This window comes from Actinomadura sp. NPDC048021 (genome assembly GCF_040653135.1).
GTDB lineage: Bacteria > Actinomycetota > Actinomycetes > Streptosporangiales > Streptosporangiaceae > Spirillospora > Spirillospora verrucosospora.
In genome coordinates, this window is record NZ_JBEZJQ010000012.1 from 1 (window position 1) to 53,931 (window position 53,931).

60 protein-coding genes and 1 tRNA gene (1 of these 61 only partly in view) are annotated in these 53,931 nt (G+C 72.9%); 33 read left to right on the forward strand and 28 right to left on the reverse strand.

The window, feature by feature from the left end; translation table 11 throughout:
• Window positions 1-799: 799 nt before the first annotated feature.
• The 11 genes from AB0C87_RS20725 (at window position 800) to AB0C87_RS20775 (ending at window position 9,193) form a co-directional block, all read left to right on the forward strand.
• Window positions 800-1,108 carry an antibiotic biosynthesis monooxygenase gene (locus AB0C87_RS20725; RefSeq protein WP_360579018.1) on the forward strand — a complete coding sequence of 103 codons (309 nt, stop codon included), beginning with the start codon at window positions 800-802 and terminating at the stop codon, window positions 1,106-1,108.
• Window positions 1,105-2,307 (forward strand): helix-turn-helix transcriptional regulator, encoded by a 1,203-nt coding sequence (locus AB0C87_RS20730; protein ID WP_360579020.1) that lies wholly within the window; start codon window positions 1,105-1,107, stop codon window positions 2,305-2,307. The genes AB0C87_RS20725 and AB0C87_RS20730 overlap by 4 nt, the downstream gene beginning before the upstream one ends.
• 314 nt (window positions 2,308-2,621) lie before the next feature.
• A complete protein-coding gene (locus AB0C87_RS20735; RefSeq protein WP_329095528.1) occupies window positions 2,622-2,975 on the forward strand; it encodes a hypothetical protein in 354 nt (117 codons plus the stop codon).
• Window positions 2,976-2,989: 14 nt separating this feature from the next.
• Complete coding sequence (locus tag AB0C87_RS20740) at window positions 2,990-4,330, forward strand: FtsK/SpoIIIE domain-containing protein (protein WP_360579023.1); 1,341 nt, start codon at window positions 2,990-2,992, stop codon at window positions 4,328-4,330.
• A 150-nt stretch (window positions 4,331-4,480) separates the two neighbouring features.
• The gene (locus AB0C87_RS20745) at window positions 4,481-4,723 is read left to right on the forward strand and encodes a hypothetical protein (protein WP_360579024.1); all 243 of its coding nucleotides are present in this window, start codon (window positions 4,481-4,483) and stop codon (window positions 4,721-4,723) included.
• Window positions 4,720-5,562, forward strand: coding sequence for a DUF2637 domain-containing protein (locus tag AB0C87_RS20750; RefSeq protein ID WP_360579026.1), 843 nt, complete (start codon window positions 4,720-4,722; stop codon window positions 5,560-5,562). Before AB0C87_RS20745 ends, AB0C87_RS20750 begins: the two co-directional genes overlap by 4 nt.
• Before the next feature lie 19 nt (window positions 5,563-5,581).
• Window positions 5,582-5,995 (forward strand): hypothetical protein, encoded by a 414-nt coding sequence (locus tag AB0C87_RS20755; protein WP_360579028.1) that lies wholly within the window; start codon window positions 5,582-5,584, stop codon window positions 5,993-5,995.
• Window positions 5,996-6,135: 140 nt separating this feature from the next.
• Entirely contained in the window at window positions 6,136-6,291 is a 156-nt protein-coding gene (locus AB0C87_RS20760) for a hypothetical protein (protein WP_360579030.1), read from the forward strand.
• Between the two features lie 93 nt (window positions 6,292-6,384).
• Window positions 6,385-7,809: a replication initiator gene (locus tag AB0C87_RS20765; RefSeq protein ID WP_360579032.1), complete on the forward strand. Its 1,425-nt coding sequence runs from the start codon at window positions 6,385-6,387 to the stop codon at window positions 7,807-7,809.
• Window positions 7,791-7,970 carry a helix-turn-helix domain-containing protein gene (locus tag AB0C87_RS20770; protein WP_360361089.1) on the forward strand — a complete coding sequence of 60 codons (180 nt, stop codon included), beginning with the start codon at window positions 7,791-7,793 and terminating at the stop codon, window positions 7,968-7,970. The genes AB0C87_RS20765 and AB0C87_RS20770 overlap by 19 nt, the downstream gene beginning before the upstream one ends.
• Complete coding sequence (locus tag AB0C87_RS20775) at window positions 7,970-9,193, forward strand: tyrosine-type recombinase/integrase (protein WP_360579034.1); 1,224 nt, start codon at window positions 7,970-7,972, stop codon at window positions 9,191-9,193. The genes AB0C87_RS20770 and AB0C87_RS20775 overlap by 1 nt, the downstream gene beginning before the upstream one ends.
• Before the next feature lie 66 nt (window positions 9,194-9,259).
• Here the strand turns inward: AB0C87_RS20775 and AB0C87_RS20780 are convergent.
• Window positions 9,260-9,332 (reverse strand) — tRNA-Thr (locus AB0C87_RS20780).
• Between the two features lie 180 nt (window positions 9,333-9,512).
• Here AB0C87_RS20780 and AB0C87_RS20785 point away from each other — a divergent pair.
• Both AB0C87_RS20785 and AB0C87_RS20790 read left to right on the forward strand, forming a co-directional pair.
• A complete protein-coding gene (locus AB0C87_RS20785; protein ID WP_345173032.1) occupies window positions 9,513-9,860 on the forward strand; it encodes a YciI family protein in 348 nt (115 codons plus the stop codon).
• A complete protein-coding gene (locus AB0C87_RS20790) occupies window positions 9,857-11,029 on the forward strand; it encodes an RNA polymerase sigma factor (protein WP_360579036.1) in 1,173 nt (390 codons plus the stop codon). The genes AB0C87_RS20785 and AB0C87_RS20790 overlap by 4 nt, the downstream gene beginning before the upstream one ends.
• Here AB0C87_RS20790 and AB0C87_RS20795 read toward each other — a convergent pair.
• From AB0C87_RS20795 to AB0C87_RS20825, 7 genes are all read right to left on the reverse strand, one after another.
• On the reverse strand, window positions 10,998-11,903 hold the full coding sequence (locus AB0C87_RS20795; protein WP_345173029.1) for an EamA family transporter: 906 nt from the start codon (window positions 11,901-11,903) through the stop codon (window positions 10,998-11,000). The two genes, AB0C87_RS20790 and AB0C87_RS20795, sit on opposite strands and share 32 nt — an antisense overlap.
• A 40-nt stretch (window positions 11,904-11,943) precedes the next feature.
• Window positions 11,944-12,852, reverse strand: coding sequence for a 23S rRNA (guanosine(2251)-2'-O)-methyltransferase RlmB (rlmB, locus tag AB0C87_RS20800; RefSeq protein WP_345173027.1), 909 nt, complete (start codon window positions 12,850-12,852; stop codon window positions 11,944-11,946).
• A gap of 125 nt (window positions 12,853-12,977) precedes the next feature.
• A complete protein-coding gene (cysS, locus tag AB0C87_RS20805; protein WP_360579038.1) occupies window positions 12,978-14,372 on the reverse strand; it encodes a cysteine--tRNA ligase in 1,395 nt (464 codons plus the stop codon).
• Between the two features lie 76 nt (window positions 14,373-14,448).
• The gene (locus AB0C87_RS20810) at window positions 14,449-15,291 is read right to left on the reverse strand and encodes an alpha/beta hydrolase (RefSeq protein WP_345173023.1); all 843 of its coding nucleotides are present in this window, start codon (window positions 15,289-15,291) and stop codon (window positions 14,449-14,451) included.
• Window positions 15,278-16,531, reverse strand: coding sequence for a sigma-70 family RNA polymerase sigma factor (locus tag AB0C87_RS20815; RefSeq protein ID WP_360579040.1), 1,254 nt, complete (start codon window positions 16,529-16,531; stop codon window positions 15,278-15,280). Before AB0C87_RS20815 ends, AB0C87_RS20810 begins: the two co-directional genes overlap by 14 nt.
• Window positions 16,528-16,884, reverse strand: a complete 357-nt coding sequence (locus tag AB0C87_RS20820) for a YciI family protein (RefSeq protein ID WP_345173124.1) — start codon at window positions 16,882-16,884, stop codon at window positions 16,528-16,530. The genes AB0C87_RS20815 and AB0C87_RS20820 overlap by 4 nt, the downstream gene beginning before the upstream one ends.
• A 105-nt stretch (window positions 16,885-16,989) precedes the next feature.
• Window positions 16,990-17,730: a DUF6585 family protein gene (locus tag AB0C87_RS20825; RefSeq protein ID WP_360579042.1), complete on the reverse strand. Its 741-nt coding sequence runs from the start codon at window positions 17,728-17,730 to the stop codon at window positions 16,990-16,992.
• A 206-nt stretch (window positions 17,731-17,936) separates the two neighbouring features.
• On the opposite strand from AB0C87_RS20825, the gene AB0C87_RS20830 reads away from it, so the two are divergent.
• Window positions 17,937-19,043: a DUF2637 domain-containing protein gene (locus AB0C87_RS20830; protein WP_360579044.1), complete on the forward strand. Its 1,107-nt coding sequence runs from the start codon at window positions 17,937-17,939 to the stop codon at window positions 19,041-19,043.
• Window positions 19,044-19,165: 122 nt separating this feature from the next.
• Window positions 19,166-20,383 carry a fumarylacetoacetase gene (gene fahA, locus AB0C87_RS20835; RefSeq protein WP_360349390.1) on the forward strand — a complete coding sequence of 406 codons (1,218 nt, stop codon included), beginning with the start codon at window positions 19,166-19,168 and terminating at the stop codon, window positions 20,381-20,383.
• Between the two features lie 9 nt (window positions 20,384-20,392).
• On the opposite strand, the gene ispF is transcribed toward fahA, so the two are convergent.
• Window positions 20,393-20,863, reverse strand: a complete 471-nt coding sequence (gene ispF / locus AB0C87_RS20840) for a 2-C-methyl-D-erythritol 2,4-cyclodiphosphate synthase (RefSeq protein ID WP_353831390.1) — start codon at window positions 20,861-20,863, stop codon at window positions 20,393-20,395.
• 34 nt (window positions 20,864-20,897) lie between these two features.
• The gene (locus AB0C87_RS20845; protein ID WP_021599843.1) at window positions 20,898-21,380 is read right to left on the reverse strand and encodes a CarD family transcriptional regulator; all 483 of its coding nucleotides are present in this window, start codon (window positions 21,378-21,380) and stop codon (window positions 20,898-20,900) included.
• 365 nt (window positions 21,381-21,745) lie between these two features.
• On the opposite strand from AB0C87_RS20845, the gene AB0C87_RS20850 reads away from it, so the two are divergent.
• The 3 genes from AB0C87_RS20850 to AB0C87_RS20860 all read left to right on the forward strand — a co-directional run bounded on the left by AB0C87_RS20850 (window position 21,746) and on the right by AB0C87_RS20860 (window position 24,471).
• Window positions 21,746-22,519: a hypothetical protein gene (locus tag AB0C87_RS20850; RefSeq protein WP_345173011.1), complete on the forward strand. Its 774-nt coding sequence runs from the start codon at window positions 21,746-21,748 to the stop codon at window positions 22,517-22,519.
• Window positions 22,520-22,661: 142 nt separating this feature from the next.
• Window positions 22,662-23,648, forward strand: a complete 987-nt coding sequence (locus AB0C87_RS20855; protein WP_345173009.1) for a hypothetical protein — start codon at window positions 22,662-22,664, stop codon at window positions 23,646-23,648.
• 205 nt (window positions 23,649-23,853) lie between these two features.
• Complete coding sequence (locus AB0C87_RS20860; protein ID WP_353831392.1) at window positions 23,854-24,471, forward strand: hypothetical protein; 618 nt, start codon at window positions 23,854-23,856, stop codon at window positions 24,469-24,471.
• A gap of 139 nt (window positions 24,472-24,610) precedes the next feature.
• Here the strand turns inward: AB0C87_RS20860 and AB0C87_RS20865 are convergent, their stop codons facing one another.
• Window positions 24,611-25,291: a response regulator transcription factor gene (locus AB0C87_RS20865; protein ID WP_185031642.1), complete on the reverse strand. Its 681-nt coding sequence runs from the start codon at window positions 25,289-25,291 to the stop codon at window positions 24,611-24,613.
• The gene (locus AB0C87_RS20870) at window positions 25,288-26,496 is read right to left on the reverse strand and encodes an ATP-binding protein (protein WP_345173005.1); all 1,209 of its coding nucleotides are present in this window, start codon (window positions 26,494-26,496) and stop codon (window positions 25,288-25,290) included. The genes AB0C87_RS20865 and AB0C87_RS20870 overlap by 4 nt, the downstream gene beginning before the upstream one ends.
• A gap of 176 nt (window positions 26,497-26,672) precedes the next feature.
• Between AB0C87_RS20870 and phoU the strand changes: the two genes are divergently transcribed.
• Both phoU and AB0C87_RS20880 read left to right on the forward strand, forming a co-directional pair.
• A complete protein-coding gene (gene phoU / locus AB0C87_RS20875) occupies window positions 26,673-27,335 on the forward strand; it encodes a phosphate signaling complex protein PhoU (protein ID WP_345173003.1) in 663 nt (220 codons plus the stop codon).
• Window positions 27,336-27,426: 91 nt separating this feature from the next.
• Window positions 27,427-28,521 (forward strand): oxidoreductase, encoded by a 1,095-nt coding sequence (locus AB0C87_RS20880; RefSeq protein ID WP_360579048.1) that lies wholly within the window; start codon window positions 27,427-27,429, stop codon window positions 28,519-28,521.
• 12 nt (window positions 28,522-28,533) lie between these two features.
• Here AB0C87_RS20880 and AB0C87_RS20885 read toward each other — a convergent pair whose 3' ends face one another.
• A complete protein-coding gene (locus AB0C87_RS20885; RefSeq protein ID WP_345172999.1) occupies window positions 28,534-28,947 on the reverse strand; it encodes a MarR family transcriptional regulator in 414 nt (137 codons plus the stop codon).
• Between the two features lie 79 nt (window positions 28,948-29,026).
• On the opposite strand from AB0C87_RS20885, the gene AB0C87_RS20890 reads away from it, so the two are divergent.
• Window positions 29,027-30,196, forward strand: coding sequence for an MFS transporter (locus tag AB0C87_RS20890; RefSeq protein ID WP_353831395.1), 1,170 nt, complete (start codon window positions 29,027-29,029; stop codon window positions 30,194-30,196).
• 56 nt (window positions 30,197-30,252) lie between these two features.
• Here AB0C87_RS20890 and AB0C87_RS20895 read toward each other — a convergent pair whose 3' ends face one another.
• The 3 genes from AB0C87_RS20895 to mshA are packed head-to-tail and all read right to left on the reverse strand — an operon-like array spanning window position 30,253 to window position 32,960.
• Window positions 30,253-31,080, reverse strand: a complete 828-nt coding sequence (locus AB0C87_RS20895; protein ID WP_345172995.1) for a phosphoglyceromutase — start codon at window positions 31,078-31,080, stop codon at window positions 30,253-30,255.
• A gap of 29 nt (window positions 31,081-31,109) precedes the next feature.
• Window positions 31,110-31,601 (reverse strand): YbjN domain-containing protein, encoded by a 492-nt coding sequence (locus AB0C87_RS20900; protein WP_345172993.1) that lies wholly within the window; start codon window positions 31,599-31,601, stop codon window positions 31,110-31,112.
• 48 nt (window positions 31,602-31,649) lie between these two features.
• A complete protein-coding gene (mshA, locus tag AB0C87_RS20905) occupies window positions 31,650-32,960 on the reverse strand; it encodes a D-inositol-3-phosphate glycosyltransferase (RefSeq protein ID WP_360579050.1) in 1,311 nt (436 codons plus the stop codon).
• A gap of 175 nt (window positions 32,961-33,135) precedes the next feature.
• On the opposite strand from mshA, the gene AB0C87_RS20910 reads away from it, so the two are divergent.
• The gene (locus tag AB0C87_RS20910; RefSeq protein ID WP_360579051.1) at window positions 33,136-33,894 is read left to right on the forward strand and encodes an SDR family NAD(P)-dependent oxidoreductase; all 759 of its coding nucleotides are present in this window, start codon (window positions 33,136-33,138) and stop codon (window positions 33,892-33,894) included.
• Between the two features lie 6 nt (window positions 33,895-33,900).
• On the opposite strand, the gene AB0C87_RS20915 is transcribed toward AB0C87_RS20910, so the two are convergent.
• A complete protein-coding gene (locus tag AB0C87_RS20915) occupies window positions 33,901-34,719 on the reverse strand; it encodes a class I SAM-dependent methyltransferase (RefSeq protein ID WP_345172987.1) in 819 nt (272 codons plus the stop codon).
• A gap of 131 nt (window positions 34,720-34,850) precedes the next feature.
• Here AB0C87_RS20915 and AB0C87_RS20920 point away from each other — a divergent pair, with 131 nt between their 5' ends.
• From AB0C87_RS20920 to AB0C87_RS20930, 3 genes are all read left to right on the forward strand, one after another.
• Window positions 34,851-36,467 (forward strand): AMP-binding protein, encoded by a 1,617-nt coding sequence (locus AB0C87_RS20920; protein WP_360579053.1) that lies wholly within the window; start codon window positions 34,851-34,853, stop codon window positions 36,465-36,467.
• Window positions 36,468-36,521: 54 nt separating this feature from the next.
• Window positions 36,522-37,310, forward strand: a complete 789-nt coding sequence (locus AB0C87_RS20925) for a TIGR03084 family metal-binding protein (protein WP_360579055.1) — start codon at window positions 36,522-36,524, stop codon at window positions 37,308-37,310.
• Between the two features lie 79 nt (window positions 37,311-37,389).
• On the forward strand, window positions 37,390-37,863 hold the full coding sequence (locus AB0C87_RS20930; RefSeq protein WP_345172980.1) for a universal stress protein: 474 nt from the start codon (window positions 37,390-37,392) through the stop codon (window positions 37,861-37,863).
• An 18-nt stretch (window positions 37,864-37,881) separates the two neighbouring features.
• Here AB0C87_RS20930 and AB0C87_RS20935 read toward each other — a convergent pair whose 3' ends face one another.
• Complete coding sequence (locus tag AB0C87_RS20935) at window positions 37,882-38,394, reverse strand: O-acetyl-ADP-ribose deacetylase (RefSeq protein WP_345172978.1); 513 nt, start codon at window positions 38,392-38,394, stop codon at window positions 37,882-37,884.
• 253 nt (window positions 38,395-38,647) lie between these two features.
• On the opposite strand from AB0C87_RS20935, the gene AB0C87_RS20940 reads away from it, so the two are divergent.
• Entirely contained in the window at window positions 38,648-39,502 is an 855-nt protein-coding gene (locus tag AB0C87_RS20940) for an NAD(P)-dependent oxidoreductase (protein WP_360349348.1), read from the forward strand.
• Window positions 39,503-39,510: 8 nt separating this feature from the next.
• On the opposite strand, the gene AB0C87_RS20945 is transcribed toward AB0C87_RS20940, so the two are convergent.
• Window positions 39,511-40,272: a class III extradiol ring-cleavage dioxygenase gene (locus AB0C87_RS20945; RefSeq protein WP_345172974.1), complete on the reverse strand. Its 762-nt coding sequence runs from the start codon at window positions 40,270-40,272 to the stop codon at window positions 39,511-39,513.
• A 136-nt stretch (window positions 40,273-40,408) separates the two neighbouring features.
• Between AB0C87_RS20945 and AB0C87_RS20950 the strand changes: the two genes are divergently transcribed.
• Complete coding sequence (locus tag AB0C87_RS20950) at window positions 40,409-40,933, forward strand: MarR family transcriptional regulator (protein WP_345173123.1); 525 nt, start codon at window positions 40,409-40,411, stop codon at window positions 40,931-40,933.
• Here AB0C87_RS20950 and AB0C87_RS20955 read toward each other — a convergent pair.
• Window positions 40,930-42,018, reverse strand: a complete 1,089-nt coding sequence (locus tag AB0C87_RS20955) for a winged helix DNA-binding domain-containing protein (RefSeq protein WP_360579058.1) — start codon at window positions 42,016-42,018, stop codon at window positions 40,930-40,932. The genes AB0C87_RS20950 and AB0C87_RS20955 overlap by 4 nt on opposite strands.
• Entirely contained in the window at window positions 42,008-42,643 is a 636-nt protein-coding gene (locus tag AB0C87_RS20960) for a TetR/AcrR family transcriptional regulator (RefSeq protein WP_360579059.1), read from the reverse strand. The genes AB0C87_RS20955 and AB0C87_RS20960 overlap by 11 nt, the downstream gene beginning before the upstream one ends.
• 126 nt (window positions 42,644-42,769) lie before the next feature.
• On the opposite strand from AB0C87_RS20960, the gene AB0C87_RS20965 reads away from it, so the two are divergent.
• Together AB0C87_RS20965 and AB0C87_RS20970 are read left to right on the forward strand one after the other, a co-directional pair.
• Complete coding sequence (locus tag AB0C87_RS20965) at window positions 42,770-43,582, forward strand: methyltransferase domain-containing protein (RefSeq protein WP_353831400.1); 813 nt, start codon at window positions 42,770-42,772, stop codon at window positions 43,580-43,582.
• Between the two features lie 76 nt (window positions 43,583-43,658).
• The gene (locus AB0C87_RS20970; protein WP_360579062.1) at window positions 43,659-44,276 is read left to right on the forward strand and encodes a TetR family transcriptional regulator; all 618 of its coding nucleotides are present in this window, start codon (window positions 43,659-43,661) and stop codon (window positions 44,274-44,276) included.
• A gap of 13 nt (window positions 44,277-44,289) precedes the next feature.
• Here AB0C87_RS20970 and trpS read toward each other — a convergent pair whose 3' ends face one another.
• Window positions 44,290-45,321, reverse strand: a complete 1,032-nt coding sequence (trpS, locus tag AB0C87_RS20975) for a tryptophan--tRNA ligase (RefSeq protein WP_353831401.1) — start codon at window positions 45,319-45,321, stop codon at window positions 44,290-44,292.
• Between the two features lie 223 nt (window positions 45,322-45,544).
• Between trpS and AB0C87_RS20980 the strand changes: the two genes are divergently transcribed.
• From AB0C87_RS20980 to AB0C87_RS20990, 3 genes are all read left to right on the forward strand, one after another.
• Window positions 45,545-46,033 (forward strand): MarR family winged helix-turn-helix transcriptional regulator, encoded by a 489-nt coding sequence (locus AB0C87_RS20980; protein WP_345172959.1) that lies wholly within the window; start codon window positions 45,545-45,547, stop codon window positions 46,031-46,033.
• A 72-nt stretch (window positions 46,034-46,105) separates the two neighbouring features.
• A complete protein-coding gene (locus AB0C87_RS20985) occupies window positions 46,106-47,560 on the forward strand; it encodes an MFS transporter (RefSeq protein WP_360579064.1) in 1,455 nt (484 codons plus the stop codon).
• 27 nt (window positions 47,561-47,587) lie between these two features.
• A complete protein-coding gene (locus tag AB0C87_RS20990) occupies window positions 47,588-48,055 on the forward strand; it encodes a TIGR03618 family F420-dependent PPOX class oxidoreductase (protein ID WP_345172955.1) in 468 nt (155 codons plus the stop codon).
• 203 nt (window positions 48,056-48,258) lie between these two features.
• On the opposite strand, the gene AB0C87_RS20995 is transcribed toward AB0C87_RS20990, so the two are convergent.
• From AB0C87_RS20995 to AB0C87_RS21010, 4 genes are read right to left on the reverse strand one after another with little or no spacing between them, the layout of a single operon-like run.
• The gene (locus AB0C87_RS20995) at window positions 48,259-49,167 is read right to left on the reverse strand and encodes a M56 family metallopeptidase (protein ID WP_345172952.1); all 909 of its coding nucleotides are present in this window, start codon (window positions 49,165-49,167) and stop codon (window positions 48,259-48,261) included.
• The gene (locus tag AB0C87_RS21000; RefSeq protein ID WP_345172950.1) at window positions 49,164-49,547 is read right to left on the reverse strand and encodes a BlaI/MecI/CopY family transcriptional regulator; all 384 of its coding nucleotides are present in this window, start codon (window positions 49,545-49,547) and stop codon (window positions 49,164-49,166) included. The genes AB0C87_RS20995 and AB0C87_RS21000 overlap by 4 nt, the downstream gene beginning before the upstream one ends.
• A 38-nt stretch (window positions 49,548-49,585) precedes the next feature.
• Complete coding sequence (locus AB0C87_RS21005) at window positions 49,586-50,263, reverse strand: response regulator transcription factor (protein ID WP_360579066.1); 678 nt, start codon at window positions 50,261-50,263, stop codon at window positions 49,586-49,588.
• The gene (locus AB0C87_RS21010; RefSeq protein WP_360579068.1) at window positions 50,260-51,387 is read right to left on the reverse strand and encodes a sensor histidine kinase; all 1,128 of its coding nucleotides are present in this window, start codon (window positions 51,385-51,387) and stop codon (window positions 50,260-50,262) included. Before AB0C87_RS21010 ends, AB0C87_RS21005 begins: the two co-directional genes overlap by 4 nt.
• Window positions 51,388-51,521: 134 nt before the next feature.
• On the opposite strand from AB0C87_RS21010, the gene AB0C87_RS21015 reads away from it, so the two are divergent.
• The gene (locus AB0C87_RS21015) at window positions 51,522-52,709 is read left to right on the forward strand and encodes a glycosyltransferase 87 family protein (RefSeq protein WP_345172945.1); all 1,188 of its coding nucleotides are present in this window, start codon (window positions 51,522-51,524) and stop codon (window positions 52,707-52,709) included.
• Here AB0C87_RS21015 and bluB read toward each other — a convergent pair.
• Together bluB and AB0C87_RS21025 are read right to left on the reverse strand one after the other, a co-directional pair.
• Window positions 52,603-53,232 carry a 5,6-dimethylbenzimidazole synthase gene (gene bluB / locus AB0C87_RS21020; protein WP_360579070.1) on the reverse strand — a complete coding sequence of 210 codons (630 nt, stop codon included), beginning with the start codon at window positions 53,230-53,232 and terminating at the stop codon, window positions 52,603-52,605. The two genes, AB0C87_RS21015 and bluB, sit on opposite strands and share 107 nt — an antisense overlap.
• Window positions 53,233-53,284: 52 nt before the next feature.
• Window positions 53,285-53,931, reverse strand: the 3' portion of a protein-coding gene (locus AB0C87_RS21025) for an SMP-30/gluconolactonase/LRE family protein (RefSeq protein WP_353831405.1). 196 nt of this gene lie beyond the right edge of the window; 647 of the gene's 843 nt are visible here — the last part of the coding sequence; the start codon falls outside the window, past its right edge; its stop codon occupies window positions 53,285-53,287.

A 53,931-nucleotide genomic window follows, 5' to 3' on the forward strand; every position in this document is an offset into this window, starting at 1 on the left:
TGGGTTCTTCTTGGTCGATGAACCATCTACCGGAGACCTCACTGCGTCCGGCTCACAACACGCCGATGCTCACCCCACTTCGAAACACGCCCTAGGTGCCACATGGCCTTGCGGTCCTGGCGGTCTCTGGTGCCGAACCAGCGGAGGAAGCGGCGGGCTCGGCGTCCCCATAGCCGTAGGGTCACGGCGGATTCGTCGATCACCCGTCGCCCTCCTTCGGGAGAGCGAGGACGCGTCCGATGCGGTCGGCTGCCAGCTCGGTATTCCATAGCGGGCAGAGCGGTTCAAGCTCCGGCTCGGAGCCTCGGGTCGGACCGGACCAAACCCAGTACCACCACAGCTCGCGGTCGGGGTTGTGTGGGTGGCACCTGACCTCTTGGCGCAGGCCGGGGCTCAGCGCCTGGCCAAGGGCGTTGTCGGGTGCCGGCTCCCCTGCGAGGTTCACGGCCATCACCGCGGCATGTCCCCATGGCTTGGCTGTTAAGCCGCGCTGGTCCAGGGCGGCTATCAAGGCGAGCGCTGCGTCTCGCCATTCACGTGGGTTGCCGCCTGGTGGACGTGGGTGGGCGTCTGTCGCGTCCGGCGTCGGGGCGTCTGGGGGAACGGGCATAAGAGTTCCTTCGGACGGTCTTCTGCGAGGTTGATCGGCCGGCTCATCGCGGTGATCTTGCTGGTCAGAGCCCCATCAACCTGGATTGGTATTCAAAGTACGGGTACAGTACTTCAAGTACAAGTCACTTCGCGTACTTGCGCCGCACAATAAGTACTGATCTCGTAGAGGCGACGAAGGAGGGTGCCGATGTTCGGCTTGATGGTCCGGTTCACCTGCAAGGACGAAGAGAGCGCCGGTAGGTTCGACCAGCTGGTGTCCGAGACGATCGGCAAGATCGAGACGGAAGAGCCGGGCACGCTGATCTACGCGGTGCACAAGGTCGACGGGCAGCCGCTGCAGAGGATCTTCTATGAGCTGTACCGAGACCGGGCGGCCTTCGACGTGCACGAGGAACAGGACCACGTCCGGCGGTTCCTCAGTGCCCGCGATGACCTGCTCGCCTCGGTAGAGGTCGACTGGTTGGGCCTACAAGTAGGCAAGGGAACGTCAGGGTGAGCACTGAGTATCAAAGGGCGCTCGGGCGGCGGATCGCTCAGGAGCGCAAGCGGCGCGGGCTGTCTCAGCCTGAGCTGGCGCGGCTGATCGATCGGTCCGTTGCCTGGGTCTCCCAGGTCGAGCGCGGCGTGCGCAAGGTCGACCGCATGTCGGTCTTGGAGAAGGTCGCCGAGGTGCTGGAGCTTCCGCTGTCGGAGTTGGCGGCCGAGGCTCCGGTTGTCGCCGCGTCGAGTGAGGAGATGCCGGGATCAGCCGGGCTGCGGCTGGTGCTGTCGGGCGCTCACTCGCTTCGGGCCATGCTGCACTCGGCTCCCGTCCCGCCGACGGCGGAGATCAAGCCGCGGGTGGACCGGGCTTGGGAACTGGCGCATGAGAGCCACTATGTAGAGCTGGCTGACTTGCTCCGGGGCCTGGTGCCTGCACTGGAAACCGCGGTGCGGTCGGCGCCGGAAGAGCGGCGGGCAGAGCTGTTCAACCTACTGGCGGCGACCTATCAAGCCTGCTCGGCGGCTCTGTCAAAGCTCAATGAACCGGAAGCGTCATGGATTGCCGCTGACCGCGCCATCGTCGCGGCCGAGCGTGCGGGCGATCCGCTGATGATGGCCGCCGGCGCCTTCCGTCTTGGGTTCGTCTTCCTGGGAGCGCGGCACTTCGACCAGGCCGAGGAGAACGCCCGGACGGCTACTGACGCGCTGTGGTTCCTGGTCGACCAGGGCAAGCCGGAAGCTATGTCCCTATGGGGTGGGCTGACGTTGCAGCGGGCTATGGCCGCGGCGCGACTCAATCAGGCTGACGTGGCATATGAGCACCTGGCGCGGGCTCGTGAAGTCGCTGATCGTCTCGGGAGCGGCCGCAACGACTACAACACCGAGTTCGGCCCGGCGAACGTCGTCCTGCATGAGGTCACCGTGGCGGTAGAGCTGGGAGACGCCGGCCACGCTCTTCGGGCCGGGAGCGAGGTCGACACCTCGACGCTGTCCCGTGAACGCCGGGCAAGGCTTCAAGTCGACCTCGCGCGTGCGCACGCCCAGCGGCGGCAGGTCGATGGTGCTGTTGCGGCCCTGCTGGAGGCGGAGTCGATCACGCCGGAGCAGGTACGGAACCACCGGGTCGTGCGTCAGGTCGTGTCCGATCTCCTGACCATGCAGGACCCGCCCTCCTCTGACCTGCGAGAACTCGCAGAGAGAGTGGGCGCGTAGAAAAAGTACGTCTTCTAGTACTCCAAGTACTAGTAGAAACTCTGAGTACCGGGTAGCGTTCGTGTTGACGCTGAAGCACTCCTGATGGAGGTGAAGGCCCAACACGAACGCTCTTCGCGTTTCAGGGGCGGAAAGGCCGCTCTTGGACGGCGGAACAGGCCACTAATGAAAGTGGCCTGAGCGGGAGACCCGCCCAGGCCGGATGCGGTTAGCACCCTAGTTGGCGCTTCGATGCTACCTCGTTCGTCCTGATGGCGTGTGCTCCCTTCGGTCCGTAACGCCTGCTCAGCAGGCGGACGAGAGGTGTACTCAGCATGCGCAACATTCCTGTCGACGTCTCCGCCCTCACCTTCGTGTGCGTGTCCGCGCCGCGTCCCAAGGTGCTCAACCAGGAGACCGGCGAGGTCAAGGTCGACCGCGACGGGCAGACGGTGTTCACGGTCGGGCTGTCGGCTGCCGACGCGATGGGGCGGGTTGACCTGCTCAACGTGGCGGTGACCGGGGACCAGTCGGTGACGATCGGGGAGGTCGTGACCCCGGTCGGGCTGGTCGCGTTCCCCTGGGAGGCGGTTCTCGGCGGTGAGAAGCGGTGGGGCGTCGCCTTCCGCGCTACCCGCGTCGTCCCCGTCTCCTCGGGGTCGGCTTCGGCTTCGTCGGACGTGGCCTGAGCGGGGTCGCCGTGATGACTGACTCGCTTCTGGTGCTCGGGGTCCTGGCCGCTGTAGCGGCCGGGCTCTGGGCCTGGCGCCGGTGTCACCCGGTGTCGTTCTGGTACGGCGTTGGGTTCCCGGTCCGTGCGGTGCTGGTGTACCTGACGTGGCATCACGTCGCCTCCGGGTGCAAGCTCACCCGCAACCGGCGCCGGTTCCGGCTCACCCTCGACGCCGTCCCGGTCGTCGGCCCGGCAAGCCGTAGCGCCGCGACGGTGGTCGAGCACAAGCGGCGGGTTCGGCGGGTCGATGTCGAGCGCTCGCCCCGCCTCGGTGTGCTGCGGCCTACTCGGCTGGGGTGGCGGATGCGGCTGCGCCTGCACGACGGCCAGGTCCCCGCCGACTACGAGAAAGCGGCCGAGGGGATCGCGCATGCCTGGCGCGTCCACTCGGTTCGGGTGGTCGACGTGCGGCCAGGCTCGGTGACGCTGTGGGCGACGATGCGTGACCCGCTGGTCGAAGTGGTCACCGAACCGGAAACCGGTGAGCTGCTGACCGTGCGTCCCGGGAAGCTGGAGAACGGCCGTGACTGGGTGATCGACTTCCGCACGGTCCCGCACTGGCTCAACGTCGGCGCGACGCAGTCCGGTAAGTCCAACCTGGCCAACGCCCTGCTCAAGGGTCTGGCGCCGCAACCGGTCGCTCTGGCGGGCTTCGACCTCAAGGGCGGCGTCGAGTTCACCCCCTACGCGCCTCGGCTCTCGGCCTTGGCCACGACCCGGAAAGAATCGGTGGATCTGCTGGTCGACCTGGTGGGCGAGGTCGAGAACCGCATGGCCACCTGCCGTGCCCATGGTGCGCGGAACGTGTGGACACTGCCGGAGGATCTGCGGCCGATGCCCATCGTGGTCTTGGTGGACGAGGTCGCCGAACTGTTCCTCATGGCCGACAAGTCCGAGAAGGACGAGGTGTCGCGGACGGCTACCGCGCTGCTGCGGGTGGCTCAGCTCGGGCGGGCGTTCGCGGTCTACCTGGTCGTGTGCGGGCAACGCGTCGGCTCCGACCTCGGGCCGGGCGTTACCGCGCTACGCGCTCAACTGTCGGGGCGGGTGTGCCACCGGGTCAACGATCCGGAGACAGCGAACATGGCGCTCGGTGACCTCGACCCCGCCGCCCTGGACGCCGCCCGCGTCATCGCGGCTGAGACTCCGGGGGTGTGCATCGTGGCCGGGCAAGACGGCTCATGGCACCGTGCCCGGTCGGTCTACGTCCCCGAACACGAGGCCGAACAGGCCGCGCGCAGCTTCGCGCACCTGACCCCCGACTGGGAGACCCTCGTCGGCTCCACCCCGGTCATCCGCCCCGCCGCCTAGACGCCTCTCCTCACCTTCCCGGCTCGGCGTGAGCCCTGATCACGCCACGTCCCTATCCAACCCATGCCCGAAACCGGTCCTGGAGGCTGCCCGATGGTCGCCCGCACTCGTGCCCTTCGTCCCCGCCCTCGTCCCCGGTTCGTCGCCCTCGTGTCCCCCTCGTCCCCGTCCTCGGGCTCACCCCGGACGGGCGTGGTGTCGTCCTGGGACGTGTGGCCCGTCAGGGTCGAGTGGGACGAGTTCCGGTCCCTGCACGTCGCCCGGTGCCAGCAATGCGCCGACTCGTTCGCCTCCTCGTCCCCGGTACAAGCTGACGACTGGGCAGACGTCCACCACTGTGACCCCGAACTGGTCGCCCTTCTCGCCCTCGTCACCGACCGGCGGGCGGCATGATGCGGCGGCTCGCCGGGGCGGTGGCCGATTCGGCGCCGGTCGTCGTCCTGGCCGGGATCGCTGCGGCCGGGTCGTTCACCCACATCCGCGACACCGCGACCGAACACGGTCAGCACGGGTGGATGGCCTGGGCCATCGCGGTCTGCATCGACCTGACGTGCGTCATGGCCGCCGCGGAACGCCAACGGGACAAGAACACCGGCCGCGAAACCGGGCGGCTGTCATGGCCGACCGTCGTCCTAGTCGGCGGAGTCCTGCTGTCCCTGGCCGCCAACCTCGCACAGGCCGACCCGTCGGTCTGGGGCTGGATCACCGCGGGGACCCCGGCGGGCGCGTTCCTGGTCGCGGTCTCCATGCTGGAGCGCCGAAAGGCCGGCACCCGAGCGGCGGCTCACACCTCGCCCGTCCCTGAGTCATTCGGCCGTCCCGACTCGGCCCCGGTCGTCTCGTCCTCGCCCTCCTCCTCGTCCTCGCCGCCGTCCCCGTGGGTGGTCTGGGAGGACGAACACCCCACCGTAACCGCCGCTGCCGTCCCCGGTCCGCAGGACGAACCCCGCGACCGCGAGGAGCAGGACGGCCAGACCGCCATCCCCGTCCCCGCCGACCAGTCCCCCGCGGCGCCGTCCGCTCCGGCGTCTGCTTCGTCCTCGTCGCCCGGTGCGGCGGGCCCGCTGGTCGACTTCGCGCGCCGCGTCGCCTCCGAACACGAAAGCCGGCACGGGCGGCCGATCACCCGTGACGCGCTGCGCGCCCGGCTCGGCGTCTCCAACCAACTCGCCTCAGACCTGCTCCGCCAACTCCGCACCAAACAGCCCCACGCAACCGCACCCGTCTCCTGAACTTCTGGAGGAACCCGCCATGACCTCGCCCGCTGCACTGACCGGCCAGACCTCCCTTCCCGTGCCCGGTGACCTGTTCGCCCGCCACCAGACCATCACCGGCCTGCGCGCCCTGGCCGACTTCCTGGAGGCCAACCCCGCCGTACCGATCAAGGAGTACGGCGGGGACTACAACGTCTACACCCGCACCGGAAACGACGCCGCAGCGGTCGCCGCAGTCGACCAGGTCGCCGCACTCCTGAACACCGAAGTCACCGACGACCGCCCCCACGGCGGCCACTACATCGCCTCCAAGACCTTCGGCCGCATCACCTACCAAATGGTCCACATCCCCGCCCGACAGATGGACGAGCACCACGCCCACATCAGCTACCGCGACAACATCCGCCTCGACCCCGACCAGAACAACGGCGACGAGGGACGGGCGGCCTAATGCGCGCTCGGCCGACTCGCCGCCGCTGGGGCGTGTGCCGGTGGAAGTGCGGGACGTGCGGCGGGGGCGGGGTCACCTCCGACGGGTCCACCTGCCCCGACTGCAACGGCCACGGCCACACCTGAACAGGAGCACACCGGATGTTCCTGCGCCGCTGCGCCTTCGGCTGCTTCTGGCTGGTCCTGGGCCTGTTCGCCGTCCGGCACCCCGAGCGCGCCGCCGCGACCGTCCGCACCATCACTCACGGCCTGGCGCTCGTGGCCGATGGGCTCGCCCGGATCACCTCGGCCTTGTAGTTCCCGGCGTGGCCGCCGTCGCCGGCAAGCACCTGCGGCCACGCCGGGCCCATCCCCGATCCATCCCACAGACGGACAGGAGACCCGTTCATCGTGCCCGATCTCGCCCCGGCTCCGCACATTGACGGTGTGGCCGCGCGTGACATGGCCGCCCGGTACAACCGCGCCGACTTCCGCGCCTGGGCACGCCGCGCCTACGCCACCGGCGGCTGCGCCCAACCCGTCCACCTACGGGGCCGCGTCACCCACCTCGACCCCAAGACCGGTGAGATCCTCCGGCACTACTCCACCGCCCAAGAGCCGGGCGGGACGCTGCGGGTGGCGTGCAAAACCCGGCGGGCCTCGCGGTGCCCAGCGTGCGCCGAGACCTACCGCGCCGACACCTATCAACTCGTCCGCGCGGGCCTGGTCGGCGGCAAGGGCGTCCCGGACACCGTGAGCACTCACCCGGCGGCCTTTGTCACGCTCACCGCGCCCTCGTTCGGGCCCGTCCACTCCCGCCGCACCGGCAAGAGCGGCGCTGTGGTCGCATGCCGTCCTCGACGCGACGGCGGAGCCTGTCCGCACGGGCGGCCCGTCTCCTGCACCGTCCGACACGGCGACGGTGACCCGCGCCTCGGGCAACCCATCTGCCCGGACTGCTTCGACTACGCGGGCGCGGTGCTCTGGAACGCGCACGCTCCTGAGCTGTGGCGACGGTTCGCTCTGGCCTTCCGCCGCTACGTCGCCCGATCGGCGGGCCTGCGCGTGGCCGACCTGCGGGACGTGCTGACGGTCTCGTTCGCCAAGGTCGCCGAATACCAGCGGCGCGGCCTTGTCCACTTCCACGCCGTCATTCGTCTCGACGGACCCGGCGGCCCCCAAGCATCCCCGCCCGCATGGGCCACCCTCGACCTCCTCAAAGCGGCCGTCGACCACGCGGCCGGGGTCGTGACGGTGTCGAGTCCAGCGGCCGGGGACGTCCTCACCAAAGAGCACGTGTGGGGCTCTCAGGTCGACGTCCGACCGATCACCACCACGGGGGAACTGACCGATACCGCCGTGGCGGGCTACATCGCCAAGTACGCCACCAAAGCCGCCGAATGCGTCGGCACCCTCGACCGCCGCATCCGGCCGACTGACGACCTGGCTGACCTGCCTGTGTGCGGGCACGCCCGGCGGCTCATCGCCGAGTGTCTCCGCCTGGGGGCGCTGGAGGAGTTCGCGGGGCTGCGGCTGGCGGAGTGGGCTCACATGCTCGGCTTCCGCGGCCACTTCTCCACCAAATCCCGCCGCTACTCCACCACCCTCGGCGCGCTGCGCGCGGCGCGTATCGAGCACAACCAGCACCGACACGACGAGATCACCACCGGACGGCTCCCCTTCGATGACGACCAGGTCCTGGTCGTTGCGCACTGGCGCTACCTCGGCCAAGGCATGACACCTGGCGAAGCGCTTCTCACCGCTGCTCTCACCGGCAAACCCACGCCGGCTCTCACCACCGATGAACGGAGTTTCGCGTGCCCAAGCTCCTGCTGACCGTCCCGGAAGCGGCCAAGGCGCTGGCCATCTCCCGCAGCAAGCTCTACGAACTCCTCGCCTCCGGCGCCATCCGCTCCATCCGCATCGACGGAGCGCGCCGCATCCCGCTCAACGCCCTCAACGACTACGTCAACGCCCTGATGGAAGAGGCAGCCTGATGGCCAAGACCGCCCTTGCCAACCCCGAAGAGCCGCGCAGGCCCGGCAAGTCCAAGCTTCGTGACGGCGTGATGAAGCGGGGCAAGACCTGGTCCTATGTCATCCGCGTCACGGACCCCGAAACCGGCGTCTCAAAACCCAAGTGGGTCGGCGGCTTCCCGACCGAAGACGCCGCCAAGGAAGCGCGCGACGAAGCACGCGTGAGGGCGCGGCGCGGTGAGTACATCGACCGCAACGCCATCACCGTGGGCGAGTACCTGGACGAGTGGCTCGACGCTCACGCGGTCGAGATCAAGCCCAAGACCCTGGCCAACTACCGCTATCTGATCGACCGGCACGTCCGGCCCAACATCGGCGGCCTGCGGCTCCAGGCCGTTCGGCCCGGCCAGATCACCAAGCTCTACCGCGACCTCGTCACCGTGGGAGGTCGAAAGGGTGAGGGGCTCTCGCCTCGGACGGTCGCGCACGTGCACTCGGTGCTCCGGAAGGCGTTCGGCGACGCTGTCCGGGTTGATGAGCTGATCGCGTCCAACCCCACGGAACGCGCGAAGCGGCCTCGCCTGCATCACGGTGAGCCGGGGAAGGTCTGGACGCCTGCGCAGCTCCGGGCCTTCCTCGTTTCCGTTGAGGGCCATCGGCTGTCGGCGTTCTTCCACTTGGCCGCCTACACCGGTGCTCGGCGCGGTGAGCTGCTCAACCTGCGGTGGCCGGACGTCGACCTCGACGGGGCCTCGATCCAGATCAAAGGCTCGGTGGGGTTCGTCGCCGGCGAGCGCATCGAGGGGACTACCAAGAGCGGCCGGTCTCGCGTCGTAAGCCTCGACCCCGGCACGGTCGACGTCCTCAAGGCACACCGGAAGCGCCAGCTCGCCGACAAGCTCAAGGCCGGTGAGTTCTGGAAGGGCACCGAGGATGGCCACGTGTTCGCCACGGGATGGGGTGAGCCGGTCCACCCGGACACGGTCTCGTCCCTTATGGCCACGCTGATCAAAGAGCACAACGCGGCGGACGGCATTACGCCTCTCCCCCACGCAAGACTGCACGACCTCCGCCACGTCCACGCGACGACCCTGCTTCTGGCGGGCGTCCCCGTTCACGTCGTCGCGGCCCGGCTCGGGCACGCTGACCCCGCCATCACGCTCCGGGTCTACGCGCACGTCGTCAGCGAGCAGCTCGCCGAAGCGGCCACGATCTTCGCCGACAGGATCGACGGCGCGGCGTAGTCGGCTGTTAGCAAACCCGTTAGCAAAAGCCCCCTTCCAGCACCGGGAAGGGGGCTTTGAGCTGGGAGCCGGCGAGGGGACTTGAACCCCTAACCTTCTGTTTACAAGACAGATGCTCTGCCAATTGAGCTACGCCGGCGGGCTCGTCCCGCATCGTAGTCGACTTGGGGGCTCGGGGGGATCCGGGGAGGTTTTCTGGGGTGGGTGTCGATCTGCGGGGGGACTCGTTCGTGTAGGGGGCGGGGCGCCGGGTGCGCACGGGCGGGCGTCGCGGGGAAGGAGTGGGGGCAGGGGTGCTGGTGGTCGTGGAGGAGGAGAGATGAAGTCCTACGTGCTCAACATCATCCAGCCGGTGGGGGAGGTGCCGCCGCCGGAGGTGCTGGAGCCGATCATGGCGCGGCTCGCCGAGGTTCGGCGGGATCTGGAGCGGCAGGAGTGCTGGGTGTTCGGGCGGGGGCTGGACCAGCCGGAGGCGAGCACCGTGGTGTGCATGCGGGGGGACGAGGTGATCGCGACGGACGGGCCGTGGACGGAGGGCAAGGAGCACGTCGGGGGCCTCGCCATCGTCAGGGTGAAGGACCTGGACGCGGCGCTGAAGGTGGCGGCCAGGTTCACGCAGGTGACCGGGTTGCCGATCGAGGTGCGGCCGTTCCTCGGCGAGGGGTGATCGAGCGGGTCTTCCGGGAGGAGCACGGGCGCGCGGTGGCCGTGCTGGTCCGGGTGTTCGGCGATGTGGACGTCGCCGAGGAGGCCGTCCAGGAGGCGTTCGCCGAGGCGGTGCGCCGGTGGCCGGTGGAGGGGGTCCCGGCGAGCCCGGCGGGGTGGATCATCACGACGGCGCGGAACAAGGCGATCGACCGGCTGCGGCGGGAGGCCGCGCGGGCCGGGAAGTACGCGCAGGCCGTGCTGCTCAACGCGGCGGAGCCCGTCGAGGCGCCGGTGGTGGAGGACGATCGGCTGCGGCTCATCTTCACGTGCTGCCATCCGGCGCTGAGGATGGAGGCGCGGGTCGCCCTGACGCTCCGGTTGCTGGGCGGGCTGTCGACGGCGGAGATCGCGCGGGCCTTCATGGTGCCGGAGAAGACGATGGCGCAGCGGCTGGTGCGGGCGAAGGCGAAGATCCGGGAGGCCGGGATCCCGTACCGGGTGCCGGAGGAGGGGGAGCTGCCCGGACGGCTCTCCGGCGTGCTGGCGGTCGTCTACCTGGTGTTCAACCAGGGGTACGGCGGACGGGAGGAGTTGGCGGCCGAGGCGGTTCGGCTGGGGCGGGTGCTGCGGGAGCTGATGCCGGACGAGCCCGAGGTGATGGGGTTGCTGGCGTTGATGCTGCTCGTCGAGTCCCGCAGGGGCGCCCGGCGCAGGGACGGGGAGCTGGTGCTGCTGCCCGAGCAGGACCGCGGGCTCTGGGACCGGGGGCTCGTCGAGGAGGGGCAGGAGCTGGTGCGGCGGTGCCTCCGAATCGGGCGGCCCGGGCCGTACCAGATCCAGGCGGCGATCAACGCGGTGCACGGGGACGCGGCGAAGGCCGAGGACACTCGGTGGGATCAGGTTCTCCAGCTGTACGACCAGTTGATGGTCGTGGCGCCGAGTCCCGTGGTGGCGCTCAACCGGGCTGTGGCGGTCGGTGAGGTGGAGGGGGCCGGGGCCGCGTTGGAGCTGGTCGAGCGGCTGGAGTTGGGCCGGTACTACCTGTTCCATGCGGTGCGTGCTGATCTGCTGCGGCGCCTCGGGCGGGACGGGGAGGCGGCCGAGGCGTATGGCGAGGCCATGCGGCGTACGGAGGACGAGGCCGAGCGGGCGTTCCTCAGGAGGCGGCGGGCCGCGGTCGCCGGTTGAAGGTCTGGCCGGCGACGAGGGCGCCGAGGGCGACGGTGAAACCGACGACCTGCCACGGGGTGAGGGTCTGGCCGAGGATCAGCAGGCCCGCCAGGGTGGCGACCATCGGGTTGGTGAGGCCGAGGAGCGAGACGGACGTCGGGGGCAGGCGGTCGATGCCGCGGAACCACAGCGCGTAGGCGATCGCGGTGCCGACGATGCCGAGGTAGGTGAAGCCCAGGAGGTTCTCGCCGGTCAGCGAGGACGGGGCGCCTTCGAGCGCCAGAGTGAGCGGCAGGAGGACGAGGCCGCCGACGGTGAGCTGCCAGCCGGTCATGACCAGGGGCGACTCGGGGCGTCCCCACTTCTTGGCCAGGACGATCGCGGTGGCCATGAGGGACGTCGCGGTGAGCATGGCGGCGATGCCGAGGGGGTCGAGCCGGGCGTCGGCGCCGAGGGTCAGCAGCGCGACGCCGCCGGTGCCGGCGAGGGCCGAGTACAGGACGGCGCGGGCCGGGGCGATCCGCAGGACGCCGAGCGACAGCAGCGCCACGACCAGGGGCTGGACGGAGCCGATCGTCGCGGCGACGCCGCCGGGGAGGCGGTAGGCCGCGAAGAAGATCAGCGGGAAGAAGGCGCCGAAGTTCAGCAGGCCGAGGACGATCGACTTCCACCACCACTCGCCGCGCGGCAGGCGGCGGGTGGCGGCGAGCAGCACCAGTCCGGCGGGCAGGGCGCGCATCGTCGCGGCGAGCAGGGGGCGGCCGTCGGGCAGCAGCGTGGTGGTGACCACGTAGGTGGTGCCCCAGCTCGCCGGGGCGAGGGCGGAGAGGACGAGGTCGGAGGCGTAGCGGGTGCGCAGGGCCGGGGCCGGGAGGGCGGTCGTCTGATTCACTTCAACGTCAATTATCTGAACGTTGAGATTATTTCCGATCTCAGGCGCGAAGGCGGCTGATCTCGTACAGCGCGATGCCCGCGGCGACTCCGGCGTTGAGCGACTCGGCCCTGCCCGGCATCGGGATCGTGACGAGCATGTCGCAGGTGTCGGCGACGAGCCGTCCGAGGCCCTTGCCCTCCGAGCCCACGACCAGCACGAACGGCCCGGACGCGAGTTCCAGGTCGGCGACGGTCACGCCGCCTGCGGCGTCCAGCCCGGCGACGAAGCAGCCGGCCTTCTGGTAGGCCTTGAGCTGGCGGGAGAGGTTCGTGGCCTGCGCGACCGGGATGTTCGCGAGGGTCCCCGCGGACGACTTCCAGGCGCCGGCGGTGACGCCCGCCGCGCGCCGCTCGGGGACGACCACGCCGGTCGCGCCGAACGCGGACGCGGAGCGGACGATCGCGCCGAGGTTGCGGGGGTCGGTGATGCCGTCCACCGCGACGATCAGCGGGGCGGTGCCCTTGAGCAGGTCGTCCGGGTGGGCGTAGCGGTAGGGCTTGACCTGCAGCGCGATGCCCTGGTGGACGGCGCCGTCGGTCAGCCGGTCGAGCTCGTTCTTGCCCGTCTCCAGCAGCGGGATGCGGCGGTCGGCGGCGATCTGGGTCGCCTCGCGCACCCGCTCGTCGGTGCCGGACGTGACGTACAGGGCCGTGCCGGGGACGCCCGCGCGCAGCGCCTCGACGACCGGGTTGCGGCCCGTGACCAGCTCGGGGACCTCGCCGGTCGCGCGCCGCGCGCCCGCGGGACGTCCCGCCGGGCGGTTCTCCGAGGAGGCCTGGCCGCGGCCGCCCGGCCCCAGCGTCGGCGTGCCGGTGCGCTTGGAGTTCTTGACGGCGCGGGCCTTCTGGCGCTTGCCGTGCCAGTGCCGGTCCTCGGCCTTGGGGGTGGGTCCCTTGCGCTTGGCCATTGTCGGTTACGCCCCTCGCGACGATTGCGTGCTCGCCCCTGCCGGGCGGCTCAAGATCTCAGCGGACGGCGACGAACCCCCGCGAACGTTCGATTTTATCCGCAGCGCGGGGTGCGCGATGCACGTCAGCCGCGCTTCAGTTCCCAGCGGGGGCCCTGCGGGGTGTCCTCGACGAGGACGCCGGCCGCCGACAGGCTGTCGCGGATGGCGTCGGCCGCCGCGTAGTCCTTGCGGGCGCGGGCCGCCTGCCGCTGCTCCAGCGCCACCTTGACCAGGGCGTCGACGACGGGGTGCAGGTCGTCCTCCCCCGAGGCCGCCCACTGCGGCGAGAGGGGGTCGATGCCGAGGACGCCGGCCATCGCCCGGACGGACGCCAGGTGGCCGTGCACCGCGTCGAGGTCGCCGGACGCCAGGGCGCTGTTGCCCTCCCGGACGGTCTCGTGCAGCACCGCCAGCGCCTGCGGGACGCCGAGGTCGTCGTCCATGGCGGAGGCGAACGCGGACGGGACGGAGGACGGCGTGCCGCCCCCCACCTGCTCGGACGCCCGCGTCACGAAGCCCTCGATCCGCTGGTAGGCGGAGACGGCCTCGGCCAGGGAGGCGTCGGTGTAGTCCATCAGCGAGCGGTAGTGCGCCGAGGCGAGGTAGTAGCGCACCTCGGCGGGGCGGGCCTTGCCCAGCAGGTCGGGCAGCAGCACCACGTTGCCGACCGACTTGCTCATCTTCTCGCCGTCGACGGTGAGCAGGCCGTTGTGCAGCCAGTAGCGCGCGAAGCCGTCGCCCGCGGCGCGGGACTGCGCGATCTCGTTCTCGTGGTGGGGGAAGATCAGGTCGACGCCGCCGCCGTGGATGTCGAACGTCGGGCCGAGGTACCGGGTCGCCATCGCCGAGCACTCCAGGTGCCAGCCGGGGCGCCCGTCGCCCCAGGGCGTCTCCCAGGACGGCTCCCCCGGCTTGGCGCCCTTCCAGAGGGCGAAGTCGCGCGGGTCGCGCTTGAGCTCCTCGTTGGGGGTGTCGCCGGCGGAGCGCATGTTCTCCAGCCGCTGGTTCGACAGCGCGCCGTACTCGTCGGCCCAGGACTCGACGTCGAAGTACACGTCGCCGCCCGCGGCGTACGCGTGGCCGTTCGCGATCAGCCGGCGCATCAGGACGATCATCTCCGGGACGTGCCCGGTGGCGCGCGGCTCGATCGTCGGGGGCAGGCAGCCGAGCAGGTCGTAGCCCTGGGTGAAGGTGCGCTGGTTGCCCTCGGCGACGGCGAACCACGGCACGCCCCGCTCGGCCGCCACCGCGATGATCTTGTCGTCGACGTCGGTGACGTTGCGCGCGAACGTCACCTCGTAGCCGGACGCGCGGAGCCAGCGCAGCAGGACGTCGTAGATGACGCCCGAGCGCAGGTGCCCGATGTGGGGGGCCGCCTGCGGGGTCGCACCGCACACGTACATCCCCACGCGGCCCTCTTCCAGGGGCTCGAACGTGCGGACGCTACGGGTACCGGTGTCGTAAAAGCGCAGGCTCACGGGTTCAGGTTATTGGATCGGCGTCCGGCTCCGTGGCGCATCGCACAGGCCGGAACACGCCATCGCGCCGCGGAGGTCATTCCACCGGGAACGTCTCCGCCAGCCGGGCGGCGAACGCGGCGGCGTGCGGACCGAAGCCGCCGTGGTCGCCGGGGTAGGTCTCGGCGGACGTCCCGAGCCGGTCCGCCAGCTCCAGCGCGGCCCGGTGCGGCGGCTCGCCCGCGGACTCCTCCCCGGCCGCCGGGACGATCCGGACGGACGACGCGCGCAGCGCCTCCACATCGAGCTCGTACCGCCCGAAGCCCGGCACCTCGTACCCGACGAAGAAGTCGGTGTTCTTCTCGAAGCGGGCGAACATCTCCAGCATCTCCGGGCTCGGCGGCTCCTGCTCCCCGGCCGGTCCTTCCTCGGCGGAGCCGTCCTCCTCGCCGCCGCCCATGCCCAGCGCGGCGCCGAACGTCCCCATCGCGGGGCCGGCGCCGCCGTCGCGGTAGGCGCGCTCCACGTCCGCCATGACGGTCTCCCAGTGGTCCGCGTCCGGCAGCAGGGTCAGCAGCGGCGGCTCGTGGGCGACCAGGGCGCGCACCTGCTCGGGATGCCGCGCGGCCAGCTCCAGCCCGATCTGGGCGCCCGAGCTGTTGCCGAACACGAAGGCCGGGCCGTCCGCGACCTCGGCGAGCAGGCGGGACGCGTCGTCCGCGTGCGTCTCGACGCGCTGCCGCTCCGGCGGCCCGTCGAGCGGGCTGCGCGAGTTGCCGCGCCGGTCGTACGTCACGACCGTGTACCGGCCGGCGAGCAGATCGGCGAGGCCGGCGTAGCCCGCCGCGTCGTAGATCCCGCCGCAGATCAGCAGCAGGACGGGCCCGGATCCGCGCACCTCGTAGTGGAGGGTCGCGCCGGGGACGTCAAGCGTTCCCATCGGTGTCTCCTTCGTCGAGCCGGGCGGCGCGGGATTCGAGGTAGCGCCGCTCCGGCAGGCTCGTCGTGCCGCGGGCGGCGTCCCGGTACGCCTCCCGCGCGGCCGGCGCGTCGCCGGCCTTCTCCAGCAGGTGGGCCCGGACGGCCGCCAGCCGGTGGTGGCCCTCCATCCGGGTGTCGCCGTCCAGCGTGCGCAGCAGGTCCAGGCCGGCGGACGGCCCGTCCACCATGGCCAGCGCGACGGCCTCGTTCAGCGTGACCATCGGGTTGGGCGACAGATGGGCCAGCAGCCGGTACAGCGCGAGGATCTGCGGCCAGTCGGTGTCCTGCGGCCGGGCCGCCTCGGCGTGGACGGCGGCGATCGCGGCCTGCACCTGGTACGGGCCGGGCGGCGACCAGGTGAGCGCCTCGGTGATCAGCTCGGTCCCCTCCCGGATCTCCTCGGCGTCCCAGAGCGTGCGGTCCTGCTCGGTGAGCGGGACGAGCAGCCCGCCGTCGGCGGAGCGGGCCGCGCGGCGCGCGTCGGTGAGCAGCATCAGCGCGAGCAGCCCGGCCGCCTCGCCGTCGCCGGGCAGCAGCCGGTGCAGCGCCCGGGCGAGCCTGATCGCCTCGGCGGTGAGGTCCGAGCGCCGCAGGTCGGGCCCGCTGGACGCGGTGTACCCCTCGTTGAAGACGAGGTACAGCACGTGCAGCACGGCCCGCAGCCGCTCGTCGCGCTCGTCCGGCGGCGGGGGCCCGAACCGCGCCCCCGCCGCCTTGATCTTCTGCTTGGCGCGGCTGACCCGCTGCGCCATCGTCGCCTCCGGGACGAGGAAGGCGCGGGCGATCTGCGCCGTCGTCAGGCCGCCGACGGCCCGCAGCGTCAGCGCGACCTGCGAGGACGGCGACAGCGCCGGATGGCAGCACAGGAACAGCAGGGTCAGCGTGTCGTCGCGGTCGGCCGCACGGTACTCATCGGGGCCGGGCTCGGCGGGCTCCTCCGCGGCCACGGCCGCCTCGCGGTCGCGGCGGGCCCGCTCGCTGCGCCACTGGTCGGTGAGCCGCCGGGTCGCGACGGTCAGCAGCCAGCCGCGCGCGTTCTCCGGAACGCCCTCCCCCGGCCACTGGACGGCGGCGGCGAGAAGCGCCTCCTGCACGGCGTCCTCGCACGCGTCGAAGGCGCCGTGCCGCCGCACGAGCGTGCCGAGCACCTGCGGCGCGAGGTCGCGCAGCAGGTCCTCGACGGCCGGGGGCGTCCTCACATCTCCGCCCCGGACTCGTGCATGAGCGCCCTGACCTCCATGTAGCCGCCGTACCGGACGTCGGGCCAGCGGGAGGCGATCTCCACGGCCCGCTCCTCGGTCTCGCAGTCCACGGCGATGTAGCCGGCGAAGTGCTCCTTGGCCTCCAGGAACGGGCCGTCCGTCACGGCCGGCTGCCCGTCCCTGCCGACCACGGTCTTGGTCAGGGACGGGTCGGCCAGCGCCGCCCCGCCGACCAGCTCGCCCGACTCCGACAGCTCCTTCATGATCGCGTCGACCTCGCCGAACAGCGCGGTCCGCTCCTGCTCCGTCAGGTCCTCCAGGAAGCCGGGACGGTTGTAGATCATCAGCATGTACTTCACGGTCGTCTCCTCGTGGTCGGGCGGCCCCGTCTCCGGGCCCGTCAGAGAAGGATCGGAGCGGCCGGCGCGTTCTCGACACCCCCGCCGAGAAAATCTTCAGAAATCTTCGATCAGGTCCCTGACCTGGTGGCACAGGACGCTGAACGCCAGCGCGTCCGGCATCCGGGAGGCGACCGTCGCCAGATCGGCCCGGCCCGGACCGGCATGGACCGTCACCATCCCGCTCCCGATCACCACGTCCTGGACGGCGCTCCAGGGCAGCCGCTCGCCGTCCTTCCCGACACCGTCCAGGTCCACGGTGAACGGACCGATCCGCACGGACTCCCCCGCCTTCACCGCCGCCAGGTGGCGCGGGACGATCCGGGCGGTCACCTCCCGGGCGACGGCCACGCCGAGCGTCCGGACGTCGGGGATGTCGTCGCCGAGCCGCAGCACGCTCCCGTCGTCCGCGACGACCGTGAAGCACCACCGGACGCGCCCGCCGGGCCCGCCCGGCACGCCGGCGACCGTCACCGAGACGAGCTCGTCCCACGTGCGGGCGCCGCCGCCCGGCCCGGTGACCTCCAGGCCGCCGGTGTGGAGGACGGCGACGCGGGCCCGGACGCGGGGACGGTCGCGTCCCGCGATCCACCCGGCGGCGGCCGCGTACCCCATCGACAGGAGCAGCGCCGGGACGCCCACCCACCACACGTGGTCGTGCAGGTACACGACGGCCGCGGGGACGAGCGCGGCGGCGGCCAGGCACAGCAGCGCCAGCCACGCCCAGGTGCGGCGGGCCGCCGCCCGTCCGTCGAAGATCCGGACCGGTTCGCCGAACCGGTCCCGCGAGGGTGCCACGGCGGCGCTACCCGGCCGCCCGGGCCCGCGTGACCCGCACGAACCTGCCGCACGCCATCGGTGCCTCCCTCGCCTGACCTCTCCAATACCGTACGTCTCCCCACTTATAGTGCGCAGCGTCACAGTGATCACTAAGAAGTTGCGGTTCGGCGGCGTCCTGGCTGGTTAATCTCGGCGGAGGACCCCTCCCTTCCGGAACGAGAGACATGCCGACTGATCCGACCCGGCCCTCCTACACCGCCGTGCAGCGGCGGCTGCTGACCACCGTCGCCGGCCTCGTCGTCGCCGCGCTGGCGGGCGGCGCCTTCGCGCTGACCTACGACGTGCTGCGCGAGCTCGCCGTCGCGGGCGGGGTGGGCCGCCGCTGGGCGCCGCTGTACCCGGCGATGGCCGACACCCTCACCGCCGTGACGATCCTGTCCCTCGTGGTCACCCGCAACGCCCGCTGGTGGACGCGGCTGCCGCGCTGGACGCTGCTGGTCCTGCTCCTCGCCGGGGGCGCCGCGGCGTCCGTCCAGCGCTCGGTCCGGGGGTTCGGCCCGCTGCCGGACGACGCGGTGCGGACGGGCGTGGCCGTGGCGCCGCACGCGATGCTCGTGATCGCCGTCTGGCTGTGGCTGACGATGGTCAAGCAGATCCGGGTGGCCAGGCCCGCCGCCGGGGAGGAGGCGCCGCCCGAGGCGCAGCGCGGCCACGTCAAGGTCCTCGGGCCCGCGGCGCCGCCGCTCGCGCTGGAGGCGCCTCCCGCGCACGAGGCCGGGCCGGAGCGCGTGCCCGAGCCGGAGCCCGAGCCCGAGCCGGAGCCCGAGCCCGAGCCGGAGCGCGAGCCGATCCTGCCGTTCAGGGACGAGCCCGAGTGGCCCGTCGCCGACAGGCCCGAGCCCCTCCCGGAGAACCCCGGGCCCCTCGCCGAGGAGCCCGCGGCGGAGGAGCACGACCCCTTCGCCTTCACCTTCGAGGAGAGCCTGTCGTCGGAGCCGGCGCCGCCGCTCGACCCGCTGCCGCAGCCGCGCCGGCCGCTGGACGCGGTGCCCGACCGGCTGCCGACGGACGTCGAGCTCGTCCGGGGCCGCGACCGCGCCGCCGAGGAGCCCCCGCCCGCCGCGACGACCCGCCCCGACATCGTGGTGCCCCCGCCCTACAACACCGGCGAGGACGAGGACGACGGCCCGCCCGCCGACCGCGCCGAGGACCCCGACGCCGGAGACCCCGGCACGGAAGCCCTCAAGACGGGCGATCGTCCGGGGGAGGACGACGCGAACCCGCCGCCGTCCAGCAACTTCCGCAGCGGGCCCGTCCCTCCCGCCGAATAGGGAGCGGGCCCCGGCATGGCAACCGCGGCCTTTGCCCTGATCTGAAAAGCCGCCTTTCCTCCCACCTCGGCTGATCTACCCGCACCGGGTGAAAGGGAGGAGGCGGGGGAAGGTATGCCTCCATGACGACCGTTTCATGGGTCGAGGGCAGCCAGGACGGCGGCTTCGGTATCGAGAACCTGCCGTACGGGATCTTCTCGCGCCCGGGAGAACTGCCGCGCGTCGGCGTGGCCATCGGCGACCGCGTCCTCGACCTGGCCGAGATGTCGGCCGCGGGCCTGGTGGAGGACCGGCGGTACTTCGCCTCCGGGTCGCTGAACGCCTTCATGGTCGCGGGACGCGCCGCCTGGCGGGCGAACCGGGAGCGGGTGACGGAGCTGCTCACCGACGAGGCGTACCGCGAGCGCGTCGAGCCGCACCTGATCCCGGTCGCGGACGTGGAGCTGCAGAAGCCGTTCGAGGTCGCCGACTACGTCGACTTCTACTCCTCGGAGCACCACGCGACGAACGCGGGACGGATCCTGCGGCCCCAGGGCGAGCCGCTGCCGCCGAACTGGAAGCACATGCCGGTCGCCTACCACGGCCGCTCCGGGACCGTGTACCCGGCGGGGACGCCGATCATCCGGCCGTCGGGGCAGCGGCGGGCGAAGGACGACCCGGCGCCGTCCTACGGCCCGTCGCGGCGCCTGGACTTCGAGGCGGAGGTCGGCTTCGTCGTGGGCGTCCCCTCCCCCGCCGGGCGCGGGGTCCCGGCCTCCGCGTTCCGCGACCACGTGTTCGGGTTCGTGCTGGTGAACGACTGGAGCGCGCGCGACCTGCAGATGTGGGAGTCGCAGCCGCTCGGCCCGTTCCTCGGCAAGTCGTTCGCGACGTCGGTCTCGTCGTGGGTGGTGCCGGTCGCGGCCTTGGAGCCCGCGCGCGTCCCGCCGCCCGTCCAGGACCCGGCGCCGCTGCCCTACCTGCGCTGCGACGAGCCCTGGGGCCTGGACCTGCACCTGGAGGTCCTGATCAACGGGCGGGTGGCGGCGCGGCCGAGGTTCGCGTCGATGTACTGGACGCCGCCGCAGCAGCTCGCGCACGCGACGGTGAACGGCGCCCCGCTCCGCACCGGCGACCTGTTCGCGTCCGGCACGGTCTCGGGACCCGAGCGCGAGGAGCGCGGCTGCCTTCTGGAGCTCAGCTGGAACGGCCAGGAGCCCCTGCTGCTGGACGACGGCACGGAGCGCACGTTCCTGGAGGACGGCGACACCGTGACCATCCGCGCCCAGGCGCCGGGAGCCGCCGGTTCCCGCATCGCCCTCGGCGAGGTGACGGGCACCGTCCACCCGGCTCCGTCGTAGCGGTGCCCGTCAGGCGGGCGGGAGCACGAGGGCGTTGGCGATGGCAGCGAGGCCCTCGCCCCGCCCCGTCAGGCCCAGGCCGTCGGTGGTGGTGGCGGAGACGGTGACCGGCGCGCCGGACAGCGCCTCGCTGAGGGTCTTCTCCGCCTCGGCGCGCCGTTTGCCGATCTTGGGGCGGTTGCCGATGACCTGGACGGCGACGTTGCCGATCGTGTGACCGGCCTCGTCGACGAGGCGGGCGACCTCGCGCAGCAGGGCGACGCCGGACGCGCCGGACCAGCGCGGGTCGGACGTGCCGAAGACGGCGCCGAGATCACCGAGACCGCAGGCCGAGAGCAGCGCGTCGCAGGCGGCGTGCGCGGCGACGTCGCCGTCGGAGTGCCCGGCGAGGCCGTGGCCCTCGCCCGGCCATTCGAGCCCCGCGACCCACAGGGGCCGGGGCTCGGACGCGAACGGGTGGACGTCGGTGCCGACGCCCACCCGAGGGAGCCTTGAGTTCAACGCGGCCGGCCTCTCAGCTGGCCAGGACCTCGTCGAGCAGAGCCTCTGCCTTGTCCTCGTTGGTCTTCTCGGCGAGCGCGAGCTCGCTCACGAGGATCTGGCGCGCCTTGGCGAGCATCCGCTTCTCACCCGCGGACAGCCCACGCTCCTTGTCGCGCCGCCAGAGGTCGCGGACGACCTCCGCGACCTTGTTGACATCGCCGGAGGCGAGCTTCTCAAGATTCGCCTTGTACCGGCGCGACCAGTTGGTGGGCTCCTCGGTGTAGGGTGCGCGAAGCACCTCGAACACCTTCTCCAGCCCGTCCTGGCCGACGACGTCCCGGACGCCCACGTCCTCGACGTTCTCGACCGGGACCCGTACCGTCAGGTCACCCTTGTCAACCTTCAGGACCAGGTAGGTCCTGTCCTCACCCTTGATGGTGCGAGTCTCGATGGCCTCGATCCGAGCAGCCCCATGGTGGGGGTAGACGACGGTGTCGCCGACCTGGAAAGTCATGTGACAAGTACCCCTTCCGCTAGAACCAGGGTAGCACGGAAACGAGCGTGCCCGAACCCGCCTTCCCGACAAATGCGCAGGTCAAGCCACATATTGAGGTATTGACAAACCCCTTTATTGGTGCATCGAAGACCAGTTCCCCTCGCTCAGCGTAGCCGAAAGAACACCGCGATCCCTCCCCCGCGCCCTTACCGGCAACCGGCCCCCGGATACAAGCATCATTCCGCCGACGGTGCGGACGGGTTCCATACTGGGATGTGAGCACCCTGCGCCGCGCGGGTACGAAGCGCCCGGAAGGGTCTTAATAGGACACGGGGTCGGGACGCGCGTCCCGCGGGAACACCGATCGGCGAGGGAGGTGCCGCGTGAGGCCGGACGGCGGCGACCCGGAACCCGACGACTACGGGCTTCCGCGCGTTGACGTCGTCGTGCCCGACGACGCCCGCGAGCTGGAGCGGGACGTCGCCGCCTACCACCGGGAGCGGCGCCGGAGGCGGCGCAGGGCCCGCGTGCGGCGGCTGTACCGCCCGCTGACCCGGTTCGGGGTCGCCGTCCCGATCATCGCGGGCGCGCTGCTGGTCGCGCTGCTGAGCGGCGTGCTGATGACCGCGTTCGGCCCCCGTCCCGCCCCGCGGCCGACGACCGCCCAGCTGGCCCCGCGCCCCACCGCGAGCCCCGGCAGGGTCGGCGGGCTCCTGCCCGACCGCCGGGTCGACCTCGTGACCGCCGGCCGCGTCTCCCGGCCGCTGCGCGACCTGCGCCCCGGCGTGATCGCCGTCGTCCCGCCCGGGTACCGGTGCGAGGGCCTGGTGGCGGAGCTGGCCGGCCGGACGCAGGAGTACACCCTCACCTTCTGGCTCGTCGCCGACCCGCGCCCCGCGGGCGCCCGGAAGCCCTTGTCCCTGAAAGACCTCAAGGCGTGCGCGGGCACGGCCCACAACGGGACGCCGCAGATCCTGGAGGACCGCGCCGGGGTCCTGGCCGGCGCCTACTCCCCCGCGCCCGGCACGCCCGGCCCGACGGGCACCGGCCTCACCGCCGTCTTCGTGCGGCCGGACGGCGTGGTCACCGAGGTCGTCCGGGCGCCCGCGGCCGGGCCCGGACTCACCGGGAAGATCAAGGGTCTGGGTTCCGGTTAGGTCTCCCGCCAGGGCGTGTCGGCCACCCCGGGGAGGGGTTTCCGGCAAGACCTCGCTACGCTTCCCCTGGCGTATCTCACGCCCGTCCCACAATTCTCTGAAACCACCTCTTCACCTGATATCTCGCGAGGAGACCGCCGCCGTGATCCGAAACAGCCGTCGAATGGTCGTGCTCGCCGTCGCGGGTGCCGTCGCCATCGCGCCGGTGGTCTCCGGCTGCGGCGCGGGCGAGAAGCCCCAGACCGCCGCCCCCACGCAGCTCACCGAGGGCGTCAACGTGTCGGTGCCGCTGAACAGGCCGCAGGCCCCGCAGATCGACCTGCGCGACATGTTCCTGCTGGGCCCGGAGGCGGGGCCGCCCATCCCCGCGGGCACGTCCCTGGCCCTCTACGGCGCGATCATCAACCAGGTGCAGGGCCGGCCGGACCGCCTGGTCTCCGTCAGCTCCCCGGCGTTCGGCGGCGAGGCGAAGATCGAGGGCGGCTCGCTCACGCTGCCCCCCGCCGCCTCGGACGGGACGGGCAGCTTCACCAAGCTGCTCGGCAAGCCTTCGGCGGCCCCCACCCCGCAGCAGCAGGGCGGCAAGAAGAAGACGCAGCAGCCCGGCGCCACTCCGACCGGCGGCACGCCCTCCGGCCCGGCCGCGCCGTCCGGCGGCGCCACCCCGGAGCCGACCGGCCAGGGCGCGACGCCGAACGTGTCCGAGACCCCGACCTCGCAGAACACCATGGGCCCGCAGGGCAGCGGTCCGTCGGTCTCGCCGAGCGCCGGCGGGGAGGTGCCGCTCGTGGTGCTGCCCCAGCTCAACAAGGAGCTCCTCGCCGGGTCCACGGTCCCGCTGACGATGCGGTTCGAGCGCGCCGGGTCCGTCGAGTTCCAGGTGCCCGTCGTGGCGCGGCAGGACCAGTTCAGCACCTACCCGCTGCCCATGACCCCCGCCACGCCGCAGACCCCCGGCGGCCAGACCCCCGGCGGCCAGACCCCTGGCGGCCAGACGCCCGGCCAGACCCCCGGCGGAGGGGCGAACACGTCCCCGTCCCCGGGCGCTGAGCAGGGCGGCCCCGAGGCGTCCCCGTCCCCGGGCGCCGTCCAGACGCCGGCCACTGGAGAGACGCCGACCGCCGGCTGACCCGCCGAACCCGGCCCGAACCCATGAGGAACGGCCCGTCCCATCCGGGACGGGCCGTTCCTCATGTCCGTCAGGGCTCGTGGTTCATGCTGGGCCTTGTCGCTGCGTGTCAAGGCCGGACGATCATTCTTGACGGCTGCCGACGTGGGCGCCGTCATGCTCTCGGAGCATCAGTTCGAACGACAACCCAGAAAGGTGTACAGCCATGGCCGGAAGGCGGCAGAAGGTCGGGGTCGTCGCAACCCTCATGGAGCAGGTGATCGCCGGCATGGAACTGGAGGACTCTCCTCTCCTGCCGGTCATCCGGCAGGCCCAGCAGGAGGAGGTCACCCATCTGTGCCTGGTGATCAGGGGGGAGCGGGGCAAGCGGGTGTACCTGCTGACCGCGGGCCATCTGCTCAACCTGGAACTGCTCAAGGACTTCAGGTCCTTGGTGGACCTCCCTCGCTACTCCCCTGCCCGGTTCGATGAACACGGCTTGGCCGGCAAGCCGCTCGCGGCGCTCTCCAGGCGGGAGCGGACCAAGCTGCTGCGGGCCCATCCGGAACTTCAGGCGGAGGAGTTCGCGACTCTCTGCGCTACCGCCCCGATGTGCCACTTCAGTCTCGTCGAGCTTTCCCGGCTCGCCTTCGAGATGGAGCGGAACAGGACGGACGCGGAGTTCCTGAACATCAGCAGCCGTTGGTTCCCCGACGAGGAGCACGGCTACTGGAAGACATGGCAGCCCCGAGGTCTTACGCGGTCATCCGTGCGGAAGCGGCGATCCTGGCTGGAGCACAGCTTCTACGAGAGGCGCCTCAAGGGCGTCTTGGTCGAAATCTGAGCGAGGTCAACGGCGGTCTGGCTCGTCGGAAGACGCCCAAGTGCCCAGATGGCACTTCGGGACCCCAGCAGCGCGGCGGGGCCATCCCCGCCGCGCACGCTTCGCCCTCATCGATGAAAACGCAGGTCACGGCGTTCGGCTAGGGCTCGAACTTGTAGCCGAGGCCCCGGACGGTGACGATGTACCGCGGTGTGGAGGGGACTTCTTCGACCTTGGCGCGGAGGCGCTTGATGTGGACGTCCAGCGTCTTGGTGTCGCCCACGTAGTCGGCGCCCCACACGCGGTCGATGAGCTGCATCCGGGTGAGGACGCGGCCGGCGTTGCGCAGCAGCACCTCCAGCAGCTCGAACTCCTTGAGCGGGAGCTGGACGGGCTCGCCGCCCACGCTGACGACGTGGCGTTCCACGTCCATCCGGACCGGACCGGCCTCCAGCGTCGCGGGCGCCGGCTCCTCGACCTCGCCCTGGCGGCGCAGCACGGCCCGCATGCGGGCGATCAGCTCGCGGGTGGAGAACGGCTTGGTGACGTAGTCGTCGGCGCCGAGCTCCAGGCCGACGACCTTGTCGACCTCGCTGTCCTTGGCGGTCAGCATGATCACCGGGACGCTGGAGCGCGCGCGCAGCTCGCGGCACACCTCGGTGCCGGGCAGCCCGGGGAGCATCAGGTCGAGGAGCACGAGGTCGGCACCGTTGCGCTCGAAGATGTCCAGCGCGTCGGGGCCGGTGGCGGCGACGGCCACCTCGAAGCCCTCCTTGCGCAGGTTGTACGAGAGTGCGTCGCTGAAGGACTCCTCGTCCTCAACGACGAGCACGCGGGTCACGGTGTTGCCTCCCGGGCGGTGTTCTGTGGGGCTGGAAAAGCGGTGGCGCCGGCCGCCGGGCGGCGCGGCGTGTCGATCAGGGGGAGCCGGATCGTGAACGTCGACCCGTGCCCCTCCTTGCTCCACACCGTGACGTCGCCGCCGTGCTTGCTGGTGACGTGCTTGACGATGGCGAGGCCGAGGCCGGTGCCGCCGGTCTGGCGGGAGCGGGCGGGGTCGACCCGGTAGAACCGTTCGAAGATCCGCTCGATCTCGGCCTCCGGGATGCCGATGCCCTGGTCGGTCACGTTGATCTCGACGTGCGTCTCGTCGCACCGGCGGGTCGAGACGACGACCCGGGTGTGCTCGGGGCTGTAGGCGACGGCGTTGTCGACGAGGTTGCGCAGCGCGGTGACCAGCAGCTCCTGGTCGGCGCGGACGCGCAGCCCGTCCTCGCCGCCGGCCGCGAGCTGGATGTCCTTGGCGACCGCCTTGATCTGGCAGCGTTCGAGCGCCTCCGCCATCACCTCCTCAAGGGTGACCGGGGTGAGCTCGGGCAGCGGCTCGTCGCCCTGGACGCGCGACAGCGTCATCAGGTCCTGGACGAGGTTGTTCAGCCGCACCGACTCGTACTGCATCCGGCCGGCGAACCGGCGGACGGCCTCCGGGTCGTCGGCGGCGCTCTCGACCGTCTCGGCGAGCAGGGACAACGCGCCCACGGGGGTCTTCAGCTCGTGGCTGACGTTCGCCACGAAGTCGCGGCGGATCGCCTCGGTGCGGCGCATGTCGGTGAGGTCCTCGGCGAGCACGAGGACGAGCCCGTGGGAGCCGAGCGGCGCGACGCGGACCGCGAACCAGCGGCCGTCGGCCCGCCGTCGGCCGCCGTTCGGGCCGACCTGTATCTCGGTCTCGCGGATCTCCCCGTCGCGGCGCACCAGCCGGGTCATCGCGATCACCTCGTCCACCACGAGGTGGTCGCCGCTGACCAGTCCGTACGCCCGCGCCGCGGAGCTGGCCCGCAGCACCCGGTCCTCGCCGTCCACCACGACGGCCGAGGACCGCAGGACGCTGAGGACCGAGGCGACGCCCGGCGGCAGGCTGCCCACCGGGTTCGTCGCTACCGCCGTCCGCTGGGCTCGCTCGCTCACCCGCACCGCCAATCCAGTCGCGAGCCCGATCGCGAGCCCGGCGAGCCCTGTCAGGCTCGCGACAATCTCGACCTCCACACCTCGGATCGTAAGCGGCGATCGGAGTAACGCTTCCCCCCTGCCCTGGTCAGCGCCTTCTCGTTACCCGAAAGTTCACCTTTCCCTCCGGATGCGTTCATGCCCGTGGGGCAAAGTGTGGCGTGGGCGAGTCCGCCCTGCCCCGCCCGCCCCCGTCCACATCGAAGGATTCTCAAGTGCGCGACGCCTACCACGAGGAACTCGACTCCCTCACCGACAGCCTGGTGGAGATGACCCGCCTCGTCCGGTCCGCGATGGCCCGCGCGGTGACCGCCCTCCTGGACGCCGACCTGCGGCTGTCGGAGGAGGTCATCAGCGGGGACGAGCACGTCAACAAGATCGACGCCGACATCGAGGCGACGGTGTTCGACCTCATGGCCCGCCAGCAGCCGGTCGCCGGCGACCTGCGGACCCTGATCACCGCGCTGCGGATGAGCGGCGACCTGGAGCGCATGGGCGACCTCGCCGTGCACATCGCCAAGACGGCCCGGCGGCGCCACCCCGAGTCGGCCGTCCCGCCCGAGCTGCAGGCGACCGTGCTGGAGATGGGGCAGATCGCCGAGCGGATGATCGCCAAGACCGGCAGCGTGATCGCGTCCCAGGACGTCGAGATGGGCCTGGAGCTGGACGCCGACGACGACCAGATGGACCGGCTGCACCGCCGCCTGTTCGACATCCTGCTGTCCCCGAAGTGGCGGCACGGCGTCGAGCCGGCCGTGGACATCACGCTCGCCGGGCGCTACTTCGAGCGCTTCGCCGACCACGCCGTGCACGTCGCGGAGAACGTCGTCTACCTGGTCACCGGCCAGCGGCCCGAGGAGATCGTCGACTCGGCCTGATCCGGTCGCGCCCGCGCGCCCGCGCGGCGGCGGGACACGAAGGGCGCGAGGGGTCTGGACGGCTTGATCAACGTTCGTTAGCTTGCGCGTCATGAGACCGATGCGGGCACTGGTGCGGGCGATGGCGTCGGCCGGGCTGTGCGGGGCGGTGGCGGCGGCGTCCCTCGGGGTGCCCGGCACCGCGTCGGCGCGGGCCACGCCGGGGGCGCACCGGCCCGCCTGGCGCCTCACTCCGACCGGCAGCGAGGCGCGGTTCCGCGGCCTGGCGGCGGTCGGCCGCGAGACCGCCTGGCTGGCGGGCGGCGGCGGGACCGTGCTGCGGACGACCGACGGCGGCCGCACGTGGCGCGACGTCGCCCCGGCCGGCGCGGAGGGCCTGGAGTTCCGCGACATCGAGGCGTTCGACGCGCGGCGGGCGGTCGTGCTGGCCATCGGCGAGGGCGACGCGTCCCGCGTCTACCAGACCTCGGACGGCGGCGTCACCTGGAGGCTCGGCTTCAGGAACGACGATCCCAGGGCGTTCTACGACTGCCTCACGTTCTTCGACTCCCGGCACGGGCTGGCGGTCAGCGACCCCGTGGACGGCCGGTTCCGGATCATCGCGACCGGCGACGCGGGGCGCAGCTGGCGGGTCCTGCCGCCTGGGGGCATGCCCCCGGCGCTGGAGGGCGAGGCCGGGTTCGCCGCCAGCGGGCAGTGCCTGGTGAGCCACGGGCCGCGGGACGTGTGGCTGGCGACGGGCGGGGCGTCGCGCTCGCGCGTGTTCCATTCCGGGGACCGCGGCCTCACCTGGACCGTCGCCGACACGCCGCTGCCGTCCAGCCCGTCCCAGGGCGTGTTCGCGGTGGCGTTCCGCGACTCCCGGCACGGCGTCGCAGTCGGCGGCGACTACCGGCCCGGCCAGCCGTCGCCGGCGGCCGCGGCGACGACCGCCGACGGGGGCCGCACGTGGCGTCCCGCGCGCCGCCCGCCGGCCGAGTACCGCTCAGGAAGCGTGTGGCCTGCGTATGCGGGTCCGGCGGTGTTGACGGTGGGCCCCACGGGCAGCGACGGCAGCCTCGACGGAGGCCGCACGTGGACCCGGTTCGACACCGGGAGCTTCGACACCGTCGACTGCGCGCCCGACGGCGGCTGCTGGGCCGCGGGCGAGAAGGGCCGCGCCGCCCGCCTCTCCATCACCCGCTAGACGGGCTCTCGGCTAGACGGACTCCCCCAGAAGCGACCTGAGGAGGTCGCGCAGGGACTCCTGCTGGGCCGGGGCGAGCGCGGTCAGCGGCGAGTCGGCGTCGAGGCGTTCGAGGACGTCGGCGCGGCAGCGTTCGCCGTCCGGCGTGAGGACGATCTGCTTGGCGCGGCGGTCGGTCGGGTGGGGGCGGCGCTCGACGAGGCCCTGCCCTTCGAGGCGGTCGACCAGGAAGGTCGCGTTCGACGCCTCGCAGGCCATGCGGTGGGCGAGCTCGCGGGCCGTGATCGGCTCGGACAGCTCGCGGAGCGCGACGACCTGGGCCGCGGTCATGCCCACCTCGTCGGCGACCCGCCGGGCGTGGACGTCGAGCCGCTGCGCGAACCGGTGGACCAGCTTGCACACGTCCCGTTCCATCTGCTCGCCCATGCCCCGAGTGTAGCGCCTGTACTTCGAATCATGATATTGCTAACTCGAATCATCCGAGTTCGAAGTAAATGGAGCGTGCGTGCCCCCCTCCCTCTTCTCCCTGATGCTGGTCGTCTTCGGCCTGACCACCGGCGAGTTCGTCATCGCGGGCATCCTGCCGGACGTGGCGGCGGACCTCGGCGTCTCGGTGCCCGCCGCCGGGCGCCTGGTGAGCGCCTACGCGCTCGGCATGATCGTCGGCGGTCCGGTCGTCACCGTCCTGACGGCGCGGGTGCCGCGCAAACCGCTCGTCACCGGCCTCATCGCCGTGTCGGTCCTCGGCAACCTCGGCTCCGCCCTGGCGCCGAACTACCCGGTGCTGCTCGCGGCGCGGTTCGCCGCGGGACTGGTCGTGGCCACGTTCTTCGCGGTCGCCATCGCCACCGCCGCCTCCACGGCCCCCGCGGGCCGGGAGTCCTCCACCATCGCGAAGGTGGCGCTCGGGCTGAACCTCGGCATCATCCTCGGCGCCCCGCTGGGCACCGTGATCGGCCAGACCCTCGGCTGGCGGGCGACCTTCGGCGCGGTCGCCGCGCTCACCGCCGCGGGCCTGCTCATGGTGCTGCGGTTCGTGCCCGCCCTGCCCGCCGCCGCGACCGGTCCGCTCTGGGGCGAGCTGCGCGTGTTCGCGGGACGGGACGTCCGCCTGGCGATCGCCCTCACCGCCCTGGGCAACGTGGGCGTGGTGACCGTCTTCACCTACATCGCGCCGCTGCTCACCGAGGTCAGTGGGTTCCCCGAGGGCGCCGTCCCGGCGCTGCTCCTGGTGTACGGCGCGGGCGCGGTCGCGGGCAACTTCCTCGGCGGCCGGCTCTCGGACCGGGCCCTGATGCCCTCACTGGCCTGGCTCCTCGGCGCGCTGGCCGGCGCCCTGGCGCTGTTCTGGGCGGTCGGCGGGGTCCGGCCCCTGGCCGCCGTAATGACGTTCGCGCTCGGCCTGCTGGCCTTTGCGATCCTCCCGGGCATGCAGACCCGCGTCCTGACCACGGCGGGCGCGGCCCCCACGCTGGCGGTGGCCGTGAACGCCTCGGGGTTCCAGGTCGCCGCCGCGTTCGCCGGCTGGCTCGGCGGGACGCTGATCGGCGACGGGCCGGGCCCGCGCTCGCTCTTCCCCGTCGCGGCCGCGCTCACCGTCGCCGGGCTCGCCGTGGCCGTGCGCATCCACCGCGGCGACCGCGCGGCCGTTCCCGCGAGCGCCGGCTCCGGGTGACCTCGCCGGCCCGCGTCCGGCATGCGAGGGGCCGCCGGGAGGCGGCCCCTCGTGGGCTACTTGCGCTTGCCGCGCCTGGACTTGCGCTCGTCCTTCGGGTCGGGGCTCTTCGCGGCGGGCTTGGGGGCGCTCCCGCCCTTGGCGGCGCCCTGGTTCTTGACGGCCTCGATGGCGGCCTTCGCGGCGGCCGGGTCGAGGTACTCGCCGCCGCGCTTGAGCGGGGAGAAGTCGTCGTCCAGCTCGTAGACGAGCGGGATGCCGGTGGGGATGTTCAGGCCGACGATCTTCTCGTCGGAGATGTCGTCCAGGTGCTTGACCAGGGCGCGCAGGGAGTTGCCGTGCGCGGCGACCATGACGGTCTTGCCGGCGGCCAGGTCGGGGATGATCGAGTCGTACCAGTACGGCAGCATGCGGTCGACGACGTCGGCGAGGCACTCCGAGCGCGGGATCAGCTCGGACGGCAGCTCGGCGTAGCGCAGGTCGTTGACCTGGGACAGGGGGTCGTCGTCCTTGATGGGCGGCGGCGGGGTGTCGTAGGAGCGGCGCCAGGTCATGAACTGCTCTTCGCCGAACTCCTCGCGCGTCTGCGCCTTGTTCTTGCCCTGGAGGGCGCCGTAGTGGCGCTCGTTGAGGCGCCAGGAGCGCCTCACCGGGATCCAGAGCAGGTCGGCCACGTCGAGGGCGATGTTGGCGGTGCGGATGGCCCGCTTCAGCAGGGAGGTGTGCAGCACGTCGGGGGTGATGTCGGCGTCGAGCAGCAGATCGCCGCCCTTGGTCGCCTCGCTCTCGCCCTTCGCGGAGAGGTCGACGTCCACCCAGCCGGTGAACAGCCCTTCCGCGTTCCAGACGCTTTCGCCATGCCGGAGCAATACCAGGGTCGCCATGGCACCAGAGCCTAGCGGCCCCGCGCGCGTCACTCGCGGTTGGCCGGGTCCGCGAAGGAGGCGAAGGCCTGGAGGTTGGCGAGGCTCTCGCCGCGCTTGACGCGCCAGTCCCACTCGCGCTGGATGGACGACTTGAACCCGCGCTCCAGCGCCTTGTCGAAGTTCTCGTCGGAGTAGGTGAGGACGCAGCCGAGGAGGCGGTCGATCTCCTCCGGGGACACCGATTCGAGCGGGACCTTCCCGACGAGGTGGACGTCGCCGACGTCGTCCAGCGCGAAGGCGACCCCGTACATGCGGCCGTTCTTCTCCAGGAGGAACCGGTAGAACTCGGCGTGGTTCTCGTCGGGACGGCGGCAGAAGAACGCCTCGACGTGCAGCGAGTGGTCGCCGGCGATGAGCCACGTCATGGTGGCGAGCTTGTGCTGGCCGGGGAGCTTGACGAAGAACGCGTTGTCGCGCGGCTCCTCGAACTCCAGCTCGTTGGACCTCAGCGTCTCGCGGATGGTCTCGACGACGGTCACGTGTGCTCCCCCCTGGAGGGCGGCTCCCCGCGCCCCCGGTCGGCTCGGCTAAACGGTGGCCCGCGCGGCCGCGGTCGGCGCCGGCATGGCACCGGTATACACGTCGAGAAGGCGGTCGACGGTGGCGTCCCAGCCGAAGTCGTGGGCGTGCCGGACGGCGCCGCGGGCGAGGCGGGCGTGCAGACCGGGCTCGGCGTGCAGGCGCCGCAGGACGGCGGCGTAGTCGGCGGGGTCGTGGCCGGAGACCAGCACGCCGGACTCGCCGTCGGCGACCGCCGTGCACAGGCCGCCGACACGGGACGCCACCACGGGAGTACCGCAGGCCTGGGACTCGACGGCGACGAGTCCGAACGACTCGCTGCGGGACGGGACGACGGTGACGTCCGCGGCGCGGTACCAGTCGGCCAGCTCGCGCTGCGGGGCCGGCGGCTCGAAGCGCATGACGTCGGAGATGCCGAGTTCGGCGGCGAGCAGTTGCAGGCCCGCGGGGCGGCACAGCCCGGAGCCGCTCGGGCCGCCGACGACGGCGACGACGAGACGCGAGCGCAGCGCGGGGTCGTCGGCCAGCATGCGGGCGACGGCGCGCAGCATCACGTCGGGCGCCTTCAGCGGCTGGATGCGGCCGACGAACAGCAGGACGTAGGCGTCGCGGGGCAGGCCGAGGCGGCGGCGGGCGGGGCCGGTCCGATGGGGCAGGAGGCCGGTGCCGCGGGCGATGAGGGGCGACTCGGGGCGGAATAGCGACAGGTCGACGCCGGGGCTGACGGTCGCGACGCGGGAGGGGTCGGCGCCGTAGAGGTCGACGAGCTCCCCGGCCTCCTTGGCGGTGTTGGCGACGAGCTGGTCGGCCGAGGCCACGACCTGCTCCTCGCCGAGGACGCGCTCGGCCGGCTCGGGCTGGTCGTCGTCGGCGAGGGCCGCGTTCTTGACCTTGGCCATCGTGTGCATGGAGTGGACGAGCGGGACGCCCCACCGCTCCTTGGCCGCCCAGCCCGCCTGGCCGGAGAGCCAGTAGTGCGTGTGGAGGAGGTCGTAGTGGCCGGGCTCGTGGGCGGCCTCGGCGCGCAGCACTCCGGAGGTGAACCCGCACAGGTGCCGGGGAAGCTCGGCCTTGTCGAGCTCCTCGAACGGCCCGGCGACCACGTTGCGGACGAGGACGCCCGGCGCGAGCTCCACGACGGGCGGAAGGGCCCGCGAGGTCGCGCGGGTGAAGATGTCCACCTCGACGCCCCTGGCGGCGAGCCGCCTGGCGACCTCGACCACGTAGACGTTCAGCCCGCCCGCGTCGCCGGTGCCCGGTTGGTCCAGAGGGGACGTATGCACACTGACTGTCGCAACCCGGCTGATACGACGCGACACCCGACACCACCTCCGACAGTGCAACCTACCGACCGGGTTTCGTGTTCCCCCGGTTCGGGGGGCAAGCGCGACCGTCCGCCACAGTGACGCACCTCACCCGGGGGCGACGCGCGGATAGGCTGCCGTCCGGGCTTACTCTGCCGATCCACGCTCACCCACCCGGAAGACTGGACGCATGCGCAAGACGGCGATAGTGACCGGAGCAAGCAGCGGCATCGGGGCCGCCACGGCGAGGCGCCTGGCGGCCGAGGGGTTCAACGTCGTGCTCGCCGCACGGCGCCGCGACCGCCTCGACGCCCTCGCCGAGGAGATCGCGGAGAGCGTGCCGGGCGCGGGGAAGGTGGCGCCGTTCACCCTGGACGTCACCTCGCAGGAGTCGGTGGACGCGCTGGCGGCGGCCGTCGGCGCCTGCCACGTCCTGGTCAACAACGCCGGCGGGGCGCTCGGCCTGGACAGCGTCGCGACCGCCGACCTCGACGACTGGCGGTCGATGTACGAGAGCAACGTCATCGGCCTCGTCCGCGTCACCAAGGCGATCCTGCCGAAGCTGGTCGAGAGCGGCGCGGGCCACGTCGTGAACATCACCTCGCTGGCCGGGCACGTCGCCTACGAGGGCGGCGGCGGGTACAACGCGGCCAAGCACGCCGCCTACGCGGTCAACGAGGTGCTGCGCCTGGAACTGGTCGCCGAGCCCGTCCGGGTCACCGAGATCGCGCCGGGTCTGGTGAAGACCGAGGAGTTCTCGCTGGTCCGCTTCCGCGGGGACGAGGAGAAGGCCGCCAAGCCGTACGAGGGCGTCCCCGAACCGCTGGTCGCCAACGACGTCGCGGACTGCGTCGCCTGGGCCGTGACCCGCCCGCCGCACGTCAACATCGACCGCATCGACGTCCAGCCGCGCGTCCAGGCCGCCCCGCACAAGCTTCACCGCGAGTAGGGGTTCTCACCGCGAGGGCGCGACGGCGCTCCAGGGGAGCGTGACCTCGCCGAGGCGCCACCGGTTCCGGCCGCCGTACGGGGGCCGCGCCAAGACGGGATGGGTCCGCGCCAGCAGCGACACCGCCTCGACCCAGCGCGCGCGGGGGCCGAACGCCGAGTGGGGCGCCGCGGTCGCCCAGCAGCGGTCGAACGCGGTCAGGAACTCGTGGACGGGCTCGCCGGGGACGTTGCGGTGGATCAGCGTCTTGGGCAGCCGTTCGGCCAGTGCGGACGGCCGTTCGAGCGAGCGCACGTGGGCCGCGAAGGTGATGGTCCGAGGGCCGTCGGCGGTGAGCGTCACCCAGACGGCGCGGCGCCCGATCTCGTCGCACGTCCCCTCGACGAGGACGCCGGAGGGGGCGAGGCGCGCCCGCAGGTCGTCCCATGCGCGCCATGCCGCGGCCTCGTCGTACTGCCGCAGGACGTTGAACGCCCGCACCAGCACCGGCGGGCGCGGCACCGGCAGTTCGAAGCCGCCGCGCCGGAAGGACAGGCCTTCGTGGGGGCCGGTCGCGGCCGCGAAGGCGACCCCGGCGGCGACCCGGGCCGGCTCGATCTCGATGCCGACGACCTCCAGGCGCGGCGACACCGGGCGGAGCCGCGAGTACAGCTCGAAGGTGGTGACCGGGGACGCGCCGTAGCCGAGGTCGACGGCCAGCGGCCGCACGCCCGAGCGCAGCGCGGAGGTCTGGGTGGCGGCGATCCAGCGGTCGATCCTGCGCAGCCGGTTGGGGGCGGTGGTGCCGCGGGTCACCTCCCCCCGCGGCCTCGGGACAGGGGGCACGGGGTAATTGTCGGCGGTCCGGCCCTATGCCTCGTACATCAGTTCACTTCGTGAGATCGCACCCACTGAACCAGATTCGGTAAGTCATCGGTTACGGTGCTGCCGACGCCCCGTCCCCCGGAGGAGTGCCGATGCTCGACCTGGCGACCCTGCACGAGGCCATCGCCGCCGCGATCCCCGACCGCGAGTGCCTGGTGTGGCGCGAGCGCCGGGCCACCTGGCGCGAGGTCGCCGACCGGACGCGGCGGCTGGCGAACGTCCTGCACGCCCACGGGCTCGGCGTGCGCGCCCGGGACGGCGGCGGCGCGGCGCACGAGCCGTGGGAGTCGCCCCACGACCATCTCGCCCTCTACCTGCACAACGGACCCGAGTACCTGGAGGGCCTCGTCGGCGCGCACAAGGCACGGGTCGCGCCGTTCAACGTCAACTACCGGTACGTGGACGACGAACTGGCCCAGCTGTTCGCCGACGCCCGGCCGGCCGCCGTCCTCTACCACGCGCGGTTCGCGGACGTGGTCGGCCGTGTCGTCCGCAGGCTCGGCACCGGCCCGCTCCTGCTCCAGGTGGCGGACGACTCGGGGGCCGCCCTCCTCCCCGGCGCGCTCGACTACGAGGACGCGCTCGCCGAGGCGTCCCGCGAGCCCCTCCCCGTCCGGCCGAGCCCGGACGATCTCCACATCCTCTACACCGGCGGCACGACGGGGCTGCCGAAGGGCGTGCTGTGGCGGATCGGCGACCTGATGACCGGGCCGCTCGGCCTGCGGCGCCGCGACGGCACGCCCCTCACCGACCTCGGCGAGGCGGTCGAGCGGGCCGTCCGCAGCGACGTCCGCGTGCTGGTCGGGCCGCCGCTCATGCACGGCGGGGGCACGTGGTCGGCGCTCGGCGGCTGGTGCGGCGGCGGCTGCGTGGTGTTCCCCGACCGGGTGGACGGCCTGGACGCCGCCGACCTGATGGCCACCGCCGAGCGCGAGCGCGCCACCCGGATGCCGCTGGTCGGGGACGCGTTCGCCCGTCCGATCGTGGCGGCCCTGGAGGCGCGCCCGCACGACCTCGGCTCCCTGCGGACGCTGATCAACTCCGCCGCGGGCGTCAGCCCGGGGGTGAAGGCGCGGCTCCTCGAACTCCTCCCGCACGCCCGGCTCGTGGACGTCCTCGGCTCCTCCGAGAGCGGCTTCCAGGTCACCCGGCACGGCCCGGCGGCGCGGACGTTCCGCGCGGCGCCGGGCACGGCCGTGCTCAGCGCGGACCGGTCCCGGCGGCTCGCGCCCGGCGAGGACGAGCTCGGCTGGCTGGCCAAGGGCGGCGACGCGATCCCGCTCGGCTACCTCGGCGACCCGGTGAAGACCGCGTCCACGTTCCTCACCGTGGACGGCGAGCGCCTCGTCGTCGCGGGCGACCGGGCCCGGCTCCTCGCCGACGGCGCCGTCGAGGTGCACGGGCGCGAGGCCACCACGATCAACACCGGCGGCGAGAAGGTGTTCGCGGAGGAGGTCGAGACCGTCCTGCGCGGGCTGCCCGGCGTCGCCGACGCGCTGGTGGTCGGCCGCCCGAGCGAGCGCTGGGGGACGGAGATCGTCGCGGTGGTCGGCCCGTCCGGCGCCCCGTCCGACCGGGAGCTGCGCGAGGGTTGCGCCGCCCATCTCGCCCGCTACAAGATCCCGAAGGCGTTCGTGCGGACCGACCGCGGTCTGCGGCTGCCGAACGGGAAGGCCGACTACGCCGCCGCGCGCGAGCTCCTCGGCTGAACGGGATTCCGTGCGGCCCTGTACCGGCCGCCCCCGGCACGGGATCATGGCGGGATGCCGGACCTGACGCTCCTGCTCGCCGACCTCGCCGCCGAGGGCGACTCCGTCGACGCCCTGGTCGCGCCGCTGGCCGCCGGCCGGTGGGCCGACCCGACCCCGGCCGAGGGCTGGACGATCGCGCACCAGATCGCGCACCTGGCCTGGACGGACGCGCAGGCGGTCGTCGCGGCCACCGACGCCGCCGCGTTCGCGGGGATCGTCGAGGAGGCCATGGCCGACCCCGGCGGCTACGTCGAGGCCGGCGCGCGGGAGGGCGCCCGGGAGGAGCCCGCCCGCCTGCTCGCCCGCTGGCGGGAGAGCCGCGCCCGGATGGTGGAGGCGCTGGCCGCCGTCCCGCCGGGAACGCGCCTGCCCTGGTTCGGCCCCCCGATGAGCGCCGCGTCCATGGCGACCGCGCGGCTCATGGAGACCTGGGCGCACGGCGAGGACGTCGCCGACGCGCTCGGCGAGCGCCGCGCGCCCACGTCCCGCCTCCGGCACGTCGCGCACATCGGCGTCCGCACCCGCGACTTCGCGTTCCGCACCCGGGGCCTGGAGCCCCCGGCCGAGGAGTTCCGCGTCGTCCTGCGAGGACCGGACGGCGACGAGTGGACCTGGGGCCGGCCGGACGCCCGCCAGTCGGTCACCGGCCCCGCCCTCGACTTCTGCCACGCGGTGACCCAGCGCCGCCACCGCGCCGACCTGGACCTCACCGCGACCGGCCCCGACGCCGACCGCTGGCTGGACGTGGCGCAGGCCTTCGCGGGCCCGCCCGGCGCCGGCCGCGCCCCGGCGCGCGGCTGAGCGGGTCCCGCGCCTGAGAGATTCGCCACTGACCTCCGCGTTCGCGTTCGCGGCGCGCGGCGGTGGAGAAGTTGATCGTATGACAGTTCTCATCGCATACGACGGTTCTGACGACGCGCGGGCGGCCGTGGAGTACGTCGCGCGGCACCTGCGCCCCGGGCCGACCGTGATCATGACCGTGTGGGAGCCGCTGCTGACCCAGATCTCCTGGGCGCCGCTGGCCGCCGCGGTGCCCGTGGCGGGCAGGATCGACGAGGGCGAGCAGTACGAGGAGGAGAAGCAGGCCGAGCGGCTCGCCCAGCAGGGCGCCGACATCGCCGCCAAGGCGGGGCTGACCGACGTGGCGGTGCGCGCCGAGCGCGGCGGCGGGCCGGTGTGGGCCGCGATCGTGGACGTGGCGGAGGAGCTGAACGCCTCCCTCGTCGTCACCGGCTCCCGCGGTCTGGCGGGGGCCCGGTCGGTGATCCTGGGCAGCGTGTCCACCCGCGTGCTGCACCATGCCCACCGCCCGGTCCTGGTGGTGCCGCCGCCGAAGGGCGACGACGAGGGCTGAGCGTTCCCCCGGGGAGCGCTAGAGCGCTCCCACGACACGCTCGAAGGCGTCGTAGGCGGCCTCGGTGAACAGGACGAAGCGGGCGTCCATCACCTGGGTCGGGGTGCCCCGGACGGTGCCGACCGCGATGCGGGCGGCATCGTCCACGGGCCAGCCGTAGATGCCGGCCGACACGGCGGGGAAGGCGATCGAGTCGACGCCCAGCTCGTCGGCGACGCGGAGGGACTCGCGGTAGCAGGAGGCGAGCTGGTGGGAGCGGTCCTCGGAGGAGGAGTACACGGGGCCGACGGTGTGGATCACCCACGCGGCGGGCAGCAGGCCCGCCGTCGTGGCCACCGCCTGGCCGGTCGGCAGGCCGCCGCCGTAGTGCGACGAGCGGAGCCGGCGGCACTCCTCCAGGATCTCCGGGCCGCCCCTGCGGTGGATCGCGCCGTCCACCCCGCTCCCGCCCAGCAGCGACGAGTTCGCCGCGTTCACGACCGCTCCGACCCTCTGCTCGGTGATGTCGCCGTGGACAAGAGTGATCTTCATGTGCCGCCGATCCTTCGCAGTGCCGAATCCCGTCAGAGAACAAGAATTCTCGCCCGCGGCGCACGCGAAACGCGTTCGGGCGCTTCCCGGCGGTACGCTCATGGCGGACGAGCCGCCGGGGGGCGGTGTGGCCCGTCCGACTTCGTCCGGCCGGACGCAGGGGGGTGTCCATGCGGAACGCCGGGCGTGACCAGTGCTGGCAGACCCCACAGCAGACGATGCACGATGGCGTGAAAGTCGCGGAGGTACCCCCTTGAAGATTCTCCTCGCCGGAGCGACCGGAGTAGTCGGCCGCCGGCTGATCCCGCTGCTCGTCCAGGCGGGCCACGAGGTCGCAGGGACGACACGCCGAACCGAACGCACCGGCATGGTCCGCGACCTCGGGGCCGCGCCGGTCGTGCTGGACGTGCTCGACGCCGCCGCGGTGCGCGAGGTCATGGAGGCCGAGCGCCCCGACGCCGTGGTCCACCAGCTCACCGACCTCAGCGCCGAGGACTTCCAGGCCAACTCGCACCTGCGGATCGTGGGCACCCGCAACCTGGTCGACGCGGCGAAGGCCGCCGGCGTGCGGACGATGGTCGCGCAGAGCATCGCCTGGCTGTACGTGCCGGGCGACGCGCCCGCCGTCGAGACCGACCCGCTCGACTCGCACCTGCCGCCCTACGCGGGCATCGCGGCGCTGGAGCAGGCGGTCTCTGAGATGCCGCACGGCGTCGTCCTGCGGTACGGGGCGCTCTACGGCCCCGGCACCTGGTACGCCCCCGACGGCGCGATCGCCGAGCGGGTGCGGGCGGGCGGCCTGCGCGAGGCGCCGTCCTGGACGTCGTTCGTGCACGTCGACGACGCGGCGTCGGCGGCGCTCGCCGCGCTGGAGTGGCCGGCCGGGCCCGTCAACATCGTCGACGACGAGCCGGCGACCACGGCGGACTGGCTGCCGGTCTACAGCGCGGCGCTCGGCGCGCCCAGCCCGGGCAGCGCCGGCAAGCACGCGGCGGCGACGGGCCGTCCGGCGTCCAACGCCAGGGCGCTGAGCCTCGGCTGGAAGCCGCGGGTCGCGTCCTGGCGCACCGGTTTCGCGCGGATGGACGTGCCCGTCCGGACCGACTGACCTCCCGGTCAGCCGAACTGGAACGAGCGCTTGGCCAGTCCGAGCCAGTAGCCGTCGATGACCGACCGCCGTCCCGAGGCGGCGTCGGCGTCGGCGCCGAGCGCCACGAACAGGGGCGCGAAGTGCTCCGTCCGGGGGTGCGCGATGCGCGCCGCCGGGGCCTTGGCGCGGAAGTCGAGCAGGGAGTCGACGTCGCCGCCCCGCACGGCCCGGTCCGTCCACTCGTCGAACTCCGCCGACCAGGCGGGCGGCGCCGCGTCCGGGTCCGGGCGCATCTCCCGCAGGTTGTGCGTGGTGAAACCGCTCCCGACGATGAGGACGCCCTGGTCGCGCAGCGGCGCGAGGCTCCGCCCGATCTCGAAGAGCCGCTCGGGCTCCAGGGTGGGCATCGACATCTGCAGCACGGGGACGTCGGCGTCCGGGTACATCTCCACGAGCGGGACGTACGCGCCGTGGTCCAGCCCCCGCTCCTCGTCCTGGTGGACGCCGGGGATCAGCTTGCGCACGTCGTCGGCGAGGGCCGGCGCGCCGGGCGCGTCGTACCGGACGTCGTAGTAGCGCTGGGGGAAGCCCCAGAAGTCGTACACGAGCGGCACCGGCCGGGTCGCGCCGATGCTCAGCGGCGCCTCCTCCCAGTGCGCCGACACCATGAGGATCGCCTCCGGCCTCGGCAGTTCCGCCGACCAGCGGGCCAGCTCGGCGGTCCACCGGTCGTCGTCGGCCAGCGGAGGCGCGCCGTGGCTGAGATAGAGCACCGGCATCCTGGTCATGTCCACCCTCCCCTTACTTGAGAGTTCAACCATACTCGACATCATTGAACTTTCAAGTCTTGAGGGTTCAAATGCCGGGTAGAGTGGAGGCATGGCCGAGACGATGACCGGCGACGGGACGACGACCGACGAGACGATGACCGGCGAGACCACCGGCGAGGCGACCGGCGGGACGACGGCCGAGCCGCGCTGGCTCGACGACGACGAGCAGGAGACCTGGCGCGCCTTCCTGTGGACGTCCCGGCTGCTCGGCGAGGCGCTCGACCGCCAGCTCCAGCGCGACTCGGGCCTGCCGCACGCCTACTACATGATCCTGGCGATGCTGTCGGAGGCGCCCGGCCGCGCGCTGACGATGACCGAGCTCGCCGAGATCGTCCACTCGTCCCCGAGCCGCCTGTCGCACGCGGTGAACCGGCTGGAGGAGGCCGGCTGGGTGAGCCGGTGCAAGCCCGCCGCCGACCGGCGCACCACGATCGCCCACCTCACCGACGAGGGCTTCGCCGTCCTCGCGAAGGCGGCGCCGGGCCACGTCGCCGAGGTCAGGCGCCACCTGTTCGACCCGCTCACCCGCGAGCAGATGCTGGCCTACCGCGAGATCCTGCACGCCCTCCTGGGATCCCTCGACCCGAACCGCGAGGCGCCGTGCGCCCGCGAGGGCTAGACGAACTCCACGCCGTGCGACTTCGCCTTGGGGTGCGCGGCGGCGAGCAGGCGCATGCCCTCCTCCTCCAGCGCGGCGCGCTCCGGCGCCGGGACGGGGGCGAACGGCTCGATCCGCAGGACCGCCTCGCCGCGCCCCTTCTCGATCTTCCACATGCCGTGGACGAAGCCGTCCACGAGGAACGTCGCCCGGATGATGCCGTTGACGGTGAAGACGCGCTTGCGGTGCTCCTCGGAGATGATCCGCGCCCGGTCGGCGTGGGACAGCAGCAGGTTGTCGAAGTCGGGGACGAACCGGACCGGCGCCTCCGCGCCGGCACCGGGGCGCGGCGCGTCCGGCAGGTCGTACAGCGTCCTGCCGTCCTCGTCGCGGAAGGTCACCAGCTCCGGCCCGAGCCGCTCGACGACCTCGCCGAGGCGCGTGAGCCCGGCCCACTGCTGGACGTCCTGGACGCTCGCGGGCCCGAACGCCCCCAGGTAGCGCCGCACGAGGTCGTCCAGGGACGGGTCGGGCGCCGCGGGTCCGAGCCAGTTCTCCAGCGTCGTGTGCCGGGCGGTCCCGGACGAGCCCCAGATCCCCCGCGGCGGGACCTGCACGAGCGGCAGCCGGCAGCGGACGGCCCACGCCAATAGCGCCGGGTCCTCGTCCGGCCACCGTTCGGCCAGCAGCGCGCGCAGATCCTTGTCGGAGCGCGGCTCCTCCTCCAGCAGGGCCCGCGCCCACGCCGTGACGGCCTCCAGGTCGAGGTGCCCCAGTTCGGCCGCCCGCGCCTTCAGATAGTTGTCGAGGATGACCTGGGTGATCGGCCGCAGCGCGCGGGCGTCGCGGGCGCTGACCAGGTGCAGCGTCCCGCGCATCAGGACCATCCGCAGCGCCCGGCGGTCGGCGATCAGCTCCCCGGCCTCGTCGAGCGCGTAGTCCGCGAGCCGCGTCCACAGCCCGATGTGGGGCGGGTTCGGGGCCTGCGCCTGCAGGCCGACCAGATGCTCGATCGCCTCCAGCGCGGGCATGGCGTGCCGCTCCAGCAGGAGCTGGCGGGCCAGCAGTGCGCGGTTGAGCGCGCGTCGTCCCAGCTCAGTCGTCATAGCGGGTGACCAGCTCCTGCCAGCTCGGCGCGGGACCGGGCGGTTCCGGCCGGTCCGCGAGGTTCAGGGCGTCCAGGAACAGCGCCAGGTAGCGGTGCCGCAGCCGGTTCATCCGCTCGTCGTCCCCGATCCGGATGCCGTGCAGGTGTTCGAGGATCACCGAGACGTCGCCGACCTCGATCTCGGGGCGCAGCGCGCCCGCCTCCCGGGTGCGCTCCAGCAGCCGCCGCGTCGCGACGTGGATCTCCCGGCCCTTGCGGCTCATGTCCTCGGTGACCTCGAAGCCGCCCGCCAGCCGCATGGTGAGCGAGCCCGCTCCGATGTCCAGGCAGCGGCGCATGAACGCGGCGAACGCCTCCCACGCGTCGCCGTCGTCGTCCAGGGCCGCCTCCACCTCGGCGAGGTAGCGGTCCATGCCCTCGTCGGCCAGCTTCTGGAGCAGGTCCTCCTTGCTCTTGTACCGCCGGTACAGCGCGCTGATCCCCACCCCGGCGTGCTCGGCCACCGCCGAGATCGGCGCTCCGGGGTCGGCGGTGAACACCGCCCGCGCCGCCTCCTTGATCAGCTCGTCGTTGCGGGCGGCCTGTGCCTTCCGCCCGCTCATGGGCTCTCGTGCCGTCTCCATGCCCGCCATCCTAGCGGAACGAAGAATTCCGTTCTACGTCTGGGAACCGGCGGCCTTGACCCGGCCGCCGTCCGCCTCCATTATGAACACACGTTCATGAACAAGTGTTCACATGAAGGAGGCCGGATGACGGAGATCGTCAACACCCACCAGGCGGAGGCGTGGAACGGGTACGAGGGCGAGCACTGGGCCGAGAACCACGACCGGTACGACGCCATGAACGGCGGGTTCAACGACGCCCTGCTGGAGGCGGCGCGGATCGGGCCGCGCGACCGGGTCCTCGACATCGGCTGCGGGAACGGGCAGATCACCCGGCTCGCGGCGAGGCGGGCGTCCCTCGGCAGCGCGACGGGCGTCGACCTGTCCCGGCCGATGCTCGCCCGCGCCCGCTCCCTCGCCGGGAGGGAGGGCGTCGCGAACGTGGCCTTCGAGCGGGGCGACGCGCAGGTGCACCCGTTCCCCGCGGCCGGCTTCGACGTCGCCCTCAGCCGGTTCGGGATCATGTTCTTCACGGACCCGGTCGCCGCGTTCGGCAACGTCCGGCGGGCCCTGCGCGAGGGCGGCCGGCTGGCGTTCCTGTGCATGACGCCCCCCGCCGAGAGCGACATGGCGGCCCTCGCGGCCGCGCTCCCGCCCCTCGACCGTCCGCCCGTCGGGCACGGCGGCCCGCTGTCGCTCTCCGACCCCGACCGCGTCGAGGAGGTTCTCGGCGGCGCGGGTTTCCACGACGTGTCCAGCCGCAGGGTCGAGGCCGAACAGGTCTGGGGACGGGACGCCCGCGACGCCGGGGAGTTCTTCGCCGGGTGGGGGCCGATCCGCCACAACTACGGCGCGGGCGAGGAGGTGCGCGACGCCCTCGTCGAGGCGATGCGCTCCTTCGAGCGCGACGGCGCCGTCCGCCTGCGCGCCACCGCGTGGCTGGTCACGGCACGGCGATGAGGCGCGCCACCGGGCGGCGGCCCCCGCCCGGACTCGCCGCGCACGGGTCCGGGGCCGCTCATTACGATGCGGGGTGATGTCACCTCGAAGAGCGGCGGCGCTGGGCGCCGGCGACCGCACCCTGCGCGACCACCTGATCGCCACGGCCGAGCGGATGATCGCCGAGCGCGGGACGGCGGGCCTGACCGTCCGGGCGATCGCGCGGGAGGCCGGCGTCGCCGACGGCGTCCTCTACAACCACTTCGCCGACAAGGAGGAGCTGCTCGCGCACGCGCTGCGGGCGCACGCCGAGTCGGTCGCGCGGCCGCTCGGCCCCCTGCCCGAGCCCGGCGCCGGCACGGTCGAGGAGAACCTGCGCGCGTACGTGGCGTACGGTCTCGCCCTGCACGACGGGATGCTGCCCGCGCTGGCCGGGCTGGTCGGGCACCCGGCCGTCCTCGCCCGGTTCGCGGCGCTGAGCGGCGGGGGCGACACCTGGCGGGACCGGCTCGCCGCCTACCTGCGCGGCGAGCGCGACCTCGGCCGCCTCGCCCCGCAGGCCCGGGTCGAGGCGGCGGCCTCGCTGATCGTCGGCGCGTGCCACGAGCCGGTGCTGTCGGTGCTGTTCCAGGGCCAGGGCCTCGCGCACCGCGTGGCGCCGGACGTCGTGGACGACCTCGTCGCGACCGTCCTCAACGGCCTCGCCCCCCGCTAGGGCGCCCCGCTCCTCACGACGCCATCGCCTCCCTGACCTCCGCCAGCGTGCGGTCCGCGATCGCGTTGGCGCGCTCATCGCCCTCCGCCAGAACCTGGCGCAGGTACGCGCGGTCGGCGGCCAGCTCGGCGCGGCGGGCGCGGATCGGGCGCAGGAACTCGTTGACCGAGTCGGTCACGACCTTCTTCAGCGCCGCCGAGCCGCCGTCGCCGATCTCGGCGGCGACGGCGTGCGGGTCGCGGTCCTGGCAGAGCGCGGCGAGCAGCACCAGCCCGGAGACCTCCGGGCGGGTCTCGGGCGCGTAGGCGATGGTCCGGTCGGCGTCGGTCACGGCCCGCCTGATCAGCCGCGCCGTCTCGTCCTCGGTGGCGGAGAGCGCGACGGCGTTGCCGCGGCTCTTGCTCATCTTGCGGCCGTCGGTTCCGAGCAGGAGCGGCGCGGACGACAGCAGGGCGTCCGGCACCGGGAAGACGGGCCCGTAGCGCTCGTTGAAGCGGCGCGCGACGGTCCGGGTGATCTCCTGGTGCGGGAGCTGGTCCCGGCCGACGGGCACCAGGTTGGCCTTGCAGAACAGGATGTCGGCGGCCTGGTGGACGGGGTAGGTGAACATCAGCCCGCTGACGGCCGCCTGCCGGGACGTCGCGATCTCGTCCTTCACCGTGGGGTTGCGGCTCAGCTCCGCGATCGACACCAGCGACAGGAACGGCAGCATGAGCTGGTTCAGCGCGGGGACGGAGCTGTGCCGGAAGATCGTCGCCTTGGCCGGGTCGATCCCCGCCGCGAGGTAGTCGGCGACCAGGCCCTCGACGTACTCCGACAGGTGGTCGGCGACGTCCCGGTCGGTGAGCACCTGGTAGTCGGCCACGAGGACGAACAGCTCCACGCCCGCGCGCTGGAGCCGCACCCGGTTGGCCAGGGTGCCGAAGTAGTGCCCGAGGTGCAGCGGGCCGGTGGGGCGGTCGCCGGTCAGGATCCGGAAGGCTCCGGGGTCGACCGCGATGCGTTCTTCCAGCTCGCGGCTGCGGGCTTCAGGGGTGGTGTCCATGGGGTCCTCCTCGTCGGGTCCGGCCGTCCGCCGGTCCGGTCCCGGTTCGCCGAGGAGGAGAAAGGGCCGTCCAGCGGACGGCCCGATCGCATGCGTCGTTGTGGCCGTCCTAGGACGGCCACCAGCCGAGACATGCGGTGCGCTTCACCCCTCGATGCTACTCCATCGGATGTGCGGGCTGCCAGATAATCTAGAACGGAACCATCTTGGGTAGGCTGGGCGCATGACCTCGATGGCCCCCGCCCGCACGCAGACGGACCTGTCCTTCCTGCTCGACCACACCAGCCACGTGCTGCGCGGCCGCATGACCGCGGCGCTCGCGGAGATCGGGCTGACGCCGCGCATGCACTGCGTCCTGGTGCACGCGCTGGAGGAGGAGCGCACCCAGATCCAGCTCGCCGAGATCGGCGACATGGACAAGACCACCATGGTCGTGACCGTGGACGCGCTGGAGAAGGCCGGGCTCGCCGAGCGGCGCCCCTCGTCCCGGGACCGGCGGGCCCGGATCATCGCCGTCACCGAGGAGGGCGCGCGGGTCGCCGCCCGCAGCCAGGAGATCGTGGACGGCGTCCACGCGGCGGCCCTCGGCTCGCTGCCGGACGACCAGCGCGAGGCTCTCGTCCGCGCACTGAACACCCTGGTCACCGGGCATCTGGCCACCCCGCCGGAGGCGTCGGCGCCGGCCCGGCGGGCCCGCGAGCGCCAGAAATAAGCCCGTCCCAGATCGTCTGTAACAAAACTATCTGCTACGGTCTCTCCTGTACCTCCCGACAGGAGATGACCAATGCCCTCCCTCTCGCTCTCCCCGCTCCGCTCCCGATGGGCGGCGCTCGGCGTGCTGTCGGCCACGATGCTGATGACCATCCTCGACGGCAGCATCGTCACGGTCGCCGCCCCCGCCATCCAGGACGACCTCGGCTTCTCGCCCGCCGGGCTCAGCTGGATCATGAACGCCTACCTGATCCCCCTCGGCGGCCTGCTGCTCCTCGCCGGACGGCTCGGCGACCTCGTCGGCCGCCGCACGCTGTTCCTCGCCGGGAACGCCGTCTTCACCGCGGCGTCGGTGCTGGCGGGCGCCGCCACCTCGTCCGGCCTGCTGATCGCCGCCCGGTTCCTGCAGGGCGTCGGCAGCGCCCTCGCCTCCGCCGTCGTGCTCGGCATCCTCGTGACGCTGTTCGCCGACCCCCGCGAACGGACGAAGGCGATCGGGGTGTTCAGCTTCACCGGCGCGGCCGGCGCCTCCATCGGGCAGGTGCTCGGCGGCGTGCTCACCGACGCGCTGAGCTGGCACTGGATCTTCCTGATCAACCTGCCGATCGGCCTCGCCGTGATGCTGCTCGCCCTCCCCGCGCTCCCCCGCGACCGGGGCGCCGGCCTGGCCGCCGGCGCCGACGTCGTGGGCGCGGCGCTCGTCACGTCCGGGCTGATGCTCGGCATCTACACGGTCGTCAAGGTCGAGCGGTTCGGCTGGCTCTCGGCGCACACGCTCGGCCTCGGCGCCGTGTCGCTGCTGCTGCTCGCCGGGTTCGCCGTCCGCCAGTCCCGCGCCGCGACCCCGCTGATGCCGCTGCGGATCCTGCGCTCCCGCAACGTGTCCGGCGCCTACGTCGTCCAGCTGCTGACCCTGTCGGCGATGTTCTCGTTCCAGGTGATCGTCGCCCTCTACATGCAGCAGGTCCTCGGCTACAGCGCGCTCGGCACCGGCCTCGCGATGCTCCCCGCCGCCGTCTCGATCGGCGCGGTGTCGCTGCTGGCCTCCGCCCGGCTCTCCAACCGCTTCGGCGAGCGCTTCGTGCTGGTCGCCGGGCTCGTCCTGCTCATCGGCGCGATGGCCTGGCTCACGACCGTCCCGGTGGACGCGGACTACGTCACCGACCTGCTCCCGGTCTTCGTGCTGATCGCCGGCGGCGGGCTCGTGCTGCCGTCCCTGACCGGGCTCGGCATGTCCAGCGCCCGTCCCGAGGACGCGGGCCTGGCGTCCGGCCTGTTCAACACCGTCCAGCAGGTCGGGATGGCGCTCGGCGTCGCGGTCATGACCACGCTCGCGGCGTCCCGTGTCGCGTCCCTGCGGGCGGACGGGCGGGACACCGCCGCCGCCCTCACCGGCGGCTACCACCTGGCGTTCACCGTCTCGGCCGGCCTGCTGGTCGCCGCGCTCGCGGTGTCGCTGCTCGTCCTCCGCCGCCCGGCGCCGGTGGCCGCCGCCGCGCCCGTCGAGTCCGTCCCCACCACCGTCTGACCCCACCACCACCTGAAGGAGATCACGATGACCGAGTACGGCCCCGGCCAGGGACCCGGCCCCAAGCCCGTCGGCGAGGACGAGCTGTCCCGCCTCCTCGGCGAGCAGCAGTTCGGCGTCCTCGCCACGAACCGGAAGAGCGGCCACCCCCACGTCTCCACGGTCGTCTACACGTGGGACCCGGACGAGCGCGTCGTGCGGATCTCCACGACGGCCGATCGGGCGAAGGTGAAGCAGCTCCGGCGCGACCCGCGCGCCGCCCTGCACGCCTCCGGCCCCGGCCACCTGTCGTTCGCGGTCGCCGAGGGCGCCGCGGAGCTGTCCGCCGTCAGCGAGGAGCCCGGGGACGCGACCGGGCGCGAGCTGCTCGCGATGACGCCGGGCTTCGACGACCCGGCGGACGAGCGGGCGTTCCTGGAGCAGATGGTGAAGGACCGACGGCTGGTCATCCGCCTGCGCGTCGCCCGCCTCTACGGCACGGTCCTGGCCGACTAGCGGCACGGGCGGGCGGCGCTGCCGCGGGGCCAGGGCCGGTCCCGAAGTGGCCCTGGCCGCGCGCGCGAACGCGTGACCTGCCCGGTGGAGCGAAGCCGGAGGCGAGCGGAGCCGGGCAGATCGCGAAGCGATGCCGCGTTCGCCCAGGCCCGGTCACGCAGCGAGCCGCCAGGCGAGCGAAGTGGGCCGGGACTGCGAAAAGACTAGTGCGGCAGGACCAGGAGCAGCAGCGGGAGGACGGCGATGACCGGGACGGCGACCGACGCGGCGAGGCGGGTCCGGCGGGGCAGCGGCTCCGGCTCCAGCAGCCGGTTCACCCGCGCCATCACCGGGATGTCGCTGTGGGAGGCGACGCCGAGCGTGCCGGACGGCGCGGCGGCCGGGCGGGCGGCCGCGAAGCGCAGCAGCGCGGTCGCCAGCTCGCGCGGCGGCCGGCCGTGCCGGGCGCGGTCGTCGGCGGCCATCTCGATCAGCAGCTCCACCGCGTCCAGGCACCGCCCGACCAGCCGGAACTGCGGGAAGACCTGGCGCAGCGACGCGAACGGCAGCAGCACCAGGTCGTGGCGCTCGCGGGCGTGCGCGCGCTCGTGCGCGAGCACCGCGGCCAGCTCGCCGCGGTCGAGCAGCTCCAGCGTCCCGGCGCTGACGACGACCTTGGACGAGCGGACGCCCGGCACGCAGTACGCCGCGGCGCCGGGGTGGTCGAGGACGAGGGTGCCGGGCACCGAGGAGTCGCGGCGCGACACCAGCGCGAGCAGGGCCCGGTGCCGCCGCCGGGCCCGCACGACCCGCAGCACCGCGAACATCAGCATGACCAGCAGCACGCCGGTCAGGCTGATCGCGGCGAGCAGGGCCGCCACCTGCGCCGGGTTGAGCCGGGCCGCCTGGTCGTCGTACAGGCCGGGCAGCCCGCCGAGGACGCCCTTGCGGTACGGCAGGAGGGCGAGCCCGAGCAGGGCGCCGATCGTGGCGACGCCCCAGCACAGCCCGAGGGCCTGCCAGAGCGCGATCCCGATCCGGGGCGTGCGCCACGTCCACCGGGCCCGGGACAGCAGGTGCGCCCCGCCGACGGTCCCCAGTGAGATCAATGCGAGCAGGGCGGTGCCGGTCATGCCGGAGGTTCCTTACCGGTGAGGCCCGCGAGGGTCTGGCGGATCACGTCGATCTCGTCCCGCGACACGGAGCGGACGAAGTGCGCGAGCGCCGCGTCGCGGTCACCGGTCTCGTTCAGGGCCCCGAGCATCAGCTCGGTGACGTACATCTCGCGGCTCGCCACCGGGTGGTAGCGCCAGGCGCGGCCGTCGCGCTCGCGTTCCAGGAAGCCCTTCTTCGCGAGCCTGTCGAGGACGGTCATGACCGTGGTGTGCGCGAGGTCCCGGTCGTCGGCGAGGGCACGGCTCACGTCGCGCGCGGTGGCCGCCTGGTGCCCGGCTTCCTGCCGCGCCCACAGGACCTCCATGACCGTGCGTTCAAGCTCTCCCAGACCCTTCACGCGTCCCAGATTATCCGACGGCCACCGCACTGACCACGTCAGGTAGTACTACCGCCCGTAGGGGGCGCGACGAGGCCGGACTCGTAGGCGATGATGACGAGCTGGACGCGGTCGCGGGCGGCGAGCTTGGCGAGCAGCCGCGCGACGTGCGCCTTCGCGGTGGCCACGCTGATCACCAGCTCCGCGGCGATCTCCTGGTTGGACAGGCCGCGCCCGACCAGGGTCAGCACCTCCCGCTCGCGCTCGGTGACGCCCTCCACGTGCCGGGGGCGCCCCGCGGCCGGTCGCGGACGCGCCGCGAACTCCTCGATCAGCCGGCGGGTGACGCTCGGCGCGATCAGGGCGTCCCCGGCCGCGACGACGCGGATCGCCGCGAGGATCTCCTCCAGCGCCATGTCCTTGACGAGGAAGCCGCTAGCGCCCGCCCGGAGTGAGCCGTAGACGTAGTCGTCGTCGTCGAAGGTCGTCAGCATCAGCACGCGGGCGGTGCCGGGCCCCGCGCCGCGGATCCGGCGGGTGGCCTCGATGCCGTCCATGTCGGGCATGCGGATGTCCATCACGACCACGTCCGGGGCCAGGTCCGCCGCGAGGCGGACCGCATCGGCGCCCGTCCCGGCCTCGCCCGCGATCTCCAGGTCGGGGGTGTCGGCGATCAGGACGCGCAGCCCGGCGCGGATCAGCGGCTGGTCGTCGGCCAGCAGGACGCGGACCGTCATGCGGCCGCCGGCGCCGGGATCCGCGCCGCCACCCGGAACCCCCCGCCGGGCCGCGGGCCCGCGGCGAACTCGCCGCGCAGCAGGGCGACCCGCTCCCGCATCCCGACGAGGCCGTACCCGGTGCCGACCACGCCGCCGGCCCCGTCGTCCTCGATCTCGACGGCCAGCTCGCCGTCGCCGTAGCCGATCGTCACCCGGCAGCGGTCGGTGCCCGCGTGCCGGACGACGTTCGTGACCGCCTCCTGGACGATCCGGTAGGCGGACAGGTCGACGTCCGGCGGCAGCGCCCTCGGCTCGCCCGACGTGCGGACGTCGACCGCGACGCCCGCGTCCCCCGCGGCCTCGGCGAGGCGGGCGAGGTCGTCCAGGCCGGGGGCGGGCCCGAGCGGCGCGGCGCCGGGGTCGTCCCTGCGCAGGGCGGTGAGCATCCTGCGCAGCCCCGACAGGGTGTCGCGGCTGGTGGCCTCGATGGCGTCCAGCGCGTTGCGGGCCTCGGCGGGCTGGGTGTCGATGACCCGCCCGCCCACGCCCGCCTGGATCGCGATGATCCCGATGCTGTGGGCGACCATGTCGTGCAGCTCCCGCGCGATCCGGAGCCGTTCGGCCGCGACGGCCTGCGCGGTGGCCTGCTCCCGCATCACCTCGGCGTGCGCGCGCCGCGTCCGAAGGGAGTTCCCCGTCATGTACGTGACGGCCGCCGCCAGCAGGATCGTCATCAACAGGATCTCGTCGGCGTTCAGGAAGGCGGTGACGGCCGCGGCCTGGAGGACGCCCGTCGCGGCGCCGACGGGGACGGAGACCTTCCGCGGGCGGGTCGCCGCGATGTAGCCGGACGAGACGTCGGTGATGAGGACCAGCAGGCCGGCGACCGCCCCGGACGGCAGCGACACCATGGCGAAGACCCAGGCGAGGAGCAGGATCGCGTGCGCGGCGAGAGCCCGCCGCCGCAGCAGGGACAGCACGAGGACCGTGAGCCCGGCCGCGACGGGGATCTCCAGCTGCTGGAAGGCGGACCTCCCGTGGGAGAACGTGAGGAACACGACCACCGGGTACACGGCGGCGCCGCTCCAGGCGAGAACCGTCCCCGCGCCGCGGCTCACGCGGCGCACCGGCAGGGCTGACATGCGCCGATCGTAACCGCCGCCCCCGTCCCGGCACATTGGCCCGGAGGCGTAATCCCGCAGGCTACAAGCGCCTTTCGCCAATGTGGCCGGTGGCCCGATGCGCGGCGGGCGCCTCCGCCGAGACCGTTGCCCGGGTGAAGCGCTGGGCACCTTTCCTTCTGGCCGCCGAAGTTCTCGGAATCGTCGTCTTCTCCGCCGTCTACGACTCGCTGGATTTCCGCATCTACCGGCTCGGCGGGCATGTTCTGACGGATGGCGCGCGCCTCTACCAAGGACAGCTCGCCGAGCACTATTTCACCAACACGCCTTTCATGGCCGCGCTGTTCACTCCGTTGGCCGCGCTCCCGCTCACCCTCGCCCGCGTGCTGTGGCAACTGTCATCGCTGGCGGCCTTCGCCTGGGCGTGCGCGCTCACCGTGCGAATGGCCGGTCGCGACATCTCCCTTGTCCTGGTGGTGGCCGCGGGCCTGCTCCTCCAACCGGTCTGGCAGTCGTTCTTCCTCGGCCAGGTCAACCTGATCCTGCTCGCCCTGGTCCTCGCCGACCTGCGTCGGGTCGCGCGCGGGCGTCCGGCCGGAATCGGCGTCGGCGTGGCGACCGCGATCAAACTGACGCCGGCCGTCTTCGTCGTGCTGCTCCTGCTGAGCAGGCGGACGAAGGACGCGGGCACCGCCACCGCGACCTTCGCCGCCTGCACTTTCCTCGCCTACGCCATCGCGCCGGACGCGTCCCGCGTCTACTGGTCGCGCACCTTCTACGACACCTCTCGCGTGGGCGTGACCTACATCAGCAACCAGTCCCCCTATGGCGCGCTGGCCCGCGTGCTGCGGGGCACGGCCGAGGTAGGCGGCTGGTACACGGCGATACCGCTGGTCATCGCCGTCTCCGGCCTCGCGGTGGCCGCCCTCTGGGCTCGACGAGGCGACTGGCTGAGCGCGACGGCCGTCACCGGCGCGACGGGCCTGCTCGTCTCCCCGATCTCCTGGGCGCACCACTGGGTGTGGATCGTCCCGGCGCTGGCGGTGCTCCTCCGGAACGGCCACCGGAAGAGCACCCTGGCCGCCTTCATCGTGTTCGCCGTCTCGCCGTTGTGGTGGACGCCCCACAACGGCGATCCGCGCGAGTACGGCTTCCACGTCCTCCTGACCCCGGTCGCTAACTGCTACCTGCTGGCGGGCCTGTCCTTCCTGGCGTACGCGGCGATCCGCCTCCGGGTCAGCCCGCCGGCTCCGTCCAGCGATCGTGGTGGACGGCGGCGTCCAGTGCCCTGCGCCGCCGCCAGCCGTGCCGTTCGAGATCGGGAACGGATTCCAGGTGGGTGACGGGGCCGAGGCAGAGCCAGGCGACCGGGCGGATCGTCTCCGGGATGCCGAGCAGGTCGCGCAGGTGCGGCTCCCGGTAGAACGACACCCATCCGACGCCGAGGCCCTCGGCGGTGGCGGCGAGCCACAGGTTCTGGATCGCCAGGCACACCGAGTACAGCCCCGCGTCGGCGATCGCGTGCCGCCCGAGGACCGCCGGGCCGCCGCGCTCGGGATCGTAGGTGACCACGACCGACAGGCTGGACTCCAGGATCCCGTCGATCTTGATCCGGGCGAACCGCTCGGCGGCCTCGCCCGTCAGGGTGGCGGCGAAGGCGGCGCGTTCGGACTGGACGTGCTCGTGGAAGGCCCGCCGGATCTCCGGGTCTCCCACGAGCACGAAGTCCCAGGGCTGGGACAGCCCGACGCTCGGCGCGGCGTGCGCGGCCTCCAGCACCCGGTCGAGGACGTCCCGCGGCAGGGGCGCACCGGTGAACTCGCCGCGCACGTCGCGGCGGCGGTGGATGGCGTCGTAGATGTCCATGGCAGGCGATTGTGCCCACGCCGGAGCCCGCGTCGCCCGCCGGGCGGGGGCGTCAGGGCCGTCCGGCGCCCGGGACGTCGACCTCGACCGTGAACACCCGGCCGCTGCCGGGCGCCACCGGCTCGGCCTCGGTCATCCCCCGCCATTCGGCGGCCGTGACGAACAGGGTGGTCCCGCCCGGCCCGCCCAGGACGCAGGCGAAGCCGCCGCGGTCGAGGCCGACCGTGCGCAGCACCTCGCCGCCCTCCGCGACGCGCACGCACCGCTGGTTGGGGACGTCGGCGTACCAGACGGCGCCCTCCGCGTCGACGCAGATGCCGTCCGGGACGCCGTCGCCGAGGTCCGCCCAGGTCCGGCGGCCGGACAGCTCCCCGTCCGCGCCGATGTCGAAGGCCACCAGGCTGCCGCCGTAGGAGTCCGCGACGATCAGGGTGGAGTCGCCTGGCGTCACCGCCATGCCGTTGGGGAAGGCGATGCCGTCCGCCACCTCGCGCACGGAGCCGTCCGGCCGCACCAGGGCGACCGCCCCCGGCGCGAACTCCTCCCCCGCCATCGGATCGAAGCCGGGCCGGTTGACGTAGACGTTGCCGCGCCCGTCGGCGACGACGTCGTTCCAGCCCGGCCGGCCGAGGTCGGCGTGGACGGCCAGGGAGCCGTCCGGTTCCCGGCGCAGCAGCCGCCCGTCCGCCGAGGAGACGA

What these genes read in the sequence shown, in the direction of transcription:
- AB0C87_RS20945 (WP_345172974.1), bottom strand. Translation starts at nt 40,272, where the DNA reads ATGACCAGGATGCCGGTGCTCTATCTCAGCCACGGCGCGCCTCCGCTG.
- fahA (WP_360349390.1), top strand. Translation starts at nt 19,166, where the DNA reads ATGACGACCGTTTCATGGGTCGAGGGCAGCCAGGACGGCGGCTTCGGT.
- AB0C87_RS20930 (WP_345172980.1), top strand. Translation starts at nt 37,390, where the DNA reads ATGACAGTTCTCATCGCATACGACGGTTCTGACGACGCGCGGGCGGCC.
- AB0C87_RS20810 (WP_345173023.1), bottom strand. Translation starts at nt 15,291, where the DNA reads ATGGGAACGCTTGACGTCCCCGGCGCGACCCTCCACTACGAGGTGCGC.
- AB0C87_RS20845 (WP_021599843.1), bottom strand. Translation starts at nt 21,380, where the DNA reads ATGACTTTCCAGGTCGGCGACACCGTCGTCTACCCCCACCATGGGGCT.
- AB0C87_RS20910 (WP_360579051.1), top strand. Translation starts at nt 33,136, where the DNA reads ATGCGCAAGACGGCGATAGTGACCGGAGCAAGCAGCGGCATCGGGGCC.
- AB0C87_RS20965 (WP_353831400.1), top strand. Translation starts at nt 42,770, where the DNA reads ATGACGGAGATCGTCAACACCCACCAGGCGGAGGCGTGGAACGGGTAC.
- AB0C87_RS20920 (WP_360579053.1), top strand. Translation starts at nt 34,851, where the DNA reads ATGCTCGACCTGGCGACCCTGCACGAGGCCATCGCCGCCGCGATCCCC.
- AB0C87_RS20885 (WP_345172999.1), bottom strand. Translation starts at nt 28,947, where the DNA reads ATGGGCGAGCAGATGGAACGGGACGTGTGCAAGCTGGTCCACCGGTTC.
- AB0C87_RS20960 (WP_360579059.1), bottom strand. Translation starts at nt 42,643, where the DNA reads ATGGAGACGGCACGAGAGCCCATGAGCGGGCGGAAGGCACAGGCCGCC.
- bluB (WP_360579070.1), bottom strand. Translation starts at nt 53,232, where the DNA reads ATGGACATCTACGACGCCATCCACCGCCGCCGCGACGTGCGCGGCGAG.
- rlmB (WP_345173027.1), bottom strand. Translation starts at nt 12,852, where the DNA reads ATGGCCAAGCGCAAGGGACCCACCCCCAAGGCCGAGGACCGGCACTGG.
- AB0C87_RS21005 (WP_360579066.1), bottom strand. Translation starts at nt 50,263, where the DNA reads ATGACGGTCCGCGTCCTGCTGGCCGACGACCAGCCGCTGATCCGCGCC.
- AB0C87_RS20735 (WP_329095528.1), top strand. Translation starts at nt 2,622, where the DNA reads ATGCGCAACATTCCTGTCGACGTCTCCGCCCTCACCTTCGTGTGCGTG.
- AB0C87_RS20955 (WP_360579058.1), bottom strand. Translation starts at nt 42,018, where the DNA reads ATGACGACTGAGCTGGGACGACGCGCGCTCAACCGCGCACTGCTGGCC.
- AB0C87_RS20895 (WP_345172995.1), bottom strand. Translation starts at nt 31,080, where the DNA reads ATGGCGACCCTGGTATTGCTCCGGCATGGCGAAAGCGTCTGGAACGCG.
- AB0C87_RS21010 (WP_360579068.1), bottom strand. Translation starts at nt 51,387, where the DNA reads ATGTCAGCCCTGCCGGTGCGCCGCGTGAGCCGCGGCGCGGGGACGGTT.
- AB0C87_RS20995 (WP_345172952.1), bottom strand. Translation starts at nt 49,167, where the DNA reads ATGACCGGCACCGCCCTGCTCGCATTGATCTCACTGGGGACCGTCGGC.
- AB0C87_RS20725 (WP_360579018.1), top strand. Translation starts at nt 800, where the DNA reads ATGTTCGGCTTGATGGTCCGGTTCACCTGCAAGGACGAAGAGAGCGCC.
- AB0C87_RS20775 (WP_360579034.1), top strand. Translation starts at nt 7,970, where the DNA reads ATGGCCAAGACCGCCCTTGCCAACCCCGAAGAGCCGCGCAGGCCCGGC.
- AB0C87_RS20980 (WP_345172959.1), top strand. Translation starts at nt 45,545, where the DNA reads ATGACCTCGATGGCCCCCGCCCGCACGCAGACGGACCTGTCCTTCCTG.
- trpS (WP_353831401.1), bottom strand. Translation starts at nt 45,321, where the DNA reads ATGGACACCACCCCTGAAGCCCGCAGCCGCGAGCTGGAAGAACGCATC.
- AB0C87_RS20950 (WP_345173123.1), top strand. Translation starts at nt 40,409, where the DNA reads ATGACCGGCGAGACCACCGGCGAGGCGACCGGCGGGACGACGGCCGAG.
- AB0C87_RS20785 (WP_345173032.1), top strand. Translation starts at nt 9,513, where the DNA reads ATGAAGTCCTACGTGCTCAACATCATCCAGCCGGTGGGGGAGGTGCCG.
- AB0C87_RS20925 (WP_360579055.1), top strand. Translation starts at nt 36,522, where the DNA reads ATGCCGGACCTGACGCTCCTGCTCGCCGACCTCGCCGCCGAGGGCGAC.
- AB0C87_RS20755 (WP_360579028.1), top strand. Translation starts at nt 5,582, where the DNA reads ATGACCTCGCCCGCTGCACTGACCGGCCAGACCTCCCTTCCCGTGCCC.
- AB0C87_RS20860 (WP_353831392.1), top strand. Translation starts at nt 23,854, where the DNA reads ATGGCCGGAAGGCGGCAGAAGGTCGGGGTCGTCGCAACCCTCATGGAG.
- AB0C87_RS20990 (WP_345172955.1), top strand. Translation starts at nt 47,588, where the DNA reads ATGACCGAGTACGGCCCCGGCCAGGGACCCGGCCCCAAGCCCGTCGGC.
- AB0C87_RS20880 (WP_360579048.1), top strand. Translation starts at nt 27,427, where the DNA reads ATGAGACCGATGCGGGCACTGGTGCGGGCGATGGCGTCGGCCGGGCTG.
- AB0C87_RS20820 (WP_345173124.1), bottom strand. Translation starts at nt 16,884, where the DNA reads ATGCTGATGATCTACAACCGTCCCGGCTTCCTGGAGGACCTGACGGAG.
- AB0C87_RS20740 (WP_360579023.1), top strand. Translation starts at nt 2,990, where the DNA reads ATGACTGACTCGCTTCTGGTGCTCGGGGTCCTGGCCGCTGTAGCGGCC.
- AB0C87_RS20760 (WP_360579030.1), top strand. Translation starts at nt 6,136, where the DNA reads ATGTTCCTGCGCCGCTGCGCCTTCGGCTGCTTCTGGCTGGTCCTGGGC.
- AB0C87_RS20970 (WP_360579062.1), top strand. Translation starts at nt 43,659, where the DNA reads ATGTCACCTCGAAGAGCGGCGGCGCTGGGCGCCGGCGACCGCACCCTG.
- AB0C87_RS20985 (WP_360579064.1), top strand. Translation starts at nt 46,106, where the DNA reads ATGCCCTCCCTCTCGCTCTCCCCGCTCCGCTCCCGATGGGCGGCGCTC.
- AB0C87_RS20830 (WP_360579044.1), top strand. Translation starts at nt 17,937, where the DNA reads ATGCCGACTGATCCGACCCGGCCCTCCTACACCGCCGTGCAGCGGCGG.
- AB0C87_RS20935 (WP_345172978.1), bottom strand. Translation starts at nt 38,394, where the DNA reads ATGAAGATCACTCTTGTCCACGGCGACATCACCGAGCAGAGGGTCGGA.
- AB0C87_RS20750 (WP_360579026.1), top strand. Translation starts at nt 4,720, where the DNA reads ATGATGCGGCGGCTCGCCGGGGCGGTGGCCGATTCGGCGCCGGTCGTC.